The 55,996-nt window shown below is 57.7% G+C and carries 57 protein-coding genes, 2 pseudogenes and 1 riboswitch (1 of these 60 cut by a window edge); of the genes and pseudogenes, 37 read left to right on the top strand and 22 right to left on the bottom strand.

Annotated features, from left to right (window positions below):
• The 6 genes from sufB to DU506_RS10455 form a co-directional block, all read left to right on the top strand.
• A protein-coding gene (gene sufB / locus DU506_RS10480) for a Fe-S cluster assembly protein SufB (RefSeq protein ID WP_114486884.1) crosses the window boundary here: on the top strand, positions 1-905 show its 3' portion. 538 nt of this gene lie to the left of the window's left edge; only the last 905 of its 1,443 coding nucleotides appear in the window; the start codon falls outside the window, past its left edge; the stop codon is at positions 903-905.
• A 96-nt stretch (positions 906-1,001) separates the two neighbouring features.
• Positions 1,002-1,754: a Fe-S cluster assembly ATPase SufC gene (gene sufC / locus DU506_RS10475; protein WP_114486883.1), complete on the top strand. Its 753-nt coding sequence runs from the start codon at positions 1,002-1,004 to the stop codon at positions 1,752-1,754.
• Positions 1,751-3,097, top strand: coding sequence for a Fe-S cluster assembly protein SufD (gene sufD, locus DU506_RS10470; protein WP_114486882.1), 1,347 nt, complete (start codon positions 1,751-1,753; stop codon positions 3,095-3,097). Before sufC ends, sufD begins: the two co-directional genes overlap by 4 nt.
• 14 nt (positions 3,098-3,111) lie before the next feature.
• A complete protein-coding gene (locus DU506_RS10465) occupies positions 3,112-4,383 on the top strand; it encodes a cysteine desulfurase (RefSeq protein ID WP_114486881.1) in 1,272 nt (423 codons plus the stop codon).
• 9 nt (positions 4,384-4,392) lie between these two features.
• Complete coding sequence (gene sufT, locus DU506_RS10460) at positions 4,393-4,962, top strand: putative Fe-S cluster assembly protein SufT (protein WP_114486880.1); 570 nt, start codon at positions 4,393-4,395, stop codon at positions 4,960-4,962.
• A gap of 29 nt (positions 4,963-4,991) precedes the next feature.
• A complete protein-coding gene (locus tag DU506_RS10455) occupies positions 4,992-5,756 on the top strand; it encodes a SanA/YdcF family protein (RefSeq protein ID WP_114486879.1) in 765 nt (254 codons plus the stop codon).
• A gap of 37 nt (positions 5,757-5,793) precedes the next feature.
• On the opposite strand, the gene DU506_RS10450 is transcribed toward DU506_RS10455, so the two are convergent.
• The 4 genes from DU506_RS10450 to DU506_RS10435 all read right to left on the bottom strand — a co-directional run bounded on the left by DU506_RS10450 (position 5,794) and on the right by DU506_RS10435 (position 8,817).
• Complete coding sequence (locus tag DU506_RS10450; protein ID WP_114486878.1) at positions 5,794-6,240, bottom strand: hypothetical protein; 447 nt, start codon at positions 6,238-6,240, stop codon at positions 5,794-5,796.
• An 88-nt stretch (positions 6,241-6,328) separates the two neighbouring features.
• Positions 6,329-7,237, bottom strand: coding sequence for a 30S ribosomal protein S6--L-glutamate ligase (gene rimK, locus DU506_RS10445; protein WP_114486877.1), 909 nt, complete (start codon positions 7,235-7,237; stop codon positions 6,329-6,331).
• 43 nt (positions 7,238-7,280) lie between these two features.
• Positions 7,281-7,721 (bottom strand): ATP-dependent zinc protease family protein, encoded by a 441-nt coding sequence (locus DU506_RS10440; protein ID WP_114486876.1) that lies wholly within the window; start codon positions 7,719-7,721, stop codon positions 7,281-7,283.
• A 55-nt stretch (positions 7,722-7,776) separates the two neighbouring features.
• Positions 7,777-8,817 carry a DUF3549 family protein gene (locus DU506_RS10435; protein ID WP_114486875.1) on the bottom strand — a complete coding sequence of 347 codons (1,041 nt, stop codon included), beginning with the start codon at positions 8,815-8,817 and terminating at the stop codon, positions 7,777-7,779.
• A gap of 288 nt (positions 8,818-9,105) precedes the next feature.
• Between DU506_RS10435 and DU506_RS10430 the strand changes: the two genes are divergently transcribed.
• On the top strand, positions 9,106-9,438 hold the full coding sequence (locus DU506_RS10430; RefSeq protein ID WP_114486892.1) for a YqcC family protein: 333 nt from the start codon (positions 9,106-9,108) through the stop codon (positions 9,436-9,438).
• A gap of 90 nt (positions 9,439-9,528) precedes the next feature.
• Here DU506_RS10430 and DU506_RS10425 read toward each other — a convergent pair whose 3' ends face one another.
• The 9 genes from DU506_RS10425 to DU506_RS10385 form a co-directional block, all read right to left on the bottom strand.
• Complete coding sequence (locus DU506_RS10425; RefSeq protein WP_114486874.1) at positions 9,529-10,176, bottom strand: OmpW/AlkL family protein; 648 nt, start codon at positions 10,174-10,176, stop codon at positions 9,529-9,531.
• Positions 10,177-10,396: 220 nt separating this feature from the next.
• A complete protein-coding gene (gene putP / locus DU506_RS10420) occupies positions 10,397-11,872 on the bottom strand; it encodes a sodium/proline symporter PutP (protein WP_114486873.1) in 1,476 nt (491 codons plus the stop codon).
• A gap of 68 nt (positions 11,873-11,940) precedes the next feature.
• The gene (gene putA / locus DU506_RS10415) at positions 11,941-15,132 is read right to left on the bottom strand and encodes a bifunctional proline dehydrogenase/L-glutamate gamma-semialdehyde dehydrogenase PutA (RefSeq protein ID WP_114486872.1); all 3,192 of its coding nucleotides are present in this window, start codon (positions 15,130-15,132) and stop codon (positions 11,941-11,943) included.
• Between the two features lie 153 nt (positions 15,133-15,285).
• Entirely contained in the window at positions 15,286-16,131 is an 846-nt protein-coding gene (locus DU506_RS10410; protein ID WP_114486871.1) for an AraC family transcriptional regulator, read from the bottom strand.
• A 78-nt stretch (positions 16,132-16,209) separates the two neighbouring features.
• Positions 16,210-16,572 (bottom strand): hypothetical protein, encoded by a 363-nt coding sequence (locus DU506_RS10405; protein WP_114486870.1) that lies wholly within the window; start codon positions 16,570-16,572, stop codon positions 16,210-16,212.
• A 267-nt stretch (positions 16,573-16,839) separates the two neighbouring features.
• Positions 16,840-17,247: a CBS domain-containing protein gene (locus DU506_RS10400; protein WP_114486869.1), complete on the bottom strand. Its 408-nt coding sequence runs from the start codon at positions 17,245-17,247 to the stop codon at positions 16,840-16,842.
• 394 nt (positions 17,248-17,641) lie between these two features.
• Positions 17,642-17,935: a hypothetical protein gene (locus tag DU506_RS10395; protein WP_114486868.1), complete on the bottom strand. Its 294-nt coding sequence runs from the start codon at positions 17,933-17,935 to the stop codon at positions 17,642-17,644.
• Positions 17,936-17,954: 19 nt separating this feature from the next.
• Positions 17,955-19,040, bottom strand: a complete 1,086-nt coding sequence (locus DU506_RS10390; protein WP_114486867.1) for a DMT family transporter — start codon at positions 19,038-19,040, stop codon at positions 17,955-17,957.
• Between the two features lie 73 nt (positions 19,041-19,113).
• Positions 19,114-20,493, bottom strand: coding sequence for an NAD(P)-binding domain-containing protein (locus tag DU506_RS10385; RefSeq protein WP_114486866.1), 1,380 nt, complete (start codon positions 20,491-20,493; stop codon positions 19,114-19,116).
• A gap of 455 nt (positions 20,494-20,948) precedes the next feature.
• Between DU506_RS10385 and DU506_RS10380 the strand changes: the two genes are divergently transcribed.
• Positions 20,949-21,371 carry a hypothetical protein gene (locus DU506_RS10380; RefSeq protein ID WP_114486865.1) on the top strand — a complete coding sequence of 141 codons (423 nt, stop codon included), beginning with the start codon at positions 20,949-20,951 and terminating at the stop codon, positions 21,369-21,371.
• On the opposite strand, the pseudogene DU506_RS10375 reads toward DU506_RS10380, so the two are convergent.
• A pseudogene (locus tag DU506_RS10375) lies at positions 21,372-22,314 on the bottom strand (IS1595 family transposase).
• Between the two features lie 298 nt (positions 22,315-22,612).
• Between DU506_RS10375 and DU506_RS10370 the strand changes: the two are divergent.
• From DU506_RS10370 to DU506_RS22775, 10 genes are all read left to right on the top strand, one after another.
• Positions 22,613-24,460: a copper resistance system multicopper oxidase gene (locus tag DU506_RS10370; RefSeq protein ID WP_235825506.1), complete on the top strand. Its 1,848-nt coding sequence runs from the start codon at positions 22,613-22,615 to the stop codon at positions 24,458-24,460.
• Complete coding sequence (locus DU506_RS10365; RefSeq protein WP_114486864.1) at positions 24,447-25,367, top strand: copper resistance protein B; 921 nt, start codon at positions 24,447-24,449, stop codon at positions 25,365-25,367. The genes DU506_RS10370 and DU506_RS10365 overlap by 14 nt, the downstream gene beginning before the upstream one ends.
• Positions 25,368-25,612: 245 nt before the next feature.
• Entirely contained in the window at positions 25,613-26,725 is a 1,113-nt protein-coding gene (locus DU506_RS10360; protein ID WP_114486863.1) for an RNA-guided endonuclease InsQ/TnpB family protein, read from the top strand.
• A gap of 76 nt (positions 26,726-26,801) precedes the next feature.
• Complete coding sequence (locus DU506_RS10355; RefSeq protein WP_114486862.1) at positions 26,802-27,296, top strand: protein tyrosine phosphatase family protein; 495 nt, start codon at positions 26,802-26,804, stop codon at positions 27,294-27,296.
• A 247-nt stretch (positions 27,297-27,543) separates the two neighbouring features.
• Entirely contained in the window at positions 27,544-27,930 is a 387-nt protein-coding gene (locus DU506_RS10350) for a DUF6746 family protein (RefSeq protein ID WP_114486861.1), read from the top strand.
• Between the two features lie 150 nt (positions 27,931-28,080).
• Entirely contained in the window at positions 28,081-28,848 is a 768-nt protein-coding gene (locus tag DU506_RS10345) for an ADP-ribosylglycohydrolase family protein (protein ID WP_114486860.1), read from the top strand.
• 43 nt (positions 28,849-28,891) lie between these two features.
• Positions 28,892-29,152, top strand: coding sequence for a type II toxin-antitoxin system BrnA family antitoxin (gene brnA / locus DU506_RS10340; RefSeq protein ID WP_114486890.1), 261 nt, complete (start codon positions 28,892-28,894; stop codon positions 29,150-29,152).
• A 214-nt stretch (positions 29,153-29,366) separates the two neighbouring features.
• Complete coding sequence (locus DU506_RS10335) at positions 29,367-29,687, top strand: hypothetical protein (protein WP_114486859.1); 321 nt, start codon at positions 29,367-29,369, stop codon at positions 29,685-29,687.
• 258 nt (positions 29,688-29,945) lie between these two features.
• The gene (locus DU506_RS22780; RefSeq protein WP_415843661.1) at positions 29,946-30,128 is read left to right on the top strand and encodes a BrnT family toxin; all 183 of its coding nucleotides are present in this window, start codon (positions 29,946-29,948) and stop codon (positions 30,126-30,128) included.
• Positions 30,121-30,330, top strand: coding sequence for a BrnA antitoxin family protein (locus DU506_RS22775; RefSeq protein WP_114486857.1), 210 nt, complete (start codon positions 30,121-30,123; stop codon positions 30,328-30,330). Before DU506_RS22780 ends, DU506_RS22775 begins: the two co-directional genes overlap by 8 nt.
• A 10-nt stretch (positions 30,331-30,340) precedes the next feature.
• Here DU506_RS22775 and DU506_RS10315 read toward each other — a convergent pair whose 3' ends face one another.
• On the bottom strand, positions 30,341-31,030 hold the full coding sequence (locus DU506_RS10315; RefSeq protein ID WP_114486856.1) for a DUF3047 domain-containing protein: 690 nt from the start codon (positions 31,028-31,030) through the stop codon (positions 30,341-30,343).
• Positions 31,031-31,257: 227 nt separating this feature from the next.
• Here DU506_RS10315 and DU506_RS10310 point away from each other — a divergent pair, with 227 nt between their 5' ends.
• The 8 genes from DU506_RS10310 (at position 31,258) to DU506_RS10275 (ending at position 37,519) form a co-directional block, all read left to right on the top strand.
• The gene (locus DU506_RS10310; RefSeq protein ID WP_114486855.1) at positions 31,258-31,830 is read left to right on the top strand and encodes a YqaE/Pmp3 family membrane protein; all 573 of its coding nucleotides are present in this window, start codon (positions 31,258-31,260) and stop codon (positions 31,828-31,830) included.
• Between the two features lie 97 nt (positions 31,831-31,927).
• Positions 31,928-32,797: a carboxylate/amino acid/amine transporter gene (locus DU506_RS10305; RefSeq protein ID WP_114486854.1), complete on the top strand. Its 870-nt coding sequence runs from the start codon at positions 31,928-31,930 to the stop codon at positions 32,795-32,797.
• Positions 32,798-32,912: 115 nt separating this feature from the next.
• A complete protein-coding gene (locus DU506_RS10300; RefSeq protein WP_114486853.1) occupies positions 32,913-33,848 on the top strand; it encodes an NAD(+) kinase in 936 nt (311 codons plus the stop codon).
• 1 nt (position 33,849) lies between these two features.
• Positions 33,850-34,836, top strand: a complete 987-nt coding sequence (locus tag DU506_RS10295) for a metallophosphoesterase (protein ID WP_114486852.1) — start codon at positions 33,850-33,852, stop codon at positions 34,834-34,836.
• Positions 34,837-35,032: 196 nt separating this feature from the next.
• A complete protein-coding gene (locus DU506_RS10290) occupies positions 35,033-35,881 on the top strand; it encodes a rhomboid family intramembrane serine protease (RefSeq protein ID WP_114486851.1) in 849 nt (282 codons plus the stop codon).
• 15 nt (positions 35,882-35,896) lie between these two features.
• Positions 35,897-36,181, top strand: coding sequence for a YeaC family protein (locus DU506_RS10285; protein ID WP_114486850.1), 285 nt, complete (start codon positions 35,897-35,899; stop codon positions 36,179-36,181).
• On the top strand, positions 36,165-37,001 hold the full coding sequence (locus DU506_RS10280; RefSeq protein WP_114486849.1) for a DUF2797 domain-containing protein: 837 nt from the start codon (positions 36,165-36,167) through the stop codon (positions 36,999-37,001). Before DU506_RS10285 ends, DU506_RS10280 begins: the two co-directional genes overlap by 17 nt.
• Before the next feature lie 92 nt (positions 37,002-37,093).
• Positions 37,094-37,519, top strand: a complete 426-nt coding sequence (locus DU506_RS10275; protein WP_114486848.1) for a CopD family protein — start codon at positions 37,094-37,096, stop codon at positions 37,517-37,519.
• 60 nt (positions 37,520-37,579) lie between these two features.
• On the opposite strand, the gene DU506_RS10270 is transcribed toward DU506_RS10275, so the two are convergent.
• The gene (locus tag DU506_RS10270; RefSeq protein ID WP_114486847.1) at positions 37,580-38,041 is read right to left on the bottom strand and encodes a DUF2231 domain-containing protein; all 462 of its coding nucleotides are present in this window, start codon (positions 38,039-38,041) and stop codon (positions 37,580-37,582) included.
• A 45-nt stretch (positions 38,042-38,086) separates the two neighbouring features.
• Here DU506_RS10270 and coxB point away from each other — a divergent pair, with 45 nt between their 5' ends.
• The 4 genes from coxB (at position 38,087) to DU506_RS10250 (ending at position 44,307) form a co-directional block, all read left to right on the top strand.
• Entirely contained in the window at positions 38,087-39,118 is a 1,032-nt protein-coding gene (coxB, locus tag DU506_RS10265) for a cytochrome c oxidase subunit II (protein WP_328587969.1), read from the top strand.
• Positions 39,115-41,649, top strand: coding sequence for a cytochrome c oxidase subunit I (ctaD, locus tag DU506_RS10260; RefSeq protein WP_114486845.1), 2,535 nt, complete (start codon positions 39,115-39,117; stop codon positions 41,647-41,649). The genes coxB and ctaD overlap by 4 nt, the downstream gene beginning before the upstream one ends.
• Entirely contained in the window at positions 41,646-41,993 is a 348-nt protein-coding gene (locus DU506_RS10255; protein ID WP_114486844.1) for a hypothetical protein, read from the top strand. Before ctaD ends, DU506_RS10255 begins: the two co-directional genes overlap by 4 nt.
• A gap of 64 nt (positions 41,994-42,057) precedes the next feature.
• Complete coding sequence (locus tag DU506_RS10250; protein ID WP_235825505.1) at positions 42,058-44,307, top strand: heavy metal translocating P-type ATPase; 2,250 nt, start codon at positions 42,058-42,060, stop codon at positions 44,305-44,307.
• Between the two features lie 3 nt (positions 44,308-44,310).
• On the opposite strand, the gene DU506_RS10245 is transcribed toward DU506_RS10250, so the two are convergent.
• The 3 genes from DU506_RS10245 to DU506_RS10235 are packed head-to-tail and all read right to left on the bottom strand — an operon-like array spanning position 44,311 to position 46,336.
• The gene (locus DU506_RS10245) at positions 44,311-44,610 is read right to left on the bottom strand and encodes a winged helix-turn-helix domain-containing protein (RefSeq protein ID WP_114486843.1); all 300 of its coding nucleotides are present in this window, start codon (positions 44,608-44,610) and stop codon (positions 44,311-44,313) included.
• A 34-nt stretch (positions 44,611-44,644) separates the two neighbouring features.
• The gene (locus tag DU506_RS10240) at positions 44,645-45,892 is read right to left on the bottom strand and encodes an extracellular catalytic domain type 1 short-chain-length polyhydroxyalkanoate depolymerase (protein ID WP_114486842.1); all 1,248 of its coding nucleotides are present in this window, start codon (positions 45,890-45,892) and stop codon (positions 44,645-44,647) included.
• A 27-nt stretch (positions 45,893-45,919) separates the two neighbouring features.
• Positions 45,920-46,336 carry a CopG family transcriptional regulator gene (locus DU506_RS10235; RefSeq protein WP_114486841.1) on the bottom strand — a complete coding sequence of 139 codons (417 nt, stop codon included), beginning with the start codon at positions 46,334-46,336 and terminating at the stop codon, positions 45,920-45,922.
• A gap of 224 nt (positions 46,337-46,560) precedes the next feature.
• A riboswitch (cobalamin riboswitch) is annotated at positions 46,561-46,794 on the top strand.
• 144 nt (positions 46,795-46,938) lie between these two features.
• Between DU506_RS10235 and DU506_RS10230 the strand changes: the two genes are divergently transcribed.
• From DU506_RS10230 to rho, 6 genes are all read left to right on the top strand, one after another.
• Complete coding sequence (locus DU506_RS10230; RefSeq protein ID WP_114486840.1) at positions 46,939-48,822, top strand: TonB-dependent receptor domain-containing protein; 1,884 nt, start codon at positions 46,939-46,941, stop codon at positions 48,820-48,822.
• Positions 48,819-49,715 carry a cobalamin-binding protein gene (locus tag DU506_RS10225; RefSeq protein ID WP_415843659.1) on the top strand — a complete coding sequence of 299 codons (897 nt, stop codon included), beginning with the start codon at positions 48,819-48,821 and terminating at the stop codon, positions 49,713-49,715. Before DU506_RS10230 ends, DU506_RS10225 begins: the two co-directional genes overlap by 4 nt.
• Positions 49,716-49,800: 85 nt before the next feature.
• Complete coding sequence (locus DU506_RS10220; protein ID WP_114486888.1) at positions 49,801-50,715, top strand: FecCD family ABC transporter permease; 915 nt, start codon at positions 49,801-49,803, stop codon at positions 50,713-50,715.
• Positions 50,715-51,482 (top strand): ABC transporter ATP-binding protein, encoded by a 768-nt coding sequence (locus DU506_RS10215; RefSeq protein WP_114486838.1) that lies wholly within the window; start codon positions 50,715-50,717, stop codon positions 51,480-51,482. The genes DU506_RS10220 and DU506_RS10215 overlap by 1 nt, the downstream gene beginning before the upstream one ends.
• 93 nt (positions 51,483-51,575) lie before the next feature.
• Positions 51,576-51,791 carry a hypothetical protein gene (locus DU506_RS10210; protein WP_328587968.1) on the top strand — a complete coding sequence of 72 codons (216 nt, stop codon included), beginning with the start codon at positions 51,576-51,578 and terminating at the stop codon, positions 51,789-51,791.
• A gap of 59 nt (positions 51,792-51,850) precedes the next feature.
• Positions 51,851-52,804, top strand: a complete 954-nt coding sequence (gene rho, locus DU506_RS10205; protein WP_114486837.1) for a transcription termination factor Rho — start codon at positions 51,851-51,853, stop codon at positions 52,802-52,804.
• Positions 52,805-52,917: 113 nt separating this feature from the next.
• On the opposite strand, the gene DU506_RS10200 is transcribed toward rho, so the two are convergent.
• The gene (locus DU506_RS10200) at positions 52,918-54,111 is read right to left on the bottom strand and encodes a DEAD/DEAH box helicase (RefSeq protein WP_114486836.1); all 1,194 of its coding nucleotides are present in this window, start codon (positions 54,109-54,111) and stop codon (positions 52,918-52,920) included.
• Between the two features lie 444 nt (positions 54,112-54,555).
• Entirely contained in the window at positions 54,556-54,900 is a 345-nt protein-coding gene (gene soxR, locus DU506_RS10195; RefSeq protein ID WP_415843658.1) for a redox-sensitive transcriptional activator SoxR, read from the bottom strand.
• 103 nt (positions 54,901-55,003) lie between these two features.
• On the opposite strand from soxR, the pseudogene DU506_RS10190 reads away from it, so the two are divergent.
• Positions 55,004-55,207, top strand: a pseudogene (locus DU506_RS10190) (VOC family protein); the annotation flags it as partial.
• A 26-nt stretch (positions 55,208-55,233) separates the two neighbouring features.
• Here DU506_RS10190 and DU506_RS10185 read toward each other — a convergent pair.
• Positions 55,234-55,713 (bottom strand): transposase, encoded by a 480-nt coding sequence (locus tag DU506_RS10185; RefSeq protein ID WP_114486835.1) that lies wholly within the window; start codon positions 55,711-55,713, stop codon positions 55,234-55,236.
• Positions 55,714-55,996 lie beyond the last annotated feature (283 nt).

Below are 55,996 nucleotides of genomic sequence, written 5' to 3'. Positions count from 1 at the left end.
CCGCACTCAACTCGGCAGTGTTCACCGACGGCTCCTTCGTGTTCGTGCCGGAAGGGGTGACCTGCCCCATGGAGCTGTCTACGTATTTCCGGATCAACGCCGCCAATACCGGTCAGTTCGAGCGCACCTTGATCATCTGCGAGAGCCGCGCCCAGGTATCCTATCTGGAAGGCTGCACCGCGCCGATGCGCGATGAAAACCAGCTGCATGCCGCCGTGGTCGAACTGGTGGCCCTGGAGGATGCTTACATCAAGTATTCCACGGTGCAGAACTGGTATCCCGGTGATGAAAATGGCGTAGGCGGTATCTACAACTTCGTCACCAAGCGCGGCGACTGTCGTGGCGATCGTTCGCGGATCAGCTGGACGCAGGTCGAGACCGGTTCGGCGATCACCTGGAAGTATCCTTCCTGTGTGCTGCGCGGCAAGGAAAGTGTCGGCGAGTTCTACTCGGTAGCGGTAACCAACGGTCGCCAGCAGGCCGATACCGGCACCAAGATGATCCATATCGGCGAAGGCACGCGTTCCTATATCGTCTCCAAGGGCATTTCCGCCGGGCGCTCCAACCAGTCATACCGTGGCTTGGTCAAGATCGGCCCAAGAGCCAAGGGCGCGCGCAACTTCACTCAGTGCGACTCCTTGCTGATCGGTGATACCTCCGGTGCGCATACCTTCCCTTACCAGGAAATCGGTAACAGCACGGCGACCGTCGAGCACGAAGCGACGACCTCGAAAATCGGCGAAGACCAGCTGTTCTATTGCCGCAGCCGGGGCATTTCCGAAGAGGATGCGGTCAGCATGATCGTCAACGGTTTCTGCAAGGATGTATTCCAGGAATTGCCGATGGAATTCGCCGTGGAAGCCGAAGCGCTGCTGAACGTCACGCTGGAAGGTGCCGTGGGTTAAGGCGGTGATTACGCGGCGTATAGCCCTGGTTTGAACGGTCATCATCAAATTTATCGGAGTCGCCGAGGCGGCTCGTCAGGATCAAAGGTAATCATCATGCTCGAAGTCAAAGATCTGCACGTGACAGTCGAAAAGAAGGAAATTCTCAAAGGCTTGAACCTGACCATCAAGGCTGGGGAAGTGCACGCCATTATGGGCCCCAACGGGGCGGGCAAGTCCACGCTTTCAGCGGTCATCGCCGGCAAGGAAGGCTATGAAGTGACCTCCGGCTCGATCACCTTCGAGGGCCAGGACGTGCTCGAAATGGAAATCGAAGAGCGTGCCCAGGCCGGTTTGTTGCTGGGTTTCCAGTACCCGGTGGAAATCCCGGGGGTCAAGAACATCTATCTGCTCAAGGCCGCCCTGAACGCCCAGCGCGCGGCGCGCGGCGAAGGCGATATGCCGGCGCCCGAGTTCATGAAACTGGTCAAGGAAAAGATCGCCCAGATGCAGATGGACCCGAGCTTTCTGCAGCGTGCGGTGAACGAAGGTTTTTCCGGTGGCGAGAAGAAGCGTAACGAAATTCTGCAAATGCTGGTGCTGCAACCCAAGCTTGCGATGCTCGATGAAATCGATTCCGGCCTGGACATCGACGCCATGCGAGTGGTCGCCGACGGCGTCAACAGCTTGAGAGATAGCAAGCGTGCCATCCTCTTGGTAACTCACTATCAGCGGCTGCTGGACTACATCGTGCCGGACAAGGTTCACGTCCTGATGGATGGACGCATCGTCAAGAGTGGCGATGCCGAGCTTGCCAAGGAACTTGAAGTTCAGGGTTATGAAGACATCGTCGAGGAGCCGGCAGCATGAGCGAGGTTATTCATTTTCTGGACGTACTGAAAAAACGTCTCGCACAGCGTGGCTCAGAGCCGACCTGGATTGCGGCTAGGCGCCAAGCCGGTGCGGCACGCTTCGAAGCCATGGGCTTCCCCACCCGGCGTGATGAAGCCTGGAAATATACCAATGTGCGCCAGATCGCCCAGGGGCACTTCGAGCTGGCGGAAGACGCCGACTATTCCTCGGCCAAGGCGGCGGCACTGACCTTGCCCATCGATGCCTACCGGCTGACCTTTGTCGACGGTGTGTTCTCCGCCAGGCTTTCGGATGTGGAAGGGCTGCCCGAAAGCGTTCAGGTAATGCCGCTTTCCCAGGCACTGGCGCAAAATCATGAAGCGGTAGGGGGACCCTTGGGTCGCTTGACCGGCGTGGAGTTTTCGCCGTTCTCGGCACTCAATACGGCGTTCATGGAAGAAGGGGCGGTGATTCGTCTGGCGCCGGGAACGGTGGTCGATAAACCCATTATTCTGCAGTTTGTGTCGCGTGCGGGCGAGCAGCCGGTGATGAGTCACCCCCGGGTACTGATTGAAGCGGCCGGACGCAGCCAGGCGACCGTGATCGAACACCATATGGGCGATAGCGATGCGGCCAATTTCACCAACCTGGTCGCGGAGATCATGCTTGATCGTGGTGCGATTCTGACTCACTACAAGCTGCAGGAAGCACCGCTTGCCGACCTGCATATTGCCAGCATTCATGTGGAACAGCGTCGCGACAGTCGTTATACCTCCTACAACTTGAATCTGGGTGGGGGCCTGGTGCGCAATGACCTGGTGACCGATCTCAACGGCCAGGGTGCCGAAGCCAATTTCTATGGTCTGTTCTATGGCCAGGGTCGCCAGCACGTGGATAACCATACCCTGGCCAACCACAATGCGCCGCGAACGTTTTCCAACGAAAACTACAAGGGCATCCTGGACGATCGTGCCCATGGCGTATTCAACGGCAAGGTAGTGGTCAAGCGCGACAGCCAGAAAATCGAAGGCTTCCAGAGCAATGCCAACCTGCTGCTTTCGGATCGCGCCGAGATCGATACCAAGCCGGAACTCGAGATCTACGCCGACGACGTCAAATGTTCTCACGGTTCGACCACCGGCCAGCTGGACAAGGAAGCGATCTATGCGCTGCGTACCCGGGGCATCGATGAGCAGACCGCACGTGGCCTGCTGACGCTGGCTTTCGCTGGGGAAGTCATGGAGCAGGTGGATATCGATGCGATTACCGAAAGAGTCGAGCTAGCGGTGGCCGGTAAGCTGCCGGAACGTTTCAATCTGGCCGGGTTGGTGGAAATTGCCGCCGCCTTCAACGAGGCGTGAGCCGAGGAGTAGCCATGACACAATCGGCCATTGACCGTGTACCTGAGCGTATCCTGGAAAGCGTGCCATTCGATGTGGAACGGGTGCGTGCGGATTTTCCCATTCTTACACGCCAGGTTCATGGCAAGCCTTTGGTCTACCTGGATAACGCGGCCACCAGCCAGACGCCACGCCAGGTGATCGATGTATTCAGCGACTATTACAGTCGTTACAACGCCAATATTCATCGTGGCCTGCATACCTTGGCGGATGAAGCCACGGTGGCTTATGAAGATACTCGCGAAACCGTGCGCGCCTTTCTCAATGCCGAGAATAGCCGCCAGATCATCTTCACCCGCGGGACCACGGAAGCCATCAACCTGGTCGCCAATAGCTGGGGCCGAGCCAACCTGAAGCCCGGCGATGAAGTGCTGATCTCGATGCTTGAGCACCACTCCAACATCGTGCCCTGGCAATTGCTGGCAGCGGAGTTGGGGCTGGTGATCAAGGTCATTCCGGTGGATGAGCGTGGTGTGCTGGATATCAGCGCCTACCAGGCCTTGTTGACCGAGCGCACGCGGCTGGTGGCGGTGAATCATGTGTCGAATGCGCTGGGAACCATCAACCCGGTACGCGAGATGGCGGCTATGGCGCATGCTCATGGGGCTTTGATACTGGTCGATGGCGCCCAGGCGACACCGCATCAGGTGGTGGATGTGTGCGAGATCGACGCCGATTTCTACGCGTTTTCCGGCCACAAGGTTTATGGTCCTACCGGGGTAGGCGTGCTGTACGGCAAGCTCGAATTACTCGAGGCGATGCCGCCATGGCAGGGCGGCGGTGAAATGATTCAAACCGTGTCGTTCGATGTGCCGACCACCTTTGCCGCTGTGCCGCACAAGTTTGAGGCGGGTACGCCACCGATTGCCGAAGTGATCGCCCTGGGGGCGGCGTTAAGGTGGGTGGAAAATACCGGTCTTGCTGCCATCGGTGCCTGGGAGCATCAGTTGTTGCAGCAGGCGACTCGGGCGGTAAGCGACATCGATGGCCTGCGGATTATAGGAACCGCCCCGCATAAGGCCGGTGTACTGTCATTCGTGGTGGAAGGCGCTCATCCCCAGGATATCGGTCTATTGATAGATCAGCTTGGAGTGGCCATACGTACCGGCAATCATTGTGCTCAGCCGCTATTGGCGCAGTTCGGTGTTGAAGCCACATGCCGTGCCTCTTTTGCAGCTTACAATACCCTTGAAGAGGTCGACGTTTTCGCGGCCGCACTCACCCGTGTGGTTAACATGGTGCGCTGAGAGAGGCCTATGGATATCGAGCAAATCACTCAACTGGCCAAAGGCCAGTCATTACCGTTGCAGCGCGATGTGGATGCGATTGCCATTCCTTTCGGCACGACGGAAACCCTACCGGAAGACAGCGTGGTCAGCGTGATGCAGGCCAAGGGCAGCTCGGTAAGTGTGGGGTTTGGCGGGCGCCTTTACTTGATTGAAGGCAGTAATCTGGACGCCTTGGGGTTGGAGCCGTTACCCCGTCCGAGCCTGCCTGAAGAGGCCAGCGACGAGGAAATCGAACAGTTTGTCTGGGATCAGTTGAAAACCTGCTTTGACCCGGAAATCCCAGTCAATATAGTCGATCTAGGCCTAGTTTATGGTTGCCGCATCGAACGCTTGATCAGTGGTGAACGAATTGTCACTATTCGCATGACATTGACCGCGCCCGGTTGCGGTATGGGTGATGTAATTGCCGCCGATGCGCGCAACAAGATTCTAGGGGCGCCACAAATCAGCAAGGTCCATACGGAAATTGTGTTCAGCCCCCCTTGGAGCCGTGACATGATGAGTGATGAGGCAAAGCTGGAACTGGGCATGTTCTGATCTGCCTCTGAGTTAGCTCAAGGAACGCCATGTATCGGCTGTTGCAGAAAGGGCTAAAGAAGGGCCTGAAGATAGTCTTGATGTCGCTGGGGGCGTTGCTGCTTCTGGCGATATTCGTGTTGGTGGCCGGCAATGTATGGGTGCTGGCCCATACCTCGGCCTATATCGAGCGTGATGTTCAACAGTGCGGCCCCGAGCAAGTAGCGATTGTATTCGGTACCTCGAACTGGACGCGCAGCGGCGCACGTAACCCGCACTTCAATGGGCGCATGCTTACCGCCGCCAACTTGATCGACCATCAGCAGGTGCACCATCTTTTGATCTCGGGCGATAACCGCACCCAAGCCTACAATGAACCTCGGGCGATGTGGCGCGACCTGAATCGGCGTGGTGTGATGGCCGAGCAGATGACCATGGATTTTGCGGGGTTCAGTACCTTCGATACCTTATCGCGTGCCCAAGGGGTGTTTAAGGTGGAAAAAGCGGTACTGGTGACTCAGGCCTGGCATTTGCCTCGGGCGGTGTATATCGGCCGGGCGCTGGGAATGGAGGTGAGAGGGTGTGCCGCGCTTGAACGCCCGGTTGCAGGTGTATGGCGACTCAAGCTTCGAGAGTGGGTGGCGCGCGTAGCGACCTTGGGGGATCTATATCTGTGGAGGCGCGAGCCGTATTTTCTCGGGCCGGTAGAACCATTGATAATGGACGGTCCGAAGCCATACCCCCTTGAGGTTATCGAAGAGGGCGTGGAAGGCAGGGAGGATTCAGTTGCTCCTCGGTTACTCGACTCTCAATAGCTCCGATTATCAGCAGCCCAGATGCTCAGCAGCACTGTCAGCGCCTGCTCCTTTGCTTTTGCAAGGCGTAAAGCTCGCGGATCAAGGTGCGGCAGCCTTTAATACATTCTTCCACTACCGGCTCGATAGGCGCTGGAAGCGGATGAGTGAATAGGGTCGAAAGTGCCTGCATCAATACACGCTCCTGTTCCAGGAGTTCGTTGATCAAGACTTGACTATCGTTGCCCACGAAGCTTTTCAGCCGGCTCCACAGCCACAAGAAATCATCACGTTCGACATCCGCTTCACGTGGCAGCATCTTGAGGTGCTTTCTGGCCAGTTCCTGCAGCTTGTGCATCTGCTCCAGCCTGGCTTCGTAATGCGGTTTCAAGGCATCGCGCAGTGCGGGGCGCAGGCGTTCGAGATTGTCCTGAAAATAATCAATGCTGTCAGCCAGCGCCTCTAGGGCACTATCCATCGCCACTTGGCGATTGTCGAGAAACATGAGCGTCTACCTCCTTCGGTGACGCAAATTGTGGGGGTGGCAGCGTTGTTTTGCCACCCCCCTAAGGGATTATTTTGGTGCTTTTACCTTAGCCTTTTGGCTTGGTGGGTGTTTTACGCGGTATTACGGCGTTTTTTTCAATGTGTTCGATGATCAAACCGGCAATATCTTTCCCAGTGGCGCTCTCGATGCCTTGCAGTCCTGGTGAGGAGTTGACCTCCATGATCACCGGGCCATGATTGGAGCGTAGCAAGTCCACACCTGCGACGCGTAGCCCCATGGCCTTGGCCGCACGAATAGCGGTCGAGCGTTCCTCCGGGGTGATGCGAATCACGCTGGCGGTGCCGCCACGGTGCAGATTGGAACGAAATTCCCCTTCGGCGGCCTGACGCTTCATGGAAGCGACCACTTTATCGCCGATCACCAGGCAGCGAATGTCGGCACCTCTGGCTTCCTTGATGTATTCCTGCACCATGATATTGGTTTTCAGGCCCATGAAGGCTTGAATCACCGATTCCGCCGCCTGGTTGGTTTCCGCCAGTACCACCCCGATACCCTGGGTGCCTTCCAACAGTTTGATCACCAAGGGTGCCCCCTTGACCATGGTGATCAAGTCCGGAATGTCGTCGGGGGAATGAGCGAAGCCGGTAATCGGTAATCCGAGGCCCTTGCGCGAAAGTAACTGCAAGGAACGCAGCTTGTCGCGAGAGCGGGTGATGGAGACCGAGTCGTTGAGCACATAAGTGCCCATCATCTCGAACTGACGCAAGACCGCGCAGCCGTAGAATGTCACCGAGGCGCCGATACGCGGGATCACCGCATCGAAGTGTTCGAATTCCGCGCCCTTGTAGTGAATCGAGGGATGATGAGAGGCGATGCTCATGTAGCAGCGCAGCGTGTCCACCACGCGTGCGCTATGGCCACGGCTTTCAGCCGCTTCCACCAACCGGCGGGTCGAATAAAGGTTGCGATTGCGGGACAGCAAAGCAATATGCATGAAAGACTCCGGGTCGTGGCCAGGTAAATGGAAAAGGGGTAGGTCAAGGTTCGCCGTGCAAGAATGCTGCGCCGGGCGCTATCAGAAAACGGCGCATGGCACGACGACCCAATAACATTGGGTGGCGCATGTCACGCCGGTCGGTCAGGGTGAGTTCCACCGGAAATTCCATCTCCCCCATCTGCAAAAGCGTACGGATCACGTAACGCCATTCCATCTGGCCGTTGGAGCTGGTGACTTTGCGCCGATCATGCAGATGCACCCGCAGGCGGTGCCCAGGGGTAGCGGGGCCGCCGCTGTGGGTGATGAAACTGACCCACAGCTGGCCATGCTCGTCTTCGAATGTTTCAAACTCTTCGGCATGCAGCGCAGAGGTGCGTGCTCCACTATCGACCTTGCAGCACAGGTGCAAGCCAAGTTCCGGCAGGGTGACCATTTCTCGACGGCCGATCACTGCCTTGGCTTGATAAGGCAATTCCTTCACAAGAGACTCCTTGGGCATGCTTTAACGTACCGCAATGGTTGCATGCGACTGATGGTTACATGCGACTGGAAGGTGCGGAAAGCTCGGTTAGTTTGGCTTTGGTGGCGGAGGAGGCGTGCGCATCGCGCAGACACATCACGACCGGCAAGCGTAGGCGTGGAATCAATGCCAAGTCGCGTACCACGGCAGCGAAATCGCTACGTGGCTCCTTCGCCAGGCATTCGAGAAAGCAAGGTAGACGCTCAGCGTCTTCCAGATGTTCCCAGCCACGGGCGGCAATGGCGGCAAGCAAGTCGGGTCCACAGGCTGCGTTATCTGCAAGCAGGTTGTCGAACCATTTGCCTGTCGCGGGGTGGTCGGTACTGCCTACGGCGCGAACACAGCAGCACAAGGTTTCTATATCACCGGCCTGGGCGGCTTGTTCCCCGCGCACGCGCAATGCAGCCATAAGCTTTTCGCCTGGTGCAACGTGCTCCAGGCAATAGCACAGAGAGTGCAATACAGGCTCGGGAAGGCTCGGCAGACGCTCGGCCAGTTGCTGTTCGGCTGCGGTGTCAATCCGTATCACAAAATCGGCAAGCCCCTGTAGACCCAGTGCCTGCCAGTCGAGTTCTTGCTGATGGCTCATGTAGGCTTCCACCAGCTCCAGGTGCTGGCTGGCCGGTTGTGCAAGGTCATGGCTGGCACGAGCATGCATGATGGCCTGAAAGCTCAGGCTGGGAGTAAACGCCAGGGGGTTATCTTTCATCAGGTTGTCGATTTGTTGTCTATCGTCGCGCCCCACCTGGTTTACGTTATGCCCCAGGGTTTCCAGCAAGCGTTGTAAAAATGCATCACGGGGGGCAGGGTCGATCTGGCCCAATTCATCCAGGGGAAGGGCCAGGAACCAGATGGCCGGTTCCGTCATGTCGCCCAGGCGAAACATGACTGCCAGGCGTGCCTTGCCTTGCCAGGGGTCAGGCCAGGCGGCATTTTCATGCTCGAACTGGGTAAGCACGCTTCGGGCGCAGGGGGTGACTCGTCTGCCCATGTGGTAAAGGGTGACGGTCGCGCCGCTGCGAGTAAAAAAATCATCAAGGGTGTGAATTGGTTGCATGGCATCCTTCCGCGTTTCAAGCGTGCACTTTACCTTGCAGATGAACGGCTGTCAGCCGAATAAAAGGAATAATCGCGGCCTGATCAGTGAACAGGAAGATCAAAAAATGACCAATTTTCTCAAAGCCCCGCAGGGGTAGGCTAAGCGACATCTTTCCATAGCTTATCCACAGGCTCTTGCAGGTTTTCTGTGAATCTGTGGATGACGTTTGGCAATGGGCCATCAGCGGTGGAAAACCTGAAAAATAGCCATGATAATACCCCACTCTTTTTAATGATCAGGCATGACATGACCGAATATCAACAGCTTGAAATGGCCCTGCAACGGCTTGAGGCGGCGCTTGAGGCGGCGGGTCTATGGCGCATGACGCCTCCCGAGGCATCGGCTTTCGCCAGTCAACAACCGTTTTGTGTGGATACAATGACATTGCCGCAATGGCTGCGTTTCGTATTTATCCCCCGCCTGGGTGCGCTGGTGGAGGCCCAGGGGCCCATGCCGGCACGTTGTGAGGTGGCGCCGGCGCTCGAGACCTATCTGCAACAGGCAAATGTGCCTGCCGATGAGCGCCTGGCGATACTCCAGTCGGTGGAAGAGGTGGATCGGCTGGTGACCGAGAATTAATTTTTTAATACCAAGTGCCAAGCCTAAAAAGCCAATGCCCGCCGGAAGGCGGGCATTGGCTGACACTGAATACCTTACGACAAAGCTAGCTTAGAAACGGTAGCTGAGGCCCGCCATGACGACCAGCGGGTCGACATTAACGGTACCCGCATCGTCACCGGCTATCTTGGCATCGGTATCGATATCGATATACCAGGCGGCGGCGTTAACTGCCCAATTGTCATCGATCAATAGGTCGACACCCACCTGGCCGGCTAGACCCCAGGAATCATCCAGTTCTAAATCCACTTTACCAATTCCTGCGAGATGAATAGTGGCCTCTTCCTCAAAGAAATTAGTGTAGTTGATACCCGCGCCGATATAGGGCTGAACACGTGCCTCTGTGCCTCCTAGCGGATAGTACTGAACTGTCAGGGTAGGCGGCAGGTGCTTGGTTGAGCCTGTGGCGATACCGTTCTCTAAATTAATGTCGTGTTTGAAGGGTAACGCGGCTAGCAGCTCGACCCCAACCTTGTCATGGAAGCGGTAACCGAAGGTGAAACCCAGGTTGGTATCGCTGTCCACATCGACATTAAATCCATTGTCAAGAGTGCCGTTATCGCTTTTCGGATCCACGTTCGCCGCACCCACGCGGGTAAAGAAATCACCTTCGCCGTAGGCAAGTGCTTGGGTGCTGGTGGTGAAAGCGGCGGCGGCAATACCGGCGGCGAGAAGGGCAGGCAAAGTCATTTTACGCATGAGATCACTCCTTGAGGAACAGGTTGGCTGATAGCCGCTGAGAACCGATGAACGTAATTCTAACCAGCTGCGCCTAGGCTGTTATTGATCCAGCGCAAGAGTTGATTCGTCGGTAGTCGTGCCCAATAACTAATATAATACAGTCCACGCAAAAGACCGCCCGAAGGCGGTCTTTTTACTGGCTTGGCTTGATCGTTTCCTTATAGAAAAAAAACCGACCTCAGGCCTTATCGTAAGTATCGAACTCGGCAGTGATGGCATCGCTGGGAGGCGCTGTCGCCAGGCTGGCGACCACAATCGCGATGTAAGCCAGGATCACGCCGGGGACGATCTCATACAGGTCGAAGATACCGCCAGATATCTCGGCCCAGAGCACCACGGTAACACCGCCGACGATAATGCCGGCAAGCGCGCCCCACTGGTTCATGCGGCGCCAGTAAAGCGCCATGATCAAGGCCGGACCGAAGGCGGCACCAAAGCCAGCCCAAGCGTAGGATACCAGCCCCAGGACGTTGGAGTCCGGATTGAGCGCCAGCATGTAGGCCAGGGCGGCGATACCGATGACCGCAAAACGGCCTACCCAGACCAGCTCGGTTTGAGAGGCATCCTTGCGGAACAGCGCCTTGTAAAAGTCATCGGTCAGTGCAGAGGATGACACCAGCAGCTGCGAATCCGCTGTGGACATTACCGCGGCCAGAATGGCGGCCAACAGCACACCGGCGATCACCGGATGGAAGATGGCATTCACCATGACCATGAAGATGGTTTCGCCATCGGCCAGGTCGCGCTCGATGAAACCCACACCCAACAGGCCTACCGCGATGGCGCACACCAAGGTCAACGCGGACCAGGTGACCGCAATGCGGCGTGCGGCGGGAATGTCGGCTTCGCTGCGAATGGCCGCAAAGCGCGCCAGGATATGCGGTTGACCGAAGTAACCCAGGCCCCATGCCAACGAACTGACGATACCCACAAAGCTCAGGGCTTCACCGGTAGAGGCATCGCGGAACCAGCTGAGCATGTGCTCGCTTTGCCCGGCCAAGGCTTCCGCGGCACCTGTTGAACCGACATCCATGAAGGCCACGACCGGCACGATCAGCAGCGCGACCGCCATCATCAAGCCTTGAATCAAGTCGGTCCAGGATACCGCCAGGAACCCACCGAAGAAGGTGTAGGAGATAATGGCGATGGTGCCGATGGTTACCGCGATCGAGTAATCGTAGCCGAATACAGTCTCGAATAGCTTGCCGCCTGCCACCAGGCCGGAACTGGTATAGAACAGGAAGAACATCAGGATGAAGATCGCCGAAATGACCCGCAACAGCTGTGAGCTGTCGCGGAAACGCTTGGCGAAGAAATCCGGCAAGGTAAGGGAGTCGCTGGCCTTGAAGCTGTAAAGGCGCAGACGACGCGCCACGACCAGCCAGTTGAGCCAGGTGCCTATCAGCAGACCAATCGCAATCCAACTGGCGGAAATGCCGCTGATGTAGGCAGCACCGGGCAGACCCAGCAACAGCCAGCCTGACATGTCCGATGCCCCGGCGGAAATCGCGGAAGTCCAGGGTCCAAGTGAGCGGCCGCCGAGAATATAGTCGGAGAGATTGTTGGTACGTTTATAAGCGACGACACCGATACCCAGCATCAGTATCAAGTACGCCACGAAGGTAAAGGCAATGCCCAGGTTGTTTTGAACCATGATACGTTTCCTTTCCAGGAGTTCAGGTTGGTTTTATAGTTGCTTCATTCAATGTTTGATGAGGTGTTTCACTCATCGCCCAGCGCCAGTAGCGACGCATTGCCACCCAGAGCGGCGGTATTGTTGGTAAGGGTTTTTTCCGTGGCGAAGCGCAGCAGGTAATGCGGTCCGCCTGCCTTGGGGCCGGTCCCGGAAAGCCCCATTCCACCGAAAGGTTGTACACCGACCACCGCTCCAATGATGTTACGGTTGATGTAGACGTTCCCGGCGCGAATTTTCTGCGCTATTTCGGCGGCAAAAGACTCGTTACGGCTATGCACACCGAAGGTCAGGCCATAGCCTCGGCCATTGATGTCGTCGATGACCTGATCCAGCTCGCTGGCCTTGTAGCGCACGATGTGCAATATCGGGCCGAACTGCTCATGCTCGAGTGCCTTGATGCTATCGATCGTGAACGCGACCGGTGCCACAAAGGTGCCATGTTCGGTCTGTTCGGTCGTCAACGGTGTTTCAGCTACCAGGCGTTTTTCACCCTTGAGCTTTTCGATGTGTGCATTGAGGCCTTTACGGGCGTCTTCATCGATCACCGGGCCGACATCGGTGCCCAAGTCGCGCGGGTCGCCGATACGCAACTCGTTCATGGCGCCTTTGAGGATTTCAATCACCCGGTCCGCCACGTCATCCTGCAAGTACAGAACACGTAGGGCGCTACAGCGCTGCCCGGCGCTCTGGAATGCTGACTGGATCACGTCGACCACGACTTGCTCGGGAAGCGCGGTGGAGTCGACGATCATGGTATTCATGCCGCCGGTTTCCGCCACCAGGGTTGGCAGGGGGGCATTTTCCCGTGCCGCCAAGGCTCGGTTGATGATCTGAGCGGTATCGGTACCACCGGTGAAGACTACCCCGGTGATCCGTGGGTCGGAAGTCAGAACGCTGCCGACTGTGGGTCCGTCACCGGGTAATAGCTGCACGACATCACGCGGCATACCGGCTTCGTACAAAAGCTCGATGACACGGTGCGCGACGATGGACGTCTGTTCGGCAGGCTTGGCCAGCACGGTGTTACCCGAGACAGCGGCAGCAACCACCTGGCCGCAGAAGATTGCCACCGGGAAATTCCAGGGGCTGATCGCCGCGAACACCCCTTTGCCGCCCATTATCAAGCGGTTGGATTCCCCGGTGGGGCCGGGAAGCTCGGTGGCTTCGCCGAAGGTTTCCTCGGCACGCATGGCGTAATAGCGGCAGAAGTCCACGGCTTCGCGGATTTCGTCCACGCCGTCGGTCAGCAACTTGCCGCCTTCGCGTGAGCACAGCGTCATCAGCTCCGCCATGTGCTTTTCCATCAAATCGCCCAGACGACGCAGGATGGCGGCACGTTCGGCAACCGGCGTGGCTTCCCAGCGCGGGAAAGCGGCCCAGGCGGCATCCAAGGCTTTGCTTGCCTGCTCCTTGGTGGTCCATTGCACGCTACCCACCTGCTTGCGCCGGTCGAACGGGCTGGTCACGGTCTTGAGCTGAGCGGCATCATCGGCGACGTCAAAGGCCAGCAGCGGTCTGGCGCGGTAGGTGACGTCCATGAAATCGGCCATTCGCTTCATCAGCGGCTGGTAATGGCTGCGAATATTCAGGTTTACGCCATGAGAATTGCGCCGCTCCGGGCCGTAAATGTTCCGGGGTAACGGAATGTTGGGATTGGACAGCGTCTTGTACTTGCGCAGGCTGATCACCGGGTGCTGGCACAGCCATTCCACCGGGACGTCCGGGTCGACCAACTGATGGACGAACGAAGAGTTGGCCCCGTTTTCCAGCAGTCGGCGTACCAGGTAGGGGAGGAGATCCTTATGCGCGCCGACCGGTGCATAGATACGGCAATAAGTACCTTTCGGAGCACGCTGCAAGGCAGCTTCGTAAAGGGCTTCGCCCATGCCGTGCAGACGCTGGAACTCGAAGGGGCGCTTGTTCTGGTTGGCCACATCGAGAATGGCGGTCACGGTATGCGCATTGTGCGTGGCGAACTGAGGGAAAATCCGCCCTCTAGTCGCATCACTGAGCAAGAATTGCGCGCAGGCCAGGTACGCAACATCGGTACAGGCCTTGCGGGTGAAGACGGGGTAGCCATCCACACCGATCTGCTGGGACTCCTTGATTTCGGTATCCCAGTACGCGCCCTTGACCAGGCGCAGGGGAATTTCATCACCCTGCTGGTCGGCAAGACGGTTGATATAGTGCAGCACCGGCAGCGCACGCTTGGCATAGGCCTGAATGACCAGACCAAAATGCCCCCAGCCTTTGACCGCCTCGCTTTCATAGACTGCACGGAAGACTTCCAGCGACAGCTCCAGGCGGTCGACTTCTTCGGCGTCGATAGTCACCGCCACATTGAGCTTGCGTGCCCGGCTGACCAGTGCGATCACGGTATCGACCAGCTCGACCAGAACCTGCTCGCGGCGACCGAACTCATAGCGCGGATGCAGGGCTGAGAGCTTGATCGAAACCGAGGGGGAGGGGGTCTTGGCAGAAAGTGTCTTGCAAGTCTTGCCTACCTGGTCGATGGCCTTGGCGTAGTCATCGTAGTAACGCTTGGCATCGTCACGCGTACGAGCGGCTTCCCCAAGCATGTCGTATGAATAGGTGTAGCCTTTATCGAACAGCGGCTTGGAGCGTTTGAGGGCTTCGTTGATATCCCGCCCCAGGACGAACTGCTTGCCCATGATCTTCATGGCTTCATACATGGCGCGCCGAATGACCGGCTCGCCCAGGCGGTTGACCATACGATTGATGAATGTCGCCGGTTGCCCTTCCTTGGGATGATCCATCTTGAGCACACGGCCGGTCATCAAAAGCCCCCAGGTGGAGGTGTTGACCAGCCAGGAGTCACTTTTACCGATATGTGCCTGCCAGTCCGCCGGGCCGAGCTTGTCTTCGATCAAGGCATCGGCGGTCGCCTTGTCGGGGATGCGCAACATGGCTTCGGCCAGGCACATCAGCATCAGGCCTTCGTGAGTATCGAGGCTGTACTGCTGCAGCAGCTCATCGATGGTGTCCACGGCGGTATCCATCTGACGTACGTCGCGGACCAGCTCTGCGGTACGTTGCTCGATACGGTCGAAGTCTTCACGATCCGTGTCCAGAAGCTTGATCAGTTCACCGACGTAGGTATCTTCGTCGACAAGGTAATGGTCGCTGACGCGGGCCATCAAGGTGTCGAGATCGGTTTGCCAGGTGGCAGGGTCACGTAGTTTCTTGGCGTTGAGCATCGAAGCCCCCGAAGGTCTGAGCAATAACGGAAGGGTAATACCGGGCATAACACCCAATCTATTAACCGAATGTAATGCGCGGGGTTATTTGCTGCATGTCGGTTTCGACGCAAAACATGCCAATTTCAAGGCAAACCAAGTAATTTTACTACCTTAGTCTAGCCCTTGAGCCTCGACTAAGCAGTCAGGAGCGGCAAAAGACGTCGATATCGATTGTGGTATTGGTTGTGCAGCCAATCCTTGACGCAGTTGACGTGGTGATAATCCATAATTGCGCCGGAACGCATGCGAAAGCGCACTTTGGTTGGCAAACCCGGTTTGCACGGCAATGTCGGCCAGGGGAGTGCGGCTGGTAAGTAACAGGTGGCGAGCGGTCGTCAGGCGTTGACGCTTGACGTATTGCCAGGGAGACAGGCCGGTTTGAGCGCGAAAGCAGCTGGAAAAATGCGTCTCGCTCAAACAGGCTAGCCGAGCGAGGTCCGCGACGCGTAACTCATCCCCTAGATGCTGCTGAATATAACGGTTCAGCAGGGGCATGTTCAGGCGCTTGCGGCCATGAGGAGCTTCGTCTCCCAGCCTGGCCTTGAGGGAACCTAGCAGCGTGACGGCAAGACGATCCTGCTGCAAGGTGCCGGCTTCGCTGAGGCCGCCTTGCTGGTTCAGCTCGATATCCACAAACGCGAGGTAATGGCGAAGAGCCTTGTCGAGAGTAAAAAAGCGCGGTGCATCGAACAGGGCCACCAACTCGCGATGGTCGCCAGTCAGGGCGGGAGCGTCTTCGGGAAGATCAAGAATCAATTGACGGTTATGGCCGCTGCCCGAGTAATAATGCTCATGATTGGCGGGAACGATACAGCCTGCAAACGCATTGACATGCCCGCCCAATCCCTCTATCTCGAATTCCGCCGTCCCGCTCAACGTGATGACCAGCTGATGGAAATCATGGGAGTGGTGGCGAGTGGCTCGCTCCAAGGGAATTTGACGAATAATGCTGGGCATGGAATGTCTCCTGAACAGGACTGAGGACTGCCATGGTTGCGCGAGATCTATACCGTTAGCTTGTACCGCTAGTGGAAGCTAATATTGCTCGCGTAGTGACGTATGTGCCGCCAAGTGGTCACGCAATCCCTTCAATTCCGCCTGGCCTTCTTGATCCAGCAACGGCTTGCCTTGGGCTACTCGCCAATGGCGCCCATGGGTTTCCATCAAACGCGCCGCACGGCGTCGTATTCCATCGAGATAGTCATCATGACGAATCGGATAGCCGATAATGGTATTCCATTCCGTTTCACTGACCTGGCTGCCCAAGGCTTTGTCGAACAATGCCAGTAAATCACTGGGCTGGGTGCGGTATCGCGGCGTACGAGAGTTGAGCAAGATAATCACCATCGCACCGAGAATCAGCAGACAGACAGCAAAAACCAGCAAAAAAAGAGCCACTACTGTACTCCATCGGATGTGAGCAACGTCGATACACCGCCACGATTGGCCAAGCTGCAAGTATACCCGGTAAAAGCAGAAAACGAAGATTTTGCCTTTTTGCGAACTTTTCGCGCGATGAGTGTCAGATAAGTTAAGGCAGCACAGCGATAGCAGTCGCTAGGAATGTTGCACTTGTTTATTGTTTTCGATCCCTTGTTTCCGCCGCTCTCACGAGTGGCGGTTTTTTTTGCGGCTGACGAAATCGGCATGCACTGGGTGACGGATTCAGTGTCGACGAACATGCAAAAGTGCATTGAGAATGTCACGGCGGGTCACGATGCCGACCAAGCGGCGCTGCTCGACAACAGGATACACCTTGGGTTTGATGCCGAGCATTTCCTGGGCCAAGTCGGTAATGCCCTTGTTGGGTGTGACGGTCAAGACCTCATGGCGCATCAATTCCTTGACCAATAGCGGCTCGTCATCGTGATACAGGCTTTCCAGTACTTTCCCTAGAACATCTTGTTCGGAAATGAAACCGACGAGGTTGTCGTGATGATCGACCACCGGCACGCCGGGCAAACGGTGCAAGGCCAACCCTTGAGCAAGGGTGGTGATGGACGTCTCGGGAGAGACTCGGTAGCAATCCCTGGACATGATGTCACGAACGGTCTCGGGTGTTTTGCCGGCCATGTCGAAGCTCCTTTCTTGTACCGTTATATAAATGAGATTCTTTAACTGTAGGTGATTTATCCGGCCATGTTTTGATATGACACTCACGACTTTCAACGTTTTCAAGCGACAGGGGTGGCATTGCTCGACCTCCGGGCCACCCAAAAGAGCATAGCGCAGCCAGCAAGTTCCTGGCATCAAGCGCGTTGAGCACGTGGGTGCATAAAGTTCAGGTGTTCCAGTGAATGCCCGGTTAATACTTCAGATCTTGGTGACGAAAGTACGGGCCTGGTATAAAGCTAGGCCACTCAAAGCAATAATTACCGCCACTGCCAGGATATCGGCACCCGGAAACCCCCAGAACTCAGACATATCATTTCCTCATAAAGTTGAATAATTAGGTAAAGCCCACTCGTCAGGCCAGTTCGGTGTCCAGCATGCGCTGTCGGCCAAAGGCATTGAGCCGAAATTTGAACAGGACCCGGCCTACCCCGAAGTAGCCCTGATCGTCTAGTTGCTCTTCAACGCTTTCGATAATGCCGGTGGAAAAAAGGTCCGTCAGGGTCACCCGCGTGTTGCCTCTCCAGTAACGACCGGTGAGACCGTACTCACCCATCAGGGCGTCTGTCAGTTCCCAATCCCAGATTCCCTCATCGCGTCTGGCGTTGATTAGCTGGAGAATTCGGCCTTTCATGTGCAATCTTTTCATCTGTTGGCACTCCAGTTGATCAATGGGTGGGAGAGGGGGCCGTCTCGGTGTCGGCATTTTTCGAGACGGCACGAACGACTTCAAGAACCTCGTCGTTCTCGGTAAACATCACGAAGCCGCCGGTCACGAACAGCGCCAGCCCGACCAGGAAATTCCACTCTGGAAGCTGCAGGGTAAAGGCAGCCAGGAAGATCACGGCGAAGAGACCATATAACGAGGCAATTGCCTGCCCGCGACCCACCCCGATGAGCGGGAAGGACTTGTACCAGGAGACATAGCAGAAGGCGAAGGTGATCCCGGCCAACATAAGCCAGCCAATGGCGGCCCAATTGAATGTGGCGACGACCAACTCGACAACGGGTTGGTCGGTGAACAGGTAGATAGCGGGCAGAATGAGCGCTATCCAGTAGAAGACCTCGGCGGAAAAGCGCACGGTGATGCCCACATCCGGGTCGGCAACATCCAGGCCCCGTCCGGCAATGGCCCCCTCAACGCCCCAACCCAAGGCTGCCATGGCGCCGCCCACGTAGCCGAGCCAGCCGCTCTGACCGGTACCGGTCAGTTCGCCTATGATGCCCGGTGCGTAGACCGTTACGCCGCCCGCGAGAATGATGAAGATACCGATGGCCGCCCGCTTGGTAATTTTTTCCTGATACCAGAGGCGAGCCAGAGTGGCACCGATGATCGGATACATCAGCGCGGCGATAGCTGCGAAGGCCCCGCCAATGTAGCCGATGGCCAGATAGGAGCCGAATATGGCCATGGGACCACCAAAGATGGCACCGATAAAGAACCACTTGGAGATGTTACGCATCTGCCGAATGGTGCGGCCGTATTCGCCCCATTTACCCAGTACCCCATTCCAGACAAAGAGAAAGAAGAGGACGGCGATGGCATTAAACGTCGTAAGCACTGCCGCCGCCAGCAGAAACTCTGCATTGGTGTCATAACTCAGGTTGACGTAAGGCGCTTCAAACCAGACGGCGGAACCGGGTATATACCAGGCGCCCCAGAGCACGGCGCACCAGAGGGCCCACATGAAGCCCCATCGGATGCTGCTGGCGGTGAAGCGTGAACGGGCCTGGGTCAGGCTGGTATTGGTCATGAACGTTTCCTTTCGATAACACTAAATAGCGTGCGCGACAGAAACAGCAGCGCTGCGGTGGCGAACGGTCTTTCTAGCGCATCGCTTCCAAGACTTGATTCTCGACTTCCGGCTTTTCGCTGAGGAAGGTTTCCAGGGAATCATCCATCGCCTGCATCCACGGCGTGTGGTGGACCGGAGCCAGGGTGCCCGTGAGGGTTGAACGGTAGCTCTTATTGCGATAACCCAGAATGTCCGCCTCTTTATCGTGCTCCCATTGCTTGAAGATTTCCGCCACGCCCTCGACGTCGAAGGTGGGGTAATCGGTGGGCTGCAGCAGATCAATGATATAGGCGGCCTGAAAGTCGATTGCTTGGAACGGATTGTCGACGCCTTGTTCCTGGTTGACCCAGTGCGCGCTGTCGGCGGCCATGGCGGTTTCATCCGGCAGGGTGATCCGGTCTAGGATCATATCCCGCGCGTACCAGGCCTGGGCATCGAACATATTGAAGGTGTAGTACTGGTCCTGCATGCCCAGGAATACCAGCTTCGGGTTTTTCTCCAGGAAGATGCCCTTGTACAGGCCTTCTGGATAGAGTCGGTTATGGGTGTTCAGGGTCAGCTGGTCCGGCAGGAACGGGAAGTGGTGTTGATAGCCGGTGCAGAGAATGATGGCATCTACTTCCTGGCTACTGCCGTCCTTGAAGTAGGCCGTCTTGCCGACCACTTTAATGAGCAGTGGCTTTTCGGTAAAAGAGTCTGGCCAGTCGAAGCCCATGGGCTGGCTGCGGTAGCTGAAGGTGACCGATTTCGCGCCGTATTTATGGCACTGGGTGCCGATGTCCTCAGCGGAATAGCTGCTACCGATCAGCAGCAGGTCCTTGCCGGCGAATTCGCAGGCATCGCGAAAGTCATGGGCATGCATGACGCGGCCCGGGAACTGGTTGAGGCCTTCAAAGTAGGGCGCGTTCGGAGTCGAGAAGTGCCCCGTGGCTACGACCACATGGTCGAACTCTTCGGTGCTCAGCTGGTCTTCTTTCAGGTCCCGTATGGTGACCGCAAACTTGCCGGTTTCTTCCGCGTAATCTACCCAGTGCACCGCGGTGTTGAAGCGAATGTACTGCCGTGCTCCACTCTTTTCGACGCGTCCCATGATGTAATCACGGAGCACCGCTCGGGGCGGGTAGGAGGGAATGGGCCGGCCGAAATGCTCCTCGAAGCTGTAGTCGGCAAACTCCAGGCATTCTTTCGGTCCATTCGACCAGAGGTAGCGATACATGCTGCCGTGCACGGGCTCACCGTAGGCATCAAGGCCGGTGCGCCAGGTGTAGTTCCACATTCCGCCCAGATCACTCTGTTTTTCATAGCAGACGATCTCGGGAATATCGGTGCCGGCGAGGCGTGCCGCTTCAAAGGCACGGAGTTGGGCAAGTCCGCTGGGGCCGGCCCCAAGGATGGCGATTCGAAAACTCATAGTGTTTCTCTGTTGATCGTCTGAACGAGCGAGCGCTTGGCTGGTTCGACGAAAAAATAGTCGTGGCTGGTCACCGCCTCGCTAAGGACAGGACCCGATAACCCCTTGAAAGAGGTCCACGCAGGCGCGCGCCAAATGCAGGATTAACTGCGGGCGTAAAAATAAACCGGAGGCTCCGTTTGCCAAGGACTACAGGCAATTCGCTTCAGGGCGGAAAATCGTCGTGCTAGCCGTGTTGGCTGTACTGCAAGATGTCGAAGCGTCGCCAGTAGGGGAGCGCTCGAAGTCGTCGGGAAAGGCAGCGCGTTGCTGCTTTTTGATATGTTTCAGTCATTCAGAGCAACTACTCTAACACAGAACTGATGTTCTTGCGGGTTGTGAGTCGGCAGTCGGCAAGCTGCTCGCCGTCTTCAATACTGACAACATACAGCGCAAACCGGCTAGCGGAGGAACCTATGATTGGCGCGATTGCGGGTGACATCATTGGTTCGGTGTACGAGCACCAGCCCATTAAAACCAAAGACTTCCCGCTGTTTCAGGCGCAGTCTCGTTTCACCGACGACAGCGTGCTGAGAGTGGCGATAGCCAGTGCCATTCTCGATAACACCCCGTACGCCGATGCCGTCCGCCAAATAGGTAGGCAGTACCCCAGCGCGGGCTATGGTGGCTCGTTTATCCAATGGCTGGCCGCCGTCAATGCCGGGCCTTACCGCAGCTGGAGTAACGGTGCCGCCATGCGTACCTCGCTAGCTCGTGCGTTGACTTTCGTGGCCGCGATGTTGCAGCCCGCACTTACTATAGCCACTTCAAAACAGCATTATGCTTGCAGGTGCATCCTAATTGATAACGCGAATGGAAATTGTCAAAACAATACCTGATTACGCATATGGCTCAGCCATCTTCAGGAACCGGTACGGCATCGGCGGCGTTTTTACCGCCACCGCGAGAAAGCGCGGGATCATGGCCTTGAGGTCGTAGCGCCTGTTGAAGCGGTATTCGAACTCGGCCAGGTAGCGAGGGGCGTGCTGCCCGCGGATGGCATGGTAGGTGCCAGTGATGGCGTTCTTGACGTTGCCCAGCAGGGTTGTTGACCCAGTTGAACTCAGGGTTCTCCACGCTGGCACGCCCTCCGCCCGTGATGTGGCGCTCGTGGGCGTAGTCTGGTGTGTCGAAAGCCCGGAAACACCCCAGACCATCGCTGATGACCTGGCTGCCCGGCGCAATGGCCTGTTGCGCATAGCGACGTATCTCGGTGAGGGTAAAGCCGCTCACACGGCGTAGCTGAACACGCTGCGGGTGGCCCTCCTCATCGGTTTGCACGGCCGCCACAAACGGGAATTTGTGCTCAGCGCCGCGCCCGCGCTTTCCCGGCCGTTCACCGCCCAGGTAGGCGTCATCGATCTCGATGCGTCCAGTAAGCGTCTCTCCCTGGTTGCGCTCGTGCATGACCTGCAGCAGTTTGTGCTTGAGCTTCCAGGCCGTGTTGTAGGTGACGCCGAGTTCCCGGGACAGCTGCAGTGCCGAGAGGCCATTCTTGCGTTGGGTCAGTAGGTAGATCGCCAGGAACCAGGTGGTCAGCGGCAGGTGCGTGCCATGGAAGATGGTACCGGCGGTCAGCGAGGTCTGATGATGGCAGTGATGGCACTGGTAGAGCCCCCGCGACAGCTGGCAGCACGGCGTGTTGCCGCAGTCGGGACATACGAACTCCTTGGGCCAACGAAGCCGGTAGAGGGCCGCACGGCATTGCTCTTCCGTGCCGTACTGTTTGAGGAAGGCCGGCAGTGACAGGCCGGGTTGAAACTGGATAGGGTTGCGAGCCATGTCGATAACGCCTTGATCATCCACATGCTTTCATTGTAGTTCAAGACTGGCCTGATGGCTGACTGAGGTGAGTAATCAGGAAAAATTAAGCGTCCTGTATGGAAGACCCAAGAAACATGCGTGTATTGGACAGTTCCAGTCTACGCTAATACTTTCAGAGAAAGGTTCCTGCTGGGTCGGTTGCCGCAGGGCAGCGAGAGCAGCGCCAGGACAAGCTGGAACACTAGAAGAAGCAGGGCACTAGAGAAAGGGTATAAAGAAAAAGGGTACAAAGGAAAAAGGTATAAGGAGAGTTCGAGTGACAGAACAATACCGTTTTATCGGGTCAAGGTTGTTTACGCGACGCAGGTTTCTTGTCACGACAGCTTCATCGGCTCTGGCCAGTTACATGTTGCTAAACCGCCCGGCCTTGGCGGTGGCTACTGATGCGGCTCGCGCTGGAAATTTTGGCGAACTTGATGCTACCGCAGCGGAAGGGATCGATCTCTACATCGAAAACCAAGACTTGCTGGTCGATGGCAGTATCGGGCGGGCGATTACCATCAACGGCTCGGTCCCCGGGCCTGTTATTCGCATGACAGAAGGCAAGGATGCGTTAATTCGCGTCCACAACCGTCTGCCTGAATCGACCTCGATTCACTGGCACGGCATTCTCTTGCCATTCAATATGGATGGCGTGCCAGGTATCAGCTTTGCCGGGATTCCCGCAGGCGAGACCTTCACCTATCGCTTCCCGGTACGGCAGAATGGCACCTACTGGTATCACAGCCATTCCGGCTTTCAGGAACAGCGCGGTCATTACGGGCAACTCATCATCGAGCCGGCCCAGAACGATCCGGTTGATTACGACGCCGAGTATACCGTCGTCCTGTCGGACTGGACGTTTGAAAACCCGCATAACGTGTTTCGGAATCTCAAAACCATAGAGGGCTATTACAATTTCCAGCGGCCGACGCTGGCGAACATCGATGACCAGATGCAGGCGACGGGCATGGCGCTTGGGGAGGTCATCGATAAACGACTGGCATGGCAAGGGATGCGGATGGATCCGACCGATATTGCCGACGTCACTGGGGCCACTTATACCTTTCTCATGAATGGCAAGGCAGCCGACGAGAACCCGGTTTTTCTTGCCCAGCCGGGTCAGAAGATTCGGCTGCGGATCGTCAATGCCTCCGCTCAGACCTTTTATGACGTTCGCATTCCGGGCCTGCCCATGACAGTGGTTCAGGCTGACGGCCAGAATATCAAACCGGTCGAAACCGATGAGTTCCGAATTGCGGTAGCCGAGACCTACGATGTGGTGGTCAGCCTGCCGGACGACCGAGCTTATACGCTGTTTGCCGAAACCATGGATCGTAGCGGCTATGCCCGCGGGACTCTGGCACCCCGGGAGGGCATGTCCGCTGCCATTCCCGAGAGGCGTCGCAGGCCCATGCTGACCATGGCTGACATGGGCATGATGATGAACGGCAGTATGCAAGGCATGGACGGCATGCAGGGTATGAGTAGCGGCAGCCACAGAAGCATGGAGATGCCGATGGATCGGCATGCTGAAGGCGGGTTACCCACCAAAAACCTGATAGAGCGCGTCAAGCACGGACCCGCCGGCCATGGTCCGGCCAGTATCACCATGGCGCAGACCGCCTACCGACGTCTGGATTACCCCGGAGCAGGCCTGGGTGATGATGGCTGGCGGGTACTGACTTACAGCCAGCTGCGGGCGCGGGAACGCCCCCCGCTCAGGCGTCCCCCGACGCGGGAGTTCTATCTTCACCTGACCGGAAACATGCACAAGTTCATCTGGGGCTTCGACGGCAAGAAATGGTCGGAGGCGGACATGATACGTTTCCAGTACGGCGAGCGTCTGCGAATCAATATGATCAACGACACCATGATGAGTCACCCGATTCACCTGCACGGCATGTGGATGGACCTCTATGCCGGTGGCGACCTCGACACCAATCCGCGCAAACATACGGTCAATGTTCAGCCGGCGGAATTGCTGACCGTGGATGTTACCGCTGATGCACCAGGGCAGTGGGCCTTCCACTGTCATCTGCTCTACCACATGGATGCAGGCATGTTTCGCACAGTGGCTGTAGTCCGTTTGCTGGAAGGAGAATCGATCGATGCCGATGCCTAGAACTCGCTTCACGGCGGTGGTGAGCGTAGTCGCTCTGTTTTCTAACCCTGCCATGAGCCAGAACGAATCGGGCACGGAAGATATGCCTAACACCGCCAATCTTCCGGATCATCAGCAATCCGCGCACCACCATCAGGGCGCACCGCCGCCTGATCTTGATGCTCCACCGCTACCCGAAGGCATGACGCTCGACGAGGTATTCAACTATGCCGAGAGCGAGCCACCCGCACACTTCCCCGACCCCGTTGCCGACGATCAATGGTTTGGGTTCGTGCTCTTTGATCAATTTGAATACCGCATGACGGATGACGAGGCACCCGATCATTTAGGCTGGGAGGCTGATGCCTGGCTCGGTGGCGATATCAACAAATTCTGGTTGAAGACGGAAGGTGAGGCAATTTTCGATGGTCCCAATGAAGGTGAAAGCGAGAACGATTTCCTCTATTCGCGCCTTTTTACACCCTTCTGGAGTGTTCAGACCGGTATTCAGTACGCCAACGAATGGACGTCCGATGATTACGGGGATCGCTGGTCGTATGTGCTCGGGCTGCAAGGGTTGACGCCTTACCAGTTGGAACTCGATAGCTCGCTGTATGTCTCCGAGGACGGAGATCTGACGATAGAAGTGGAAGGAGAATACGATCTTCGCATTACCCAGCGACTGGTGCTTCAGCCTCGTGCGGCACTGGGGTTTGCGGCTCAGGACGTGCCTGAACGCAAGCTCGGGTCCGGCATGACCAGTGCCAACTTGGATATGCGCCTGCGCTACGAAGTCAAACGGGAGTTCGCACCTTATATTGGCGTACGCTATCAGTCACTCGTGGGTGAGACCGAAGACATCGCGGGTGCCGCGGGAGACAAGACCGAACAATGGATGGTTTTGGCAGGATTGCGCTTTGCGTTTTGAACGGTGCAAGTGGCCAGTCAACGGCTCGGACTGCCGCGAGGCCCCGGCGGGTACCTGAACAAAAACGAACAATGTAACTAATGAGAAAATCATATGGACATCAAGCTGCTCGATGAACGGCTCAGCGTTATCTAAAAGCGCGTAATACCTCTTCCTGAGTCGCGTAGCGCGAAGGGAGAGGATACAAACGCGGCGTCCGAGAGGACGTCTTGTTCTCTTACGCAAATGATACTAAACTGTAATTCATGAAAATCGAACGCGCCTACAAGTACCGATTCTACCCGACGCCCGAGCAGGAAATCCTGCTGGCGCGGACGTTTGGGTGCGTGCGGTTTGTCTGGAACGCGGTGCTGCGACATCGCACTGATGCGTTTTACGAGCGCAAAGAGAAAATCGGCTACAACGACGCCAGTGCGTTCTTGACGCAACTGAAAAAGCAGCCGGACACCGCGTTCCTGGCCGAGGTCAGTTCGGTGCCCTTGCAGCAATGCCTGCGCCACCAACAATCGGCCTTCAAGCACTTCTTTGCCAAGTACGCTCGGTACCCGCGTTTCAAGTCAAGGAAGCAGCGACAGTCCGCCACCTTTGCCAGTTCGGCGTTTGCGTATCGCAACGGCCAGATCACGCTGGCCAAGTGCCAGGAACCCCTCAGCATCCGCTGGAGCCGCGTGCTTCCGTCAGCCCCCAGCACCGTTACCGTGTCCCAAGACCGCGCCGGTCGCTATTTCATTAGCTGCTTGTGCAAAGTGAACGCCGAATCACTGTCCATTACCCCCAAGATGGTGGGTATCGATCTCGGGCTGAAAGACCTGTTCGTGACCAGTGACGGCAAGCGCGTCAATAACCCCCGCCATACGGTGTGTCACGCACGCAAATTGGCGCGGGCGCAACGGCAACTGAGCCGTAAGCAAAAAGGCTCGAACAATCGGGCGAAAGCCAAGCAGAAAGTGGCCAGGCGCCACGCGAAAATCGCCGATGCCCGGCTTGACCACCTTCATAAACTCACCCGGCAGATCGTCAACGAGAACCAAGTGATCTGTGCTGAAAGCCTCGCGGTGAAAAATATGGTCAAGAACCGGTCTCTGGCGAAAGCCATCAGTGATGTGGGCTGGGGGGAGCTAGTGCGCCAGCTTGAGTACAAGGCCGCATGGGCGGGGCGCCAGTTCGTCCAGATCGACCGTTGGTACCCCAGCAGCAAGCGCTGCCATGGCTGCGGGTTTGTCGTCGAATCCTTGCCGCTCAATGTTCGCACCTGGGACTGTCCGGACTGCGGCACCCAAGGCATCGACCGCGACGTCAATGCCGCCCGCAACATCCTACAAGCCGGCACCGCGCTGTTAGCCGGTGCTGAGAGTTGAAGCACTACCGAGGGGCACTCGGGAAGTTACGCCTGTGGAGTTTGTGTAAGACCGGCAATGCCAAGGCATTGAGGCGATGGACAACGAAGCAGGAATCTGGGAGGTGACGACCAGGGAATCCCCTTCCACAAGCGCGCTAGCGCTGAAGGTGGGGGAGGATGTCAAGGCCCAGCCCAGTTACGAGGAGATCGATACCCTGGCAAAAGAGGGCTATCGCACCATCATTTCCAACCGGCCGCGCGGAGAAACCGAGGATCAGCCGGATATGCAGGCGCTTAAAGATAAAGCGGAATCCTTGGGCATGGTCTGGCGCGAAATACCAGTCAAGCCCGGAGAGTACTCGCAGCAAGACATTGATGCGTTTTCCGAGGTGCTGCAGTCATCACCCGAACCCATAGTGGGTTTTTGCCGCACCGGCAAGCGGGTTTCGCATCTTTGGGCCTATTCTCAAGCACCTGAATGCCCGATCATGGACTTGATGAAGGCATCCCAGAGAGCCGGCCATGACCTGGAACCCCTGAAGGATGATTTGCACCGTTACGCCGAGCAGAAAAGTGACACAAAGAAATAGCGCCAGGAACAAAGACTGGTGGAACGAAGCCTCGATGATATTCAGGTCGTTGGCGCAGCGTCCCGCTTGTGTTCGTGATGGGGTGTGACGCGGGGATTGAGGTGATAGGGAATGGGTTTGTTAGTGTCAATTTGAAGAAAACGCATTAAAGAACGATTCTCATTTTGGTTGCAGCATGATACGTTTATTGAGTGCAAATCATTCGCAACGGATAATGCGCATCATCTTAGCCGGAAAGGGGTAGTTCATGAAACGTATTGCGTTTTTGATGCTGGCAGGTCTGATAAGCAGCGGCGTGGCCATGGCCAATGATCATGAGGAAGCACATGATCGCGCCGAGCATTTCGAAGGCAAGCCCGCCGAGACGATGGAAGAAGCGGTGGCTAACTTCTCCGAGGGCAATCAACAGCTGGCGGAAATGCTGGCCTCCGACGAGCTGACCAACGAGCAGATGGGCGAGCTTCACATGCTGACTTACACCTTGGAGAACGCCCTGCTGAAAATTGACGAGGAAGTTAAGAGCATGGCGGTGTCTCTGGAAGAGGTGCACCTGGGGTCGGAAACGCTTGATCAGGAGCGCGTGGCTACCAATGGTGTCGACTATCTGGAAGTTGCCCGGACATTGGCTGAATAAAACGTTCGTCATCCTTTCTTGATGCTGGCCCGGCCGGGATGTCCGGGCCAGTGTTACGGCCCAGCTGGACTATGCTGCTAGACATCCGATGCGACTAGCCATCACAACTGACTCATCACATGCAGCGCAAACCGGCTAGCGGAGGAATCTATGATTGGCGCGATTGCGGGTGACATCATTGGTTCGGTGTACGAGCATCAGCCCATTAAAACCAAAGACTTCCCGCTGTTTCAGGCGCAGTCTCGTTTCACCGACGACAGTGTGCTGAGCGTGGCGATTGCCAGTGCCATTCTCGATAACATCCCTTACGCCGATGCCGTTCGCCAAATAGGCAGGCAGTACCCCAATGCGGGCTACGGTGGCTCGTTTATCCAATGGCTGGCCGCAGATAATGCCGGGCCTTACCGCAGCTGGGGTAACGGTGCCGCCATGCGCGTCAGCCCCGTGGGCTTTGCCTACTCCACTGAAGCCGACGTGCTCGCCCAAGCCAAAGCCACCGCTGCCATTACCCACAACCACCCCGAAGGCATCAAGGGCGCACAAGCCACCGCGCTGGCAGTGTTTCTTGCGCGAACCGGCGCGGATAAAACCACTATCCGCACCACCCTTACCCAGCGGTTCGATTATGACCTGGCGCGCAGGCTGGACGACATTCGCCCGCATTACCGCTTCGATGTTTCCTGCCAGTGCAGCGTGCCGGAAGCCATCATCGCCTTTCTGGAATCTGATTCGTATGAAGAGGTGGTCCGTAACGCGGTATCGCTAGGTGGCGACAGCGATACCCAGGCCTGCATCGCCGGGGGCATTGCCGAAGCCTTCTACGGCAGCGTGCCAGCCGCCATACTTGCCGAGGTGGAACAGCGCCTGACGCCGGATTTATGGGCGATCACCGACACATTTTGCCGCCGATATCGCTAAACCCGCCTTGTGAAAGAGGTTGAAAACAATGTTGATGAGTACGATGAAAGCTAAAGATTTCGACAAAAAGTTTGATCAGGGCAGCGAAGATATCGTCGACGATCTGGATCTGACCACTGCACACCGCGTAAACCAGGAACAGAAGCGTATTAATGTTGACCTCCCAGCCTGGGTCGTAGAGTCGCTGGATCGTGAGGCGGCTCGGATTGGGGTTGCCCGTCAATCGATTATCAAGGTCTGGCTGGTTGAACGCCTGAAAGCAGAAGCGGCTGATAAGGCACCTAATAACGTACTAAATCACTAACCATACCAGTCACGTCTATTCTTCAACTCCCACCCAAGCCACTCTGCTAGCGGTTCACTGCGGCGAGCTGCTCATGGGTAAAAAATGTTCATTTTTGATTGCTTGTGCGTCCTGATCGCCGCAGGCATTATCAGCGCTCGCGGTTGCCTGCGTGTCGCCACGATTTGACCGCAGGCGGCAACCACCAAGGATTCTGCAACCCCTAGGGGAAACAATGGGAAAGCTCTTCTCACTGATCGTACTGCTGGCGCTTGGCTATGCCGGCCTGTACTTCTATTACGGCGTTGCCGTCGAACAGGAAGTTCAGCAGCAGCTGGATAATCGCGGCCTCACCTCGGTCAGCGTTGATAACCTCGAGTATGGGCTGTTGGCCCCCATCAATACGTCCGCGAACGTCTCGGCGACCGTCACTTATCGTGGCTCTCAGGCGGCACTGAATTTGACGGTGCAGGGGCACCCTCTGTTTTCCGATGAGTTAAGAGTCGAGCTCGATGGTCTCCAGGCGCTGCGACTGGGCATCGGCTTCGGGCAGTAAAAAACACCTAAAACGCCTCGGTTGCCTGCCGGGGCATTTTTTTGTGAGCCATCTATCTTGAACGGTACACACAACGGCAGGTAGGGCAGTGGCAGAGCTGACGAATAAGCGAGGGACAAGCCATGAACCAGCATGAAAAGCTCAACTACGTAGAGAAAGATCTAAAAGCTACAAAAGCGTTTTTCTCAGCGGTGTTTGGCTGGGAATTCGTGGGGATTCGTCAGGGCTAAAACGGCCTTCACGGATGAATTTGCCCGGGTGATAGCGGACCCGGATCACTCTGACGAAGAGGATCGGTTCTTGCTTCTTGGCACCAGTATTCATTCTCGGCTGTTGGTCGTGTGTCATTGCGTCAGGGATAGGGAAACCATTCGGATTATCTCGGCGCGTAAAGCCAACAAGCGAGAGCGAAAGGCTTACGAGGGGTACAGGCATGCGTGATGATTACGATTTTTCAACATCCGTTCAGAACCCATATGCGAAGAAGCTCAAAAGGCAGGTCACTATTAGGCTCGATGAAGATACGATTGAGTACTTCAAAAAGCTAGCTGAAGAGAAAGACCTTCCGTACCAGAGCCTTATCAACCTTTATCTTCGGGATTGTGCCCAGTCCCACAAAGATCTCAAGATGGAGTGGCGGTAAACGTTTTTCGTCATGAAGACGGACACTCCGGCGGCGTGGGGTCGGCGGAGAAGGTGAGGCCGCTGAACCAGGCCGTGGCATCGCCGCCGGCGTTGTCGCCGTCGCTCATCAGCGCCACGCCGTCGATGTGGTCATGGCGTTCACCGAACAGGCGCTGGTAGTCTTCGCGCACGTCGCGTACCTCCGCGACCCACTCGCCAACCTGTTGGTCACCGCCTTGCAGCGCCAACAGCTGGGCGCGTTGGGTAAAGGCGTTCGGCCATGCGGTACCGGCGGCCTGGGTCGACGACCACACATAGTTCACCGACTGCACCTGCCAGGGCAGGATGCCGCTCTTGTGGGCGACGTAAACCCGCGCAGGGTAGTCGTCTCCGGCTTGGGTGGTTTCGTTCAGGCCGGGATAAATACGATCCACCTGCCAGCACCACTTGAGGTAGGGCGTCTGTGTCAGATCAATTTCGCGCTCAAGGTAAAGTGCGGAGGCCTGCTGGTTGGCGCGTGCCTGCAAGACGGGTTGGCCGTCCTTGTCGACCACGCGATACTCGGTTTCACCCTCGAAGCTGCGGGTGGGCCAGCGCTCCATGTGGAAGGGCGAAAAGTGCAGGTCGTCACTGCCGATCGCAGGGCCGGCCACGACAACCAGCCAGGGAACAAACAGCCAGCGCAGTGAGGGTGTCAGGGAGAAACTAGAGAGTCGCATGGCAAGCTCCGGTATTAGTTGAACACTACAGTTGGTCAGCGATTGGTTTACGTTATACCGACTTCCTTACAGATACTTGCGCACTTCTTCGCAAGATAGTGAGACCAGACTCCTGGCTTTGTAGGACGGTAGTGAGCAGTATTGAAATTTTATGCCGGATACGTGGTCGTTTGTGAATGGTAAAGTGCTTGTCTCAATCGCTCACCTCACGAGAATCGGAGTGGCCAATGGATGCGAGAGAGTATCTGAATCGAAAAGGGGTGCCTCTGGATCGCGATCCAGACAAGCCCAATACTTTGGAAGAAAAGGCCTGGGAACGTGCTCGGGGTGCCGGGCACCAGCGGCCCAAGGTCGGCACGCCGCATGATTGGGAGGAGTGGGAGCGGTACCATGAAGACCTTGCCGAAGGCTCTGAAAGCCTGGAACAGAAAATCGACAAGCAAGCGCATCGCCACGCCACGGAACATGCTTCCGGGCAAGCCAAGCCCGAAGCAGGCAAACTTGAAGAAAACAGGCCTGAAGCAGGAAAATCCGAGGCAAGCGGCAGAGGGGTCGAGCATTTCACCCCGCCACCCAAGGCCAGCGTAGATGTTCCCACCAAGGCTGAGTCGCCATCCGCCACCCCATCGCCGGCGTTGAAAACGGCGTATTACTTCCTGGCCGTGTTATTGCCGCCTTTGGCGTTGGTACTTTCCGGCGCCGGGGGGCGGCGTATTGCTTTGGGGGTGCTGTTGACCCTGGCCGGTTGGTTGCCGGGCGTCATAGTGGCGTTGGTCTGGTTGCGTCGCCGTTTTCCATGAATCCAGGGCGGTAAACTGACCGCCAATAAACACCCTTGGCAAGCCTGCTGCAGTGCGTATAATCCCGGTAAGCTATTTCTATAAACGAGGTTTACCAATGGGGTATCTGGTCGGCGTTACACTGCTGTGGGCGTTTTCGTTCTCCTTGATCGGGGTGTATCTCGCCGGGCAGGTGGATAGCTATTTTGCGGTGCTGTTACGCATCAGTCTGGCGACGTTGGTATTCCTGCCATTTCTGCGGCCTAGCCTGTTGCGTGGCAGGCAGCGGCTAGCACTGATGGCGCTCGGGGCGCTTCAGCTGGGCGTGATGTATATCTTTTTCTATCAGTCGTTTCTGCTGCTCTCGGTACCCGAGGTGCTGCTGTTTACCATCTTCACGCCGATCTATATCGCCTTGCTCGACGACATGCTGTTCGGGCGCTTCACCCCGATGTACCTGGTTACCGCGCTATTGGCGGTCATCGGCGCCGGTGTGATTCGTTACGATGGTATTGATAGTGGCTTCTGGCTGGGGTTTCTCGTGGTGCAAGGGGCCAATTTGTGCTTCGCCCTGGGGCAGGTCGGCTATCGCCGCTTGGCGGCTGAGCTGCCTGCGTCGTTGCCTTGGCATAACGTCTTTGGCTGGTTTTTCATCGGGGCGTTAATGGTCGCGGTACCGGCCTTCCTGTTATTGGGCAATAGCGCGGCCTTGCCGACCAGCGCCGTGCAGTGGTCGGTACTGGTCTGGCTTGGGCTGGCGGCGTCCGGGGTGGGCTACTTTGCCTGGAACCGGGGAGCCACCAAGGTGGATGCGGGCACCTTGGCGATCATGAACAATGCCCTGATCCCCGCCGGACTGGTCGTCAACCTGCTGATCTGGAACCGCGAGGCTGAACTGGGGCGCTTGCTGCTCGGGGCTTTGATCATGGCGGGTTCATTGTGGCTCAATCATTGGTGGTTACAGCGACGAGCCACCAGCCCGGCCTGACCCGAGCCTTTCAGGCAATGAGACGTTAAGACAGTGAGACGATGAGGCGGTGGGCATGTTTGCTCGCCGCCTCGGCTGTGCGCATAATGACCGCTGATTCGCGAGAGAGCCGCGCATGACCGAAAACGCAAACAAAACACCGGTTTCAGGTTCATCCTCCCATGATGCCGCACGTCCTTTTGCCACCATCGGTTTGATCGGGCGCCTGGGCAGCACCAAGGTGGTCGATTCGCTCAACCGCCTGGTGAACTTCCTTGTCCAGCAAGACTACAAGGTGATCGTCGAGGATCGCACCGCAACCGTGATCCCCGACCACGGCCAGCCGGAAGCCAACCGACGCATGCTCGGCCAGCTGTGCGATTTGGTGATTGTGGTCGGCGGTGATGGCAGCTTTCTGGGGGCGGCGCGTACACTGTGTCACACTGGTACCTTGATGCTCGGCGTCAACCGTGGGCGGCTGGGATTTCTGACCGATATTTCTCCCGATGAGCTGGAAACCCGCGTGGGCGAGGTGCTCGCCGGGCGCTACGAACTCGAAGAGCGCTTTCTGCTCGAGGCGGAGCTTTACCGTAACGGCGTTGCCGTGGGCAACGGTGAGGCCTTGAACGAGGTGGTGGTTCACCCTGGAAAAGCCGTGCGCATGATCGAGTTCGAGCTGTTCATCGACGGCCATTTCGTTTATAGCCAGCGCAGCGATGGCTTGATCATCGCTACGCCCACCGGCTCCACGGCCTATGCGCTGTCCGGGGGCGGCCCCATCATGCATCCCAAGCTGGATGTGGTGACGTTGGTGCCAATGTTTCCGCATACATTATCCAGTCGCCCCATCGTGATCGATGCGGCCAGTGAGATTCGGATACATATCGGGGAAACCAACCAGACCTACCCGCATGTCAGCTGTGACGGCCAGACCCGTGCCGTGGCCAAGCCCGACGATGTGCTGGTGATACGGCGCAAGCCGCAGCGGGTCCAGATGGTGCATCCCATCGGGCATAATTATTACGAAGTCCTGCGCAGCAAGCTGGGCTGGGGCCATCGCCTGGGGGACTAATATGCAAGGCTATGACCTGATCGGCGATGTTCACGGTTGTGGTGCCACCCTGGCGGCGCTGCTCGAAAAGCTCGGCTATCACCAGCGCAACGGCGTCTACCGTCACCCAAGGCGTAAAGTGATCTTTCTGGGGGATCTGATCGATCGCGGGCCGCGTATCCGGCTGGCGGTCAACACCGCCCGGCGCATGGTGGAAGAGGGTGAAGCCCATATCGTCATGGGCAACCATGAATACAACGCCCTGGCCTATTATCATCCGGCGCCGGTTGGCAGCGGCCAGCGCTGGTTGCGTGAACATAGCCCCCGGCATAACCGGATTATTCAGGAAACCTTGACGCAGTACCGCGACTACCCCAGTGAATGGGAAGATAACCTGGCCTGGTTCATGCAAATGCCGCTATGCTTGGAACTGGACGGCCTTCGGGTGGTGCATGCCTGTTGGGATGAGGCCTTGATTGAGCAACTCTACCAGCGCTTGCCCGACGCCTGCATGACGCCGGAATTTCTGGTGGAATCCACCGACCCGGATACTCAGGCATACCGCATTCTGGACCGGCTTACCCGGGGCACCTCGATTCCCTTGCCGGAACGCGTCCATATTCATTCCGGCGACGGCTTTACCCGGCGCAGTTTTCGGGCACATTTCTGGGCCAAGCAGCCGCAAACCTGGGGGGATGTGGTGTTTCAGCCGGATAACCTGCCGGGCGATCTTGAACAGCGTCCCTTGTCGCCCAGCGAAGTGGCACGTCTGAGTTATTATGGGCCTGAAAAGCCGCCGCTGTTTATCGGCCATTATTGGTGCGAAGGCATTCCTGCTTTGCCTAGCGCCAATATCGCCTGCCTGGATTATAGTGCGGTCAAGTACGGGCGTCTGGTAGCCTATCGCTGGAGTGGCGAGCAGCGCTTGAATGCCGACCATTTCGTCTGGATTCCCGTTCCCCAGGAAGTCAATGACCGGCCGCGACCTTGGGAAATCGATTTCGAATGAATTTTTTATCGGACAGGTGGAACTTACCCAATGAGTCACAATCAGAGTAAGTGTTCCCTTGAATGATCCCTTGCTTAGATCCCGGCGGTTTCCTCCGCCGGTTTTTTTTCGTGTCTGTCATTTGTGGGGCCGGTAAGCCGCCATACAATATCGAGTCAGGGATAAACGCCGTCTAACGGCATTGAATGGAGACACTATGCATCCTGTGATGCTTCTGCCTCATGATGCGGATACTCGCACCTTGCGCCAGGCGTTGTGGAAACAGCGCATCAGTCATCGTATTACCCAAGAGGCCGACGGCCAGCTGATCTGGGTGGCCGACCCTACTCAGCATGATGAGCTACGCAGCCTGGTACAGCGCTGGCAAAGCGGGGTGGCTCTGGAGTTGCCTGTGCGCCGCAAAAGGCAGCGCAGCACACAGACCGTCTGGCCTACGCTGCGCCAAGCACCGGTGACGGCTGCCATCATAGCGATAAGCTTGCTGGTGTTTGCCCTGATCGGTCTTTTCGGCGATCTGTTGATCGTCAGTTTGACCATCGTGCCGGTGGGTATTGCCAATGGCCAGTTGGCGTTCGGTACGTTGAGCGAAACGCTGGGCTCTGGCCAGGTATGGCGGCTGCTGTCGCCGGCATTCCTGCATTTCGGCTGGATGCACCTGATTTTCAATCTGATGTGGGTGTGGTATTTCGGCCGTCAGGTAGAGCTGTTGCAAACTAGCCGGATGATGTTGCTACTGTTGGTGGTGGCAGGCATCGGCGCCAACCTGGCTCAGTTCGTCACCGGCACGGTCCTGTTTGGCGGCATGTCCGGGGTGGTGTATGCCCTTCTGGGACATGTATGGCTGATGTCGCGGCGGGCACCCCAAAGCGGGTTCTTCGTTCCCCAGATGCTGGTGGTGTTCATGCTCGGCTGGATGGTTTTCACCATGACCGACATGGCCGGTGCCATCGGCTTCGGGAATGTCGCCAACGAGGCGCATTTAGGAGGATTGGTCGTGGGACTGGCCAGCGGCTGGTATTATTCTTCACGACGTTTGAAATCTTGATCTCAGGAGCCCGCCATGAGCGACATGACATTCGATAAAATGATCAGCCAGATGACCCCGGCGATCTATGAAAGCCTGAAACAATCGGTCGCCCTGCGCAAATGGCCGGATGGCCGCCGTTTGACGCCCGAACAGACCGAGCTTTGCCTGGAGGCGGTGATGCGCTTCGAGGCGGAAAATAACGTTCCCGAAGATCAGCGCGTGGGCTACCTGGAGCATCGCACCTGTGGCGCCGCCGCAAGCGGTGCGGACGTCTCGCCGGAAATGGCCGGTCTGGGACAGGATGTCGGTCGTGGCTGAAGGGATTCACGGCTGCTTGACGAAAATGGCTGCTCAGGTGAACGCGCAAGGGGAGGTGGCTTATACCTTGCGCGCCGGAGACCACGAACTTTCACTCAACGAACGTATCGGCTTGCCGCTGTCCATTCAGTGGACCGGGGCGATCGCCTGCACGCATTGCGGACGCGCGACACGCAAAAGCTTTGCCCAAGGGCATTGTTACCCTTGTTTCAAGCGCTTGGCCCAGTGCGATACCTGCATCGTCAAACCCGAAACCTGCCATTTCTTCCAGGGCACTTGCCGGGAGCCGGAGTGGGGCGAAAAGCACTGTTTCCAGCCGCATGTGGTGTATCTGGCCAATTCCTCGGGCCTCAAGGTGGGTATCACGCGCAACACCCAAGTGCCTACCCGCTGGATGGATCAGGGCGCTATCCAGGCCTTGCCGATCATTGAAGTGGATACGCGTTTGCAGTCGGGCCAGGTGGAAATGTTGTTCAAGGAGCAGGTGGCCGACCGCACCAACTGGCGCGCCATGCTGAAAGGGCAGGTGCCTCCCCTCGACTTGCAAGAAGAACGCGACCGTTTGCTTGCCAGCCTGGAGAGCGGCTTGAGCGAGCTGAGTGAGCGGTTCGGTGAAGGCGCCCTGCGCCGCTTGAACGGTCCCGTGCAGCATTTCACCTATCCGGTAGAGACATTTCCCCAGAAGGTCGTATCGCATAATCTCGATAAACAGCCGCTGGTGAGCGGTACGCTGATGGGTATCAAGGGGCAGTATCTGATGCTGGATAGCGGTGTGATCAACCTGCGCAAGTACACCGGCTATGAAGTGGCGATTCGGTAGGTCGACTGGCCACTTTGCAGCAAACTGCTAAGGTAAAAGAGTCACTTTTTGCTGCGAGCGGTCTATGCGTGTGTCGATGCTAGGATGCTGCAATGCCTTGGCTTAAACTACTGCATATCATTGCATTAGTGGTCTGGTGCGGCGCGTTGTTGTATCTTCCCGCGCTCATCATCCAGTCATTGCAAGCACGCCTCGATGCGGGGTTCGCCCAGAACGCGCCTTTGATGCCGCGTTTTTTCTTCATTTCAATCGCTACGCCCGCCGCCTTGGTGGCGATCTTTACCGGCACCCTGTTATTTCTGTTGCATCAGCTTGTGGGTGGCTGGCTGGTCTTCAAGTTATTTGCGGTCATGGGGATGGTGGCCGCTCATGGCGGGCTGGGCTGGTTGATCGCGCGGCTGGAAAAAGGGCATTCGTTTGGCGCCACTGCGGGCAGTGTCGGCTTTGCTTTGCTGGCGGTGTCATGCATGGTGACGGTGCTGACGCTGGTCCTGGCCAAACCCATGGATTGGAGTTGAGCCGCCATGTTGAAGCCAGCGACATCTCTTTCACATGAGGGAAGAAATTCATCGCCTGCATCATCTTTCAACCTGCACCCCTACCGCATGTTCGTACACCAGATGCCCCCCAAGCAGGCCCGCAGCGGCGATCATGCCGGCGGTCACCAGCGACATCGCCAACCCCCATGGCAGGATGATTTCCGGGTCATTGATTCGCAGCAGCCAGTTGAACGAAGCCAACGACAACATCATCACCGCGATGATGGCGTGATTCCAGCCGGTTATCTTGGAACGAATTCTCTTGACCGTGACCAGGTCGACAATCCCCGCCAGACTCGCAAGCCATCCTCCGAAAGCGCCCACTCCGGCGAGCCACACGCCAGCCCGAACCCAGAACGGGTCCTGGGTGTAGAGATACCCCAGGTCACTCGCCACCAGTGCGATCAGCGCCGCCACCGGAAAGTGAATCATCAAGGGATGAAGCGGATGGCCCGCAATGGCCGCGTGGCTTTTGATATTACGTTGTTTCACTTCCGCCATGATCCTCTCCTGCGTCTGACGTCTATGCGGTTAATGAGAGCCCAGTTGATACGAGTATGGTCGATACCGACGTTCCTGGCAGTCTTGTTGACGGGCTGTGCCGGGGACAAGTCGATTCTCGATCCCGCCGGGCGGGGCGCCGCCGACGTCGCCCTGGTATGGTGGGGAATGCTGGGATTTTTCAGCCTGGTGCTGATCACGGTGGTGGCGCTATGGCTGTATACCTTCCGCCCGCGTTCGAGTCGAGCGCGCACGGCGATTGAGGAAAAGCGCCTGGCTCGGCGATTGATACTCGGCGGTGGCGTCTTGTTGCCGGTCGCAACGATTGTGGTGCTGATGATTTTCGGCGTGCCGGCCGGTCAGCGGATGTTGCCGGTGCCGCTAGGCACCCCGCCTGATGTCATCGAAGTGACCGGCCACCAATGGTGGTGGGAGGTCCGCTATCCCGGCGCGGAGGGCGGTGAAGTCGTCACCGCCAACCAAGTGGTGATGCCGGCGGGTGAACCGGTGGATTTTCACGTCACCGGGGCGGATGTGATTCATTCGTTCTGGATCCCGCGCTTGGGCGGCAAGATCGATATGGTCCCCGGGCGCACCAATCGCATACGCCTGGAGGCGGATAGCCCGGGCGTTTTCGGTGCTCAGTGCGCCGAATTCTGCGGCACCCAGCATGCCCACATGCAGTTGTATGTGAAGGCGATGGAGCGCAGCGATTACGAGGCCTGGCTCGCCGAGCGTCAGGTACCGACGCTGGAAACCTTGGCCGTGCAATCCGATGCCCATGCTCCCGCGCGCGAGGCCTTCGTCGAGTATTGCGCCCAGTGTCATCGTGTGGCGGGGTTGGCCGTGCCCGACTCTCAATGGGAGCTTGCGCCTATTCAAGGGCCGGATCTTTCGGATATCGGGGCACGGCCCACCCTGGGGGCCGGGGTGCTGGCCATGGAGGAAGGTGCCATCGGCGACTGGTTGCGGCGTCATCAACAGCTCAAGCCGGGCAACCGCATGCCCGCGCATCTGGGACTTGAACCCCGGACCTTGCAAGCCATCGGCGACTGGTTGGAGACGCTAAGCCCATGACCGATAGCTCTCGTAAAACCAACCCTGATGAAGATACCCAGCGCTTGGTCAAGGACCTGGAAACAGTCTGGGCGAATCCACGCGGTCTAGGCGCATTGACCATCGTCAACCACACCACCGTAGGGCTGCGCTTCATGCTGACCGGCATGGCGTTTTTCCTGGTGGGTGGGGTGCTGGCCATGTTGATACGCTCTCAGCTGGCGTTTCCGGGGCAGAACTTCATGGCGCCGGAAATTTACAATCAGGTCGTCACCATGCATGGAACGGTGATGATGTTCCTGTTCGCCATTCCCATCCTGGAAGGGCTGGCGATCTACATGATTCCCAAGATGATCGGCGCCCGGGATCTGGTGTGCCCGCGTCTCTCCGCCTTCGGGTATTGGTGCTACCTGTTTGGCGGGCTGATTCTGCTTTCCAGTCTGTTCATGGAGATGGCGCCGGAAAGCGGCTGGTTCATGTATACCCCGCTGAGCGGCAAGGTTTACTCGCCGGGATTGGGCTCGGACTTCTGGTTGCTGGGGATCACCTTCGTCGAAATATCGGCGCTTTCCGCCGGTGTCGAATTGGTGGTGTCGATTCTGCGTACCCGCACGCAAGGCATGGCATTGCACAAGATGCCGCTATTCGCCTGGTACATCCTGGCGATGGCCATGATGATCGTGGTGGGGTTTCCTCCGTTGATTCTGGGAAGTGTTCTGCTGGAACTGGAACGTGCCGTAGGCATGCCGTTTTTCGACGTGGCGGGCGGCGGCGATCCCATCCTTTGGCAGCATTTGTTCTGGCTGTTCGGTCATCCCGAGGTCTACATCATTTTCCTGCCGGGAGCGGGGATCGTGTCGACCCTGATTCCGGTCTTCGCCGGACGCCCCATCGTGGGTTACGGCTGGGCGGTGTTCGCGGTGATCACCACCGGTTTCATCAGCTTCGGGCTCTGGGTGCACCATATGTTCACGGTGGGCATGCCGCAGTTGGCGCAGACGTTCTTTTCCGCCGCCAGCATGTTGGTGGCGGTGCCGACGGGTATCCAGATATTTCTGTGGCTAGCGACGCTATGGTTGGGCAAGCCGCGCATGCAGGTGCCCATGCTGTGGGTTTTCGGGTTTCTATTCGTCTTTGTGTTGGGTGGTTTGACCGGGGTGATGCTTGCGCTGGTGCCTTTCAATTGGCAAGTCCACGATACGCATTTCGTGGTGGCCCACATGCATTATGTGCTGGTGGGAGGCATGTTCTTCCCCTTGATCGGCGGGCTGTATTATTGGCTGCCGTTGTTTTCCGGGCGCATGCCTTCACAGACGCTGGGGAAATGGGGTTTCTGGCTGACCTTTCTGGGCTTCAACGGCACCTTCTTGGTCATGCACTGGACCGGGCTTCTGGGCATGCCGCGGCGGGTATATACCTACGGCGCCGATGAAGGCTGGGAGTTGTTCAATCTGATCTCTTCGGTAAGTAGTTTTCTGATGGCGATGGGGATCGCCATGATCTTGGCGGACTTCATCTTGCATTTTCGCTTCGGTAAACCGGCCAGACAAAACCCCTGGAACGCCGACACCTTGGAATGGGCGACGTCCATGCCGCCCAGTCCGTATAACTTCGTCAGCTTACCCAAGGTCGAAAGCCGCCATCCGCTGTGGGAACAACCGCAACTTCCCCAGGCTATCGCCGAAGGCCGCTATGGCCTGGCAGCGGCCTTTCATGGGCGTCGCGAAATATGGGGAACCGACCCCTTGACCGGCAAGTTGCGCGAAGTGATACATCTACCGACCAATTCCTGGTGGCCCTTGTTCGCCGCCCTGGCTTTGGCGGTGGTGTGTATCAGCCTGTTGCTGCGCTGGTATCCGTTGGCGGGTATTGCCGTTCTGGTCGCGGCCGGCTTCTTGCTGCGTTGGTCGTGGGAGAACGGCACTCACTCCAGGGCGGCGCCGGATGCCCGTGACCAACCCGGCAACCCGCCGCTTCACTCCCGCACCATGGACGGCCCCGGCGTATGGACCATGGCGGTGACCTTGCTGGCCGATGGAGCCTTCTTTCTTTCATTGTTATTCGGCTGGTTCTATCTCTGGACGATTTCACCCGAGTGGAGCATGCCGGCTGAATCACCGCTTTCACTCACGCTTCTGGTAGTGGCCGGGTTGGCATTGAGTGCCGGCTGGTGGTGGTTGGAACGCTGCGTACGTCGTCTTCGTCATCGCCAGGGTGATGGCCTGGCTAAAGGCATGGCCATGATCACTGGCCTGGGAATCGTCCAGCTGGCCTTGCTGGGGTGGGTGCTGGTAGAGGCTGAACTGGATGTGACCGCCACCGCGCACGATGCCGTGCTGATGGTTAGCCTGGTCTATGTGATGTTGCACAGCGGTTTGGGCGTGATACTCACGCTATTGCAGGGTCTGCGTGTGGGTTACGGTTACGTGGGGGTGGAAGCGCCCCTGGAGCCGGTGGTGGTCAGGCTGTTATGGCGCTATAACCTGGGGGGTTATTGGGTAATCGTGGTTTCCATGGCGGTACTCCCCAGCGTGATAGGAGGGTCGGTATGAGGCAGGCGCTCTGGACGCATCCCATTCATCTGGTCGTGGGCCTGACGCTGTGGAGCGCATGGTTCGTGACCATGTACGGCGGGCTTTCGGTGGCCTGTGCGGTGGCGCCTCCCGCGCCTGAGCAAGGCCCGCTCACGCTGCTCAACGCCGGTCTAGCTCTCCTGACCCTGGTAACCGCCGCCTTCTTGGCATGGCTTGGCTGGAAATGCTTTCACGCCTCGCGGCAGGAAAATGTGCGAGCGGCCCACTTTTGCGCCCTGGTGTCTTCGGGGCTGTATGTGGCCTCCATCGTTGCGGTGCTGTTTGTGGGCATGCCGGTGCTCGGCTTGCCGCCCTGTGTCTAATGGCTCTTGCAACAGCTCTTGTAACTGCTCTTGTAATGCTCTCCCTATGGCTTCCGGCAACTGAATGAATATTTTTTCGCCCGCAGCTGATGCAAAGCAGGCCGCAGATGGCCACGAAGCCCTGTTTTCGCTGGGCGACATGTGGTGCAGCAGCTGTGCCCTGGCTGTCGAGGCGCGGCTGCAACGCCTTCCCGAAGTGGCGGCGGCTAGCGTGCATTATCCCAGTGCGACTCTCTGGGTCAGAGGAGCGGCGTCAGCCAAAACCTCGGGAATCACCTTGGAAGCCTTGGCGCCGGTGGTGCGCCGCCTGGGTTATTCGCTGGGCTTGCCTGAGACCACCCTCGACGCTCATGCGCGGTTGGAAAAGGAAAGCCGTTATCTGGCCTTACGCCTGATGGTGGCCTCCGTCTTCGGCATGTGGACGATGCTGGCGTCGCTGTTGATTTATGCCGGGGCGGTATCTTCGGCCCAAGTTGAGTACGTCCTGGCCTGGGTCTCGGGGGCATTTTCCCTGCCGGTAGTATTGTTTTCTGGGGTGCCGTTTTACCGCGCCGGCTGGCGTACCTTGCGTGCCCGAAAACCCGGAATGGACGTTCTGGTGAGCCTGGGCGTGTGGGGGGCCGTCGTCGTTTCGCTGGGTCTCTTGGCGCGTGGCTCGGCCGAGGTGTATTTCGATACTGCGGTGATGTTGATCGGGTTGCTGCTGGTGGGGCGTCTGGTCGATACGCTGTGTCGCCATCGCGGGCTGCGCGCCCTGGATGCCCTGGCGTTGCCGCAAATGACCGTTGCCTGCTGGGAGCAGGGGCATGGGGAGCAGGGGCATGGGGAGCAGGGGCGTTGGAAAGAGCGTGCCAGGGAAGAGGTGCCGCGCAACGCCAGAATTCGCGTGGCCAGGGGCGACACCCTTCCTCTGGATGGCTATGTCGAAGACTCGCCCGCCTGGGTCGATCTGGCCCCCTTGACCGGCGAAAGCGTGCCTCGCCGTTTGCCGCCCGGCACCGCTCTTCACGCTGGGTGTCGCAACCTGGGCGCGGCTTTGGTGATGCGGGTCAGTGCGGTGGCGGGGGAATGTCGGCTGGATCGCATGCGCGAACAGATGCGTTTTCATCAGGCGCGCAAAGGCGAGCTGCAGCGGTTGGCCGACCACTTCGCCGCCTGGCTGAGTCCGGCGGCGCTGGTACTGGCCGCTGCAACCTTGTGCGTGGCGGTGCTGGTCGGGGTGCCATGGGAAGACGCCATGGTGCGGGCGCTTTCCGTGCTGGTCGTGGCCTGCCCCTGCGCCGTGGGGCTGGCGGTTCCTTTGGCGAGTCTCGCGGGCAGCAGTACCGCCCTGGGGCAGGGCGTGGTGGTGCGCGACCCGGGTAGCTTTGAAACCCTGGCCGAGGTGCGCTCGGTGGCTTTCGACAAGACCGGCACCCTGACGCCGGGGGTGCCCGAGGTAGTCTCGTTCAATGTTGACTCGGCTATATCGATGGAGAAGTTGAAACCACTGCTGGCCGCCGCCACGCAGCGCAGTGAACATCCGCTTGCTCAGGCCTTAGGGCGCTGGGCCGAGTCGGGTAGTCGTGCCAGTTTGCCACACGAAACCGCCGAGGAAATTCCCGGCCAGGGGCGTTACGTGCGCCTGATGGATGGCTGTGAGCTTTACCTGGGTAGCGGCGCCTGGCTGACAGCCAATGGCATCACGGTGGCGGATAGCCGCACGATTGCCCACCCCGATAACTCGCAAGTGATGTTGGGTTGTGACGGACAATGGCTGGCAAGCTTTTATCTGGGGGAGCAGCCTTTGCCGGATGCGCAGGCAACCTTGGCCGGATTGCGTCGCGAGGGGTATCTGGTCGCGCTGATCAGTGGTGACAGAGCGGGGCCGGTCATGGCGCTAGGCAAAGCCGTGGGATTCAAACCAGGCGAGTGCTACCCGGGGCGTTCGCCCGAAGCCAAGGCGCGGTTGTTGCAAGGTTTACCATCGCCGACGCTGTACGTCGGCGATGGCATCAACGATGCGTTGGGGTTGGCCAGTGCCGGGGTGGGTGTCGCTTGCCTGAACGCTGGCGATGCCGCCCGGGAAGGCGCGGCGGTTCAGTTGATTCGCCCGGGTAGTGCGGGGGTGGCACAGGCGCTGCGTATTGCAAGGCGTACCCGCCGGGTGATGCGTCAGAATCTGGTGTTTTCCGCGCTTTACAATGGCGTGGCGCTGGGGCTGGTCATACTTATGCCAATACCGCCGTTGATGGCGGTATTGGCGATGGTGGCAAGCTCCTTGAGCGTGACCTTGAATGCCGCACGCCTGGCTTGGCGCGAGGAAGGCCATTGACCGCTAATCGTAACCCAGAACGGCTTTTAGCCGGTCGGCATGTGTGGCCACCCACTGCTTGTCGATAGGCCCCCAGTCGCGAATTCGATACTGGCCGATATTGTGACGTTCCCCGGCGTCCTTCTCGAACTCGCAGACGATATCCAGTTCGGCCAGAGAAGTAATGGTGTCCTGGGCGGTGCGTCTCGGCATTTGGGTCGTCTCGATCAAGGCCGGCACACTGGCGATGCCTTGATCGATCAGGTAGGCAACGTAGAGCCGCCGGTAAAAGCTGGATTTGGTTTTGCTCAATGTGGCGGTCATCGCGCGGCTCTCCAGGCTAGTGGTTGTACAGGGTTTATTGTTTGGCATGGGTGTAGAAAAAGCGCAGCATTTCGCCGGTGGCATCGGGGCCTTTGGGGTCGGTATAGGAACCCTGCAAGCTGCCCCCCGACCAAGCGTGACCGGCACCGTGAATCTGCCACTGCTCCAGGCTGGGTTTACCCTTGGCGTCATGGTGAATGGTACGGGTATAAGCGTGGCCGTTGGGGACTCTACCCGATTCAACCTTTACTTCGTCACGGCGGTTGGTCGCCTTCACACTATACTGCCCGGCTATTCGCTCCGCATTGGACGGATGCACAGTGGTGTCCCGGTCGCCATGGAATATTACCGCCGGCACCTTGGATGACCAGCTGGAACTCGAGGGATTGGCATTGGCCAGGGGGCCGGTTCCGCCTTGCATCACCCCGAACGCCGAGGGCAAGTCCTGGGCAACCCCATGCGGTAGCCCCGAATGCACGCCCACTGCGGTGTAAAGGTCCGGATGGGTCATGGCAAGCGTTGTCGCCATGGCGCCCCCGGCTGATAAACCGGCCACGTAGACTCGTTTGGAGTCGAGGTGATGCTCTTCGATGATCTTGCGGGTCATTCCGGCAATGATCTCGGGCTCGCCCCCATCGCGCTGCTGATCGGAAGCCTTGAACCAGTTCCAGCACTTGTTGGTGTTGGCGCTAGCGGGCTGGGCGGGGTAGAGCACGCAGAAAAGTTGTTCTTCAGCCAGGCGGTTCATGTCCGTGCCCTTGGCAAAATCATCCGGGTCCTGGGTGCAGCCGTGGAGCATGACCACCAGCGGCAAGGGCTGGCCGGTATAGCTGCTAGGAATATACAGCTTGTAGCGACGCGACCCCACGGCGCTCTTGTAGGTGCCGCTGGTGAATTGACCCGGGGCGGGCGGGCTGTCCGGCTCGGCGTTGATGTTGGCGTTGATATTGAGGTTGAGGTTAGTGAAGGCGGAGGACCAGCTTTTCGCTGTGGCGGTTGGCTTTGGCTTGGCTGTTTTCCATTGCTTGGGCTCGGCCGTTTTCCACTGGCTGGCCTTGGGTTGAGCATCTTGCTGCTCATCCACCACCTCACAGGTGCCCTCTATGGTCTCTCCCTGGGCTGAAGTGGTTGTGTCCGTGCCATTGGCGGCCCTGGAAGCGAAAGCTTCGCCGGGCACGCCGTTCATCGAGCCCTGGATCAATGCCATTGCTTCATCGAGCCTTCCCGCCTGGGTAAGACGAGTGGCTTCACGCATGGTTTCCGACATCATGGGGTTATTCATCGGGTTATCCTTATCGCCAAAGCGACATTAATGGATGCGGTCCGCCAAGGCGGACTTGACGGCGGCACTGGCGTGCAAGGCACCCAGCACCACCACCGAATCGATAGTGGCAAGCGCAAGCTGCGGAGAAACGTCCTCGGCAATGCTGGCAAGCCCCAATACCTGAATTTGCAGCTTTTCTCCGGCGGCTTGTAACGCCTCGAGATCGCTGCGGCTGTAATGCTGCATGCCCAGCACGAAAGTCTTGCGGGCCACGGTTTCCTTGACCACTTCCGCATGGGTAGCCAGCTGGTTGCGGATCGCCGTGCGAATCAGATCGGTACGGTTGGAATAGAAACCTTCCTGTACCAGCAGATCGATCTGGCCCAGGTCGACCACGCCAAGGTTGATGGTGATCTTCTCGCTGGTATCGCCGGGTTTGCGGCGTAATTCGTGTACGGCCATGGAGTTTCCTCTGAAGGTAATATCGGGTGTATGGAATCTAAATGGAATCCATATTCCATCCATATGGATGGTATATTGGATCAAGGTGGATATTTGTCAAGCTATAAAAATGCCGCGCGTTACGCTGATAAACCTGGTGTCCATGCCATGAGTTGCCCAAGCGCCCGGGATGAAAGCATTGGGTTACCCGAGATGCGTCATTGACCTTCCCGGGCCAGGTTGCTAATTTACGCCCTCTCTCAGGTGCTGGTGGCAATCGAGTTGTCGCCAGTGAAACGGGAAGTCGGTGCGCTTTTTGAACGCTACTCCGACGCTGCCCCCGCAACGGTGATCGAGACAAGAACGGCTCTTACGCCACTGTGCCTAGTGCACGGGAAGGCAGCCGTTCGGAAAACCGGGTTTTTCAAACCCTGCTTTCGCTCGTCAGCCCGGAGACCGGCCCGAGAGTTCAATGCCGGGTTGCGGTGGGCGACGTTGAGGTGGGGCAAGCGTCGCCGTTTTATTTTTCCGTTGTCCCTTTCTCTTCCTCGATCCCTTGCCGTGCCCCGACGACTGCCAAGATAACCAGCCGTACGGGTGAGTACGGCGAGCAAGGGATACCCATGAAAACCAGAATCAATGCCACCCGTGGTCTAGCTGCCTTCAGCCTGGCCGCGCTGCCGATGGCCGTTCAGGCTCAGGCCGACAGTCTCGATACTTCCAATGCCCCCCAGCGTCTCAATCCGGTGGTGGTCACCGCCGCCTTGGCACCGCGTACCGCCGATGAAACGCTGGCGTCCGTCACCGTACTCGATGAAGCCACTTTACGTCGCCAGGATCCCACCAGCGTTACCGACCTGCTGCGCGGCCAGCCGGGGGTGGACATCACCACCCAGGGCAGCTTCGGCAAGCAGAGCAGTCTCTTCCTGCGTGGAACCGGCAGCAATGCCAACGTCCTGCTGATCGACGGCATTCGGCTGAAGTCCGCCACCACCGGGGCGGCCGCCTGGGAGTTTCTCGATCCACGGATGTTCGAGAGCGCCGAGATCGTGCGCGGGCCGCGCGGCAGCCTCTACGGCGCCGATGCGGTGGGGGGCGTGATCCAGCTGTTTACTCCCGAAGGTGAAGAGGGCGCACCCCAGCCGCGCATTTCCGTGGGCGGTGGCTCTTTCAATACCCAGCGTTACAGCGCCAGCCTTGCCGGAAGCAGCGGCGGCACCCGCTACTACGTTGCCGGCAGCCGCTTCGATACCGATGGCACGGCGGTGCGCGAGGGTGGTGACGACAAGGGTCATGACAATACCAGCGGTCTGGTGCGGCTCTCTCACACCTTCGAGAACGATGCCGAAGTGGGGCTGCTGGCGCTGCGCTCAAAGGGGAATACGGAGTTCGATAGCTTCGGAGCACCGGCAGAAGATGATTTCGTTCAGCAGGTGGCGGCTGTCTACGCTGAACAGGCGGTGACGGATAGCTGGCGGAGTCGCCTGACCCTCAGCGAGGCGCACGATGAGCGTGATACTCTGGCGCCGACCTACAGCTCCCTGTTCGAAACGCGCACGCGCACCGCCCAATGGCAGAACACCCTGGCGCTGGGACCCCATGAGCTGGTGGCCGGTGTCGAGTATGCCGAGGATGGCCTTGGCGATAGCCAGACTTCCGGGCTGTCCTTCGATAAAGAACGGCGATACAACCGAGCCGTTTTTGCACAGGGTTTCCTGGATTTTTATCCGCTGACGACCCAGCTGAGTCTGCGCCATGATGACAACCAGGCGTTTGGTGAGGAGTTGACCGGCAGCTTGGCCCTTGGCTATGCGCTGGATGACCAACATGTGGCGCGTGCCAGCTATGGGACGGCCTTCCGTGCACCCACCTTCAACGAGCTCTACTTCCCCTTCGCAGGCTCCAGCAATCCCGACCTGAACGCGGAAACGTCGAGCACCTTCGAGCTTGGCCTGCGCGGCCAGTACGGCAACTGGTTCTGGGACCTCGCCGCCTACCAGACGGAAGTGGATGAACTGATCGCTCTAGACGAGGCCTTCCGCCCCGTCAACGTCGACGAGGCACGCATCCGCGGCGCCGAACTGGCGCTGGGTGCCGAGATCAATGACTGGACCCTGGCAGCGGCCCTTACCTGGATGGACCCGGAGAGCCGCAGCGGTGACAACACTGGCAACCGCCTGGCACGTCGTGCCTCAGAGAGCCTGCGTCTGGATGTGGATCGGGAATTGGGCGACTGGTCGTTGGGCGGCTCTTGGGTCACCCAGAACCATCGCTACAATGATGCGGCCAATTCCGAGCGCCTGCCCGGCTACGGCATCGTCAACCTGCGTGCTGGCTGGGACTTTGCCCCGATGTGGTCGCTGCGCGCCACGCTGGAGAACGCTCTCGACAAGGAGATCGTCACTGCTCAGGGCGCCGACTTTGATCCGGTCACCTTCCAGGCGATGCCGTTCGACTACCTCAACGCCGGCCGTGCCGCCTTCCTCAGCCTGCACTTCGGTGGATGATGGCTACTAACCTGTTGCGTCGTCTGACCCTAGCGCTGCTGCCTCTGGCAGCGGTGTCGGCCCTGGCCGATGAAGAGATATGCGCGGTCGACGATCGGGAGCGCGAAGTCTGTCTGGAGGCTCCCGCCAAGCGCATTGCCGCGCTTTCGCCAGGCGCTACGGAGTTGGTCTACGCGGCTGGTGCCGGAGAGCAGGTGGTGGCGGTGGTCTCCTACAGCGACTACCCGCCGGAGGCCCAAGAGGTGCAGTCGTTAGGTAGCCACACGCGCATAGATCTGGAAGCGCTGGTCACGCTGCGCCCGGATCTGGTGATCGGTTGGACCACCGGTAATCCTACTGAGCAGCTGGAAACCATCGAAGCGCTGGGGTTGCCGGTGTTCTATATCGAGCCGCGCGATTTTGCAGGGATTGCCAGCGTCATCGAGCGGCTGGCGCAGCTGGCGGCTAGCCAGCAAGAAGGTTTCCGGGCGGCAGAGGATTTTCGCCAGGGAATTGCCGAGCTTGCCGCAACGTTCAAGGATGCCGAGCCGGTGGAGGTGTTCTATCAAGTCTGGGATGAACCCTTGATGACCATCAACGATGAACATTTTATCGGCAAGGTGCTGACGCTGTGCGGTGGCGTCAACGTGTTCGGCGACCTTTCGCGCCTGGTACCGCGCATAGACGACGAATCGGTGCTGGCCGCCGACCCCGAAGCGATCCTGGCGGGCGGTATGGGCGAAGAAAATCGCGACTGGCTGACCCACTGGGAGCAATACCCCAACCTCCAGGCCGTGCAGCGTGACAACCTGTTCTTCGTGCCGCCTTCGCTGATCCAGCGCCCTACGCCGCGTCTGCTCGAAGGCAGTCGCCTGTTCTGTGAAAAACTCGAGGTGGCGCGTGAGCGACGCTGATCTTGTCCATTCCGTCGCTCCTCGGCACTGGTGGCGTTCGCTGGGGGTGCCGCTGGGCATTCTGTCGCTGGCCGCACTGCTGGCCATGCTGTTTTCGCTCAGCGTGGGCAGTGCTTCGCTTTCGTTGATGGATGTATGGGCGGTGTTGCGCGGCGAAGGCGATGCCTTGTCGCAAACCTTGGTGCTTGAGCTGCGGGTGCCGCGTACCTTGGCCGCCTTCGCTACCGGTGGGTTGCTGGCGGTGGCGGGAGCCTTGATGCAGGTGCTGTTACGCAACCCGCTGGCCGACCCCTATGTGCTTGGGCTTTCCGGCGGCGCCTCGGTAGGGGCCCTGGTCGCCATGCTGGCGGGGATGGGCGGCATGGTCATCTCTGGTTCGGCATTCGCCGGGGCGCTCGCTTCGACGCTGCTGGTGTTCGGTCTGGCCCATGGCACGGGAAGCTGGACGCCGTCACGCTTGCTGCTCACCGGGGTGGTGGTGGCCTCCGGCTGGGGCGCGGTGATCACCTTGATGCTGGCGATCAGCCCCGCCGAGCGTCTGCCCGGCATGCTTTACTGGCTGATGGGCGATCTTTCCTACGCCCGGACTCCCTGGCCGCCCATTGCCTTGCTGGCAATCGTCTGCGTTCTGGTGATGCCGCTGGGGCGTAGCTTGAATGTGCTGGCCCGGGGGCCGTTGCAGGCGGCGGCGCTTGGGGTGGCGGTACGCCCGCTGGAGTGGACGATTTACATCAGCGCCAGCCTGCTGACCGCCATGGCCGTGACCACCGCCGGAAGCATCGGTTTCGTGGGGCTGGTGGTGCCGCACATGCTGCGTCTGGTGGTGGGCAACGATCAACGTCTGGTCTTGCCGGCCTGCGCGCTGGCCGGTGGCACTCTGCTGGTGCTGGCCGATACCCTGGCGCGCACCCTGATCGCCCCGGAGCAGTTGCCGGTGGGGGTGATCACTGCACTTCTGGGGGTGCCGACCTTCCTTTACCTGCTTTACCGGAGCCGTTGATGGGCCGTCTCGACACCCAGGAGCTTGTCATCGATGTGCCGGGGCGTGCCTCCGGACGGGTGCTCAACCTCTGTCTTGCGCCGGGGCAGAGGTGGGGAGTGCTCGGCCCCAACGGGGCGGGCAAGACAACATTCCTGCATACCCTGGCGGGGCTAAAGGCGCCTCGTTCCGGTGAGGTGCACCTGGACGGTAAGCCGCTGGCGAGACTCAATCGTCGTCGGGTCGCCCAGCAGCTGGGTCTGGTGTTTCAGGAACGCCAGGATGGCTTTCCCGCCACGGTGCGCGAAACCGCGCTGATCGGTCGTCATCCTTACCTTTCGCCCTGGCGCATGGAAGGCGGTTACGATCTGCGCATCATGCATGCGGCCCTGGCGCGAATGGATGTCGCTCATCTGGCGGATCGCCTGGTGAGCACCCTTTCCGGCGGCGAGCGCCAACGTGTCGCCATCGCCACGGTACTCACCCAGTCGCCGACGATCTGGCTGGCCGACGAGCCCACCAACCACCTGGACCTGCATCATCAGACCGCGGTGATGGAATTGCTCGCTGAGCAGGCTGCGGCGGGAAGTGCGGTAGTGATGTGCCTGCATGACCTCAATCTGGCGGCGCGCTGGTGTGATCACCTCCTGTTGCTGTATCCCGACGGCGAAGCCTGTTGGGGGCCATGCAGCCAAATGCTGGAATTGAGCGCTCTCGAACACCTCTATGGCCAACGCCTGGCCACCGCCGACATCGACGGTGCCCCCGTTTTCGTACCTGTGAGATGATATGCCAACGACCATGATTCGCGGTGAAGTCCATGCCGCCCTGATTACCGCTCCGGCCTCCGGTCATGGCAAGTCGATGGTGTGACGGCGGCGATGGTCCGGCTGCACCGTAATGCCGGGCGCAAGGTGCGGGTCTTCAAGCACGGGCCGGATTATCTCGACCCCATGGTGCTGGAAGTGGCCTCCGGCCAACCGGTCTATCAGGTGCACTGCTGGATGACCGGCGACGAGGAGATTCGCTGGCGCCTGGCCGAAGCCGCCCGTGACGTGGGCCTGGTGCTGGTGGAAGGTTCCATGGGTCTTTTTTGAGTAGCAGGTGTAGTGGCCAATAATTAACACCAAAATTTACAAGGCGATCCATCAATATCATGGCGAGAAAAATATTAAGTTTGAAGACGAACAGACAGATAGATGCCAAGCCCGTCGACGAAGTGGAAGATCAATTGCCTAATGATCCCGAAAAACGTTTTTTAAATGGCGTCGCTATTCATCCTTCCCCACGCATTTATTTAGAGCCTGGTTCTAAGCAGCGTACTGTGCGAGCGATGGATTTGATTACGCCAATTGGGATGGGGCAACGTGGGTTGATTGTTGCGCCGCCAGGCTCTGGCAAAACGACGATGTTAAAACATATCTGTCAGGCCGTGGTAGAAGCGTATCCTGACATAAAGCTGTATGCCTTGCTGATTGATGAGCGCCCCGAAGAAGTGACTGATTTTAAGCGCAGTGTGTCGGCAGAAGTACATGCATCGTCTTCGGACGAAAGCTACACACACCATGTGCGTATGGCCGATAAGCTTCTTGAGACGGCTCGTAAGCAAGCGGGCGACGGTCATGATGTGATGATTGTGATCGATTCTCTTACGAGACTCTCGCGCGTTCATAATGCCGAGCAGCGAGGCAATGGTCGCACTATGTCGGGTGGACTGGATTCCCGAGCGTTGGAAATACCACGAAAACTGTTTGGCGCTGCGAGAAAGATCGAAAACGGCGGATCGCTCACCATTCTAGCCACCGTGCTGGTGGATACGGGAAGCCGTATGGATCAGGTGATTTTCGAGGAGTTCAAGGGGACGGGCAATATGGAAATCGTGTTATCAAGGGAAGTGGCAAATCAACGGATTTTCCCTGCGATAGATATTGCTAAAAGCAGTACCCGACGAGAAGAGCTTTTGATTGATGCAAGAGATATTGAAAAAGTAAGGACATTGCGTAGGGCTTTGACACATCTTAAACCAGCAGAAGGCGCGCAGAAGTTGCTTGAATTATTGGAGAAATATCCAACCAATGCTGAGCTATTAAACGTGTTTTCACCGGCCTAAAGGTTAGAGAAAGCTTTGACGGCCACAGTGCTGGCCAATATGTTGCTAAAATAGGTTTCAATTACAAAAGCCCACCTTTTATTCATTTAAGAGGTGAGCTTCTTTGTTAAGTATTAACGATTATTTTTTGCATAGTTTAAGTTTGAAGCAGGTGCTTCTTTTCTAACCGGAAAACCAGCAATTTCTTTGCGCTCAATAACATTTTTTAATCGCCTTTCAATGGCACAAAGATTTTTAAAGTCACTCATGTCTACTAAAGAGATGGCTTCCCCTGAGGCGCCCGCACGGCCGGTTCGGCCAATGCGGTGGATATATTCTTCTGGTTTAAATGGTAAATCGTAATTCACCACACGACTCAATTCACCAATATCCAAACCACGAGCGGCCACCCCTGTGGCGACCAAGTACTTTAGTTCGCCAGATTTGAACTGAGCCAAAATCTTTTCGCGCATCGCTTGGCTTCTATCGCCATGAATGGAATCCGCTTTGATGCCGCGTTTCGCTAGCTGATCAACAAGCTTGGCTGCGCCGTGTTTTTTCTCAATAAAAATAAGCGCCTGATCCCACTTTTGCTCGTTAATCAAGTGACTCAACAAGGCGGACTTAGTGTCTTTGTCTACGGTGATTAGCCATTGTTTGATATTAGCGGCGGCGCGGATGTTGGGAAAAATGGCTATTTCAGCCGCTAGATCGGTCATCTTGCTATCTGAAAAATCGTAGGCGAGGGCGCGAACGTCGTCGGTCATTGTGGCCGAAAACAATAGGTTCTGACGGTTTTCAGGTAGGCGCTCTATGATTTTATTGATATCGTCGACAAAACCCATGTCGACCATTCTGTCCGCTTCGTCCAATATCATGGCTTGAAGTTCATCAAAGTGCAGCGCGCGCTGATGCGCCAAATCAAGCAATCTGCCCGGCGTGGCGACCAGAATATCCACCCCTTCGATTAGGCGCTCTTTTTGAGCGTCGGTATCCACACCGCCATACACCGCCATAGAGGTTAGGTGCGTGTGTTTAGCGTATTGAGCCACACTGGCTTCGACCTGAACCGCTAACTCACGGGTCGGCACGAGAATCAGCACACGTATGCGTTTGCCGCGTAACGTTCCCGCTGTACTGAATCGTTCTAGCAGAGGCAGAACAAAGGCAGCGGTTTTGCCTGTCCCGGTTTGTGCGGTGGCGACTAAGTCTTTACCCGAAAGAATGGCAGGAATCGCTTGTTTCTGAATTGGCGTTGGCGTTTTGTAACCTAGTTCAGTAATAGCTTGAACAAGTGGGCTGGATAATCCTAGTTTTGAAAATGGCATAAGGAGCTCTGTCAGATTGTCGTAAGGTTTGTCGAAGATAAAAAATGATGCAGTATAGCGTAAAAGCAGCCGCTCGTAGCTCGAATAGTGCAATTAGCGTCATAGCGCTGAATGGCGGCTTTTGTGATGAAATTAAAGGCATTCATTAAATGAATTGTAAGTGATTTTTTAAAGTACGTTTTGCTTTTTATGATCTGGTTTTTAATTTTGAGTGCTGTGTCTTTGAGCTATGATTCAGTTTTACTAAATAGCTTGTTATTAAAAAAATAATGTATTTAATTCAATATAATATGCACGTTAACCGGTCTATCGATCCACCCCAGCCCGCCGCTCAGCCTGATCCAAAAGCACCGGCCCGCTACCTGATTCAGCCAGCTTGTCATCCGGGTTATTTATAGAGTGGGCAATTGGTCATGCTCAGGCAGCCGCAGCCGCAGCCGCAGCCTATGCAGCCAGCCAGGTTATCGCGCAGCTTTTGCAGATAAGCAATACGGCCATCGAGCATCTGTTGCCAGTTTTTTGTGAAAGCTGCTGCCAGTCTTCAACCGTCGGCGTGCGGTTATTGGGTAGTGATTCAAAAGCTCGCTTGATCTCTTTCAGGCTCACGCCGACTTTTTGCGCGGCTTTGATCACCGAAATTCGTCTGAGTACTTCCGGTTTATAGCGGCGCTGGTTACCCGCATTGCGCCAGCTGTGAATCAGGCCTTGCTGCTCGTAGAAGGGCAGGGTGCTGACGTTAATACCGCAGCACTTTGCCACCTTGCCAACACTCCAATTTGCCTCTGCCATCACGCACTCCTGACTCTTTTTTGCCATTTTTTCCGAAAATAGCTTTACCTCAAGTGAGGCTGAGGTTTTATCCTGCCATTTCACTTAACGCAAGGAGATTCTTATGTACTTGGAACACGTTAATCTGGTCATGGATGACATGGATGCCATGCTGGATTTTTACCGCGCCGTATTCCCGCACTGGCGGGTACGCGATGAAGGCCATGGCGAGTGGTATGGCAAACCGCGTAAATGGGTGCACTTTGGTGATGATGAGCATTACCTGGCGTTAAGCGATCACGGCAAAGGGGCGAACCGTGATTTGAAAGCTGACGGATCCCCACGAAATTGATGCTATTCATCATGTAACGCTTGAGAAGTCGCTTCTTCACGCAGGGCTTCCTGAAGCGATGCCCAAGACGGCCAGGGCACAGCACCAGGAGGCTGCCGGCGAAGCCATTCCAGCCCAAAACGCCATACCGACAGGACATTTCGGTGGGTGATACTGTTGCTCTGGTAGCGCTTTTGCTCCCCATTGGCCCTGACGCTCAGGCCAGCCACCATCATGACCACATTGGCCAACATGGCGATCAGCAGCAGGATCTCGATACGCTTACCTTGACGAGACTGATGCATCCCGAAGCCCAGCCCGAACAGCGGGCTTTTGACGTCGCGAAAGCCTTCTTCAATCTGCATCCGCTGCCGGTAGATGGCCACCACTTTCTTTGCCAGGGTTGAGCGATTTGGCAGGTTGGTGACCAGCGCCCAGGGTTCTTCCTGGCGCCTNTCTTTGCCAGGGTTGAGCGACTTGGCAGGTTGGTGACCAGCACCCAGGGTTCTTCCTGGCGCCGTGCCATCGTACGGCTTGCGCTATCCTGAGAGACCTGGCCGCGCTTATTATAATCTTTACGCCCCTTGGGCGGCCGGTGATACAACACCATCTGAGTGACCAGAGGGCTGCTTCGCGCTATCTGAACCGACCCTGGGGCACGAGGCAGGGAGGTCGCTTGCTCAAAGAGTGTCTTGACGGGCTGCCATGCTTGATCGTTCGCCTGATAATGGGCGGGGCTACGTACGCGACCAACGTAATACCAGCCGCGCTCCTCGACGGCGCGGA

Origin of the sequence: Vreelandella rituensis, assembly GCF_003336665.1 — a bacterium.
Lineage (GTDB): Bacteria > Pseudomonadota > Gammaproteobacteria > Pseudomonadales > Halomonadaceae > Vreelandella > Vreelandella rituensis.
The sequence above is the reverse complement of the archived record's forward strand: the minus strand, read 5'-3'. Positions and strand labels throughout refer to the sequence as shown.

Bases quoted from the DNA above. Each gene is read 5' to 3' on its own strand.
- DU506_RS10280 (WP_114486849.1), top strand. From the start codon at position 36,165: ATGTCGGTCGTGGCTGAAGGGATTCACGGCTGCTTGACGAAAATGGCT.
- DU506_RS10450 (WP_114486878.1), bottom strand. From the start codon at position 6,240: ATGTTTCTCGACAATCGCCAAGTGGCGATGGATAGTGCCCTAGAGGCG.
- soxR (WP_415843658.1), bottom strand. From the start codon at position 54,900: ATGGCAGAGGCAAATTGGAGTGTTGGCAAGGTGGCAAAGTGCTGCGGT.
- sufD (WP_114486882.1), top strand. From the start codon at position 1,751: ATGAGCGAGGTTATTCATTTTCTGGACGTACTGAAAAAACGTCTCGCA.
- DU506_RS10305 (WP_114486854.1), top strand. From the start codon at position 31,928: ATGGGGTATCTGGTCGGCGTTACACTGCTGTGGGCGTTTTCGTTCTCC.
- DU506_RS10285 (WP_114486850.1), top strand. From the start codon at position 35,897: ATGAGCGACATGACATTCGATAAAATGATCAGCCAGATGACCCCGGCG.
- DU506_RS10220 (WP_114486888.1), top strand. From the start codon at position 49,801: ATGCTGTTTTCGCTCAGCGTGGGCAGTGCTTCGCTTTCGTTGATGGAT.
- DU506_RS10200 (WP_114486836.1), bottom strand. From the start codon at position 54,111: ATGCCATTTTCAAAACTAGGATTATCCAGCCCACTTGTTCAAGCTATT.
- DU506_RS10365 (WP_114486864.1), top strand. From the start codon at position 24,447: ATGCCGATGCCTAGAACTCGCTTCACGGCGGTGGTGAGCGTAGTCGCT.
- DU506_RS10210 (WP_328587968.1), top strand. From the start codon at position 51,576: ATGGTCCGGCTGCACCGTAATGCCGGGCGCAAGGTGCGGGTCTTCAAG.
- DU506_RS10215 (WP_114486838.1), top strand. From the start codon at position 50,715: ATGGGCCGTCTCGACACCCAGGAGCTTGTCATCGATGTGCCGGGGCGT.
- DU506_RS10345 (WP_114486860.1), top strand. From the start codon at position 28,081: ATGATTGGCGCGATTGCGGGTGACATCATTGGTTCGGTGTACGAGCAT.
- DU506_RS10310 (WP_114486855.1), top strand. From the start codon at position 31,258: ATGGATGCGAGAGAGTATCTGAATCGAAAAGGGGTGCCTCTGGATCGC.
- DU506_RS22775 (WP_114486857.1), top strand. From the start codon at position 30,121: ATGCGTGATGATTACGATTTTTCAACATCCGTTCAGAACCCATATGCG.
- rimK (WP_114486877.1), bottom strand. From the start codon at position 7,237: ATGCATATTGCTTTGCTGTCCCGCAATCGCAACCTTTATTCGACCCGC.
- brnA (WP_114486890.1), top strand. From the start codon at position 28,892: ATGAAAGCTAAAGATTTCGACAAAAAGTTTGATCAGGGCAGCGAAGAT.
- DU506_RS10410 (WP_114486871.1), bottom strand. From the start codon at position 16,131: ATGCCCAGCATTATTCGTCAAATTCCCTTGGAGCGAGCCACTCGCCAC.
- DU506_RS10350 (WP_114486861.1), top strand. From the start codon at position 27,544: ATGAAACGTATTGCGTTTTTGATGCTGGCAGGTCTGATAAGCAGCGGC.
- DU506_RS10275 (WP_114486848.1), top strand. From the start codon at position 37,094: ATGCCTTGGCTTAAACTACTGCATATCATTGCATTAGTGGTCTGGTGC.
- DU506_RS10380 (WP_114486865.1), top strand. From the start codon at position 20,949: ATGATTGGCGCGATTGCGGGTGACATCATTGGTTCGGTGTACGAGCAC.
- putA (WP_114486872.1), bottom strand. From the start codon at position 15,132: ATGCTCAACGCCAAGAAACTACGTGACCCTGCCACCTGGCAAACCGAT.
- DU506_RS10390 (WP_114486867.1), bottom strand. From the start codon at position 19,040: ATGACCAATACCAGCCTGACCCAGGCCCGTTCACGCTTCACCGCCAGC.
- DU506_RS10230 (WP_114486840.1), top strand. From the start codon at position 46,939: ATGAAAACCAGAATCAATGCCACCCGTGGTCTAGCTGCCTTCAGCCTG.
- DU506_RS10235 (WP_114486841.1), bottom strand. From the start codon at position 46,336: ATGGCCGTACACGAATTACGCCGCAAACCCGGCGATACCAGCGAGAAG.
- DU506_RS10270 (WP_114486847.1), bottom strand. From the start codon at position 38,041: ATGGCGGAAGTGAAACAACGTAATATCAAAAGCCACGCGGCCATTGCG.
- DU506_RS10395 (WP_114486868.1), bottom strand. From the start codon at position 17,935: ATGAAAAGATTGCACATGAAAGGCCGAATTCTCCAGCTAATCAACGCC.
- DU506_RS10295 (WP_114486852.1), top strand. From the start codon at position 33,850: ATGCAAGGCTATGACCTGATCGGCGATGTTCACGGTTGTGGTGCCACC.
- DU506_RS10465 (WP_114486881.1), top strand. From the start codon at position 3,112: ATGACACAATCGGCCATTGACCGTGTACCTGAGCGTATCCTGGAAAGC.
- DU506_RS10385 (WP_114486866.1), bottom strand. From the start codon at position 20,493: ATGAGTTTTCGAATCGCCATCCTTGGGGCCGGCCCCAGCGGACTTGCC.
- sufC (WP_114486883.1), top strand. From the start codon at position 1,002: ATGCTCGAAGTCAAAGATCTGCACGTGACAGTCGAAAAGAAGGAAATT.
- rho (WP_114486837.1), top strand. From the start codon at position 51,851: ATGGCGAGAAAAATATTAAGTTTGAAGACGAACAGACAGATAGATGCC.
- DU506_RS10455 (WP_114486879.1), top strand. From the start codon at position 4,992: ATGTATCGGCTGTTGCAGAAAGGGCTAAAGAAGGGCCTGAAGATAGTC.
- DU506_RS10360 (WP_114486863.1), top strand. From the start codon at position 25,613: ATGAAAATCGAACGCGCCTACAAGTACCGATTCTACCCGACGCCCGAG.
- DU506_RS10290 (WP_114486851.1), top strand. From the start codon at position 35,033: ATGCATCCTGTGATGCTTCTGCCTCATGATGCGGATACTCGCACCTTG.
- DU506_RS10240 (WP_114486842.1), bottom strand. From the start codon at position 45,892: ATGAATAACCCCATGATGTCGGAAACCATGCGTGAAGCCACTCGTCTT.
- DU506_RS10355 (WP_114486862.1), top strand. From the start codon at position 26,802: ATGGACAACGAAGCAGGAATCTGGGAGGTGACGACCAGGGAATCCCCT.
- DU506_RS10435 (WP_114486875.1), bottom strand. From the start codon at position 8,817: ATGCAACCAATTCACACCCTTGATGATTTTTTTACTCGCAGCGGCGCG.
- ctaD (WP_114486845.1), top strand. From the start codon at position 39,115: ATGACCGATAGCTCTCGTAAAACCAACCCTGATGAAGATACCCAGCGC.
- DU506_RS10300 (WP_114486853.1), top strand. From the start codon at position 32,913: ATGACCGAAAACGCAAACAAAACACCGGTTTCAGGTTCATCCTCCCAT.
- DU506_RS10225 (WP_415843659.1), top strand. From the start codon at position 48,819: ATGATGGCTACTAACCTGTTGCGTCGTCTGACCCTAGCGCTGCTGCCT.
- DU506_RS10430 (WP_114486892.1), top strand. From the start codon at position 9,106: ATGACCGAATATCAACAGCTTGAAATGGCCCTGCAACGGCTTGAGGCG.
- DU506_RS10400 (WP_114486869.1), bottom strand. From the start codon at position 17,247: ATGGCCGGCAAAACACCCGAGACCGTTCGTGACATCATGTCCAGGGAT.
- DU506_RS10255 (WP_114486844.1), top strand. From the start codon at position 41,646: ATGAGGCAGGCGCTCTGGACGCATCCCATTCATCTGGTCGTGGGCCTG.
- putP (WP_114486873.1), bottom strand. From the start codon at position 11,872: ATGGTTCAAAACAACCTGGGCATTGCCTTTACCTTCGTGGCGTACTTG.
- sufT (WP_114486880.1), top strand. From the start codon at position 4,393: ATGGATATCGAGCAAATCACTCAACTGGCCAAAGGCCAGTCATTACCG.
- DU506_RS10315 (WP_114486856.1), bottom strand. From the start codon at position 31,030: ATGCGACTCTCTAGTTTCTCCCTGACACCCTCACTGCGCTGGCTGTTT.
- DU506_RS10425 (WP_114486874.1), bottom strand. From the start codon at position 10,176: ATGCGTAAAATGACTTTGCCTGCCCTTCTCGCCGCCGGTATTGCCGCC.
- DU506_RS10250 (WP_235825505.1), top strand. From the start codon at position 42,058: ATGAATATTTTTTCGCCCGCAGCTGATGCAAAGCAGGCCGCAGATGGC.
- DU506_RS10245 (WP_114486843.1), bottom strand. From the start codon at position 44,610: ATGACCGCCACATTGAGCAAAACCAAATCCAGCTTTTACCGGCGGCTC.
- DU506_RS10335 (WP_114486859.1), top strand. From the start codon at position 29,367: ATGGGAAAGCTCTTCTCACTGATCGTACTGCTGGCGCTTGGCTATGCC.